General features: G+C 60.4%; 54 protein-coding genes, 1 tRNA gene and 1 riboswitch (1 of these 56 only partly in view). Of the genes, 16 read left to right on the forward strand and 39 right to left on the reverse strand.

What is annotated here, in order from left to right:
* Positions 1–2: 2 nt before the first annotated feature.
* Positions 3–75, reverse strand: a tRNA-Val gene (locus tag AC1RDQ_RS23470).
* A 159-nt stretch (positions 76–234) separates the two neighbouring features.
* On the opposite strand from AC1RDQ_RS23470, the gene rdgC reads away from it, so the two are divergent.
* The 3 genes from rdgC to sugE all read left to right on the forward strand — a co-directional run bounded on the left by rdgC (position 235) and on the right by sugE (position 2,714).
* Positions 235–1,155, forward strand: a complete 921-nt coding sequence (gene rdgC / locus AC1RDQ_RS23475; protein WP_007969735.1) for a recombination-associated protein RdgC — start codon at positions 235–237, stop codon at positions 1,153–1,155.
* A gap of 147 nt (positions 1,156–1,302) precedes the next feature.
* Positions 1,303–2,268 carry a bile acid:sodium symporter family protein gene (locus AC1RDQ_RS23480; protein ID WP_492588277.1) on the forward strand — a complete coding sequence of 322 codons (966 nt, stop codon included), beginning with the start codon at positions 1,303–1,305 and terminating at the stop codon, positions 2,266–2,268.
* A 131-nt stretch (positions 2,269–2,399) separates the two neighbouring features.
* Positions 2,400–2,714, forward strand: coding sequence for a quaternary ammonium compound efflux SMR transporter SugE (gene sugE, locus AC1RDQ_RS23485; protein ID WP_007977599.1), 315 nt, complete (start codon positions 2,400–2,402; stop codon positions 2,712–2,714).
* A 126-nt stretch (positions 2,715–2,840) separates the two neighbouring features.
* On the opposite strand, the gene AC1RDQ_RS23490 is transcribed toward sugE, so the two are convergent.
* From AC1RDQ_RS23490 to AC1RDQ_RS23505, 4 genes are all read right to left on the reverse strand, one after another.
* Complete coding sequence (locus tag AC1RDQ_RS23490; protein WP_492588278.1) at positions 2,841–4,715, reverse strand: MFS transporter; 1,875 nt, start codon at positions 4,713–4,715, stop codon at positions 2,841–2,843.
* 110 nt (positions 4,716–4,825) lie between these two features.
* Positions 4,826–5,977 carry a TDT family transporter gene (locus AC1RDQ_RS23495; protein ID WP_492588280.1) on the reverse strand — a complete coding sequence of 384 codons (1,152 nt, stop codon included), beginning with the start codon at positions 5,975–5,977 and terminating at the stop codon, positions 4,826–4,828.
* Positions 5,978–6,082: 105 nt separating this feature from the next.
* Positions 6,083–6,394 (reverse strand): cupin domain-containing protein, encoded by a 312-nt coding sequence (locus AC1RDQ_RS23500; RefSeq protein WP_492588281.1) that lies wholly within the window; start codon positions 6,392–6,394, stop codon positions 6,083–6,085.
* Positions 6,395–6,442: 48 nt separating this feature from the next.
* Positions 6,443–7,633 carry an MFS transporter gene (locus AC1RDQ_RS23505; protein WP_492588282.1) on the reverse strand — a complete coding sequence of 397 codons (1,191 nt, stop codon included), beginning with the start codon at positions 7,631–7,633 and terminating at the stop codon, positions 6,443–6,445.
* Between the two features lie 148 nt (positions 7,634–7,781).
* Here AC1RDQ_RS23505 and AC1RDQ_RS23510 point away from each other — a divergent pair, with 148 nt between their 5' ends.
* Together AC1RDQ_RS23510 and AC1RDQ_RS23515 are read left to right on the forward strand one after the other, a co-directional pair.
* A complete protein-coding gene (locus tag AC1RDQ_RS23510; RefSeq protein ID WP_057715790.1) occupies positions 7,782–8,318 on the forward strand; it encodes a TetR/AcrR family transcriptional regulator in 537 nt (178 codons plus the stop codon).
* A gap of 215 nt (positions 8,319–8,533) precedes the next feature.
* Positions 8,534–12,004 carry a hybrid sensor histidine kinase/response regulator gene (locus tag AC1RDQ_RS23515; protein WP_057715791.1) on the forward strand — a complete coding sequence of 1,157 codons (3,471 nt, stop codon included), beginning with the start codon at positions 8,534–8,536 and terminating at the stop codon, positions 12,002–12,004.
* Positions 12,005–12,175: 171 nt separating this feature from the next.
* Here the strand turns inward: AC1RDQ_RS23515 and AC1RDQ_RS23520 are convergent, their stop codons facing one another.
* Positions 12,176–13,540, reverse strand: coding sequence for a DNA recombination protein RmuC (locus tag AC1RDQ_RS23520; protein WP_162252406.1), 1,365 nt, complete (start codon positions 13,538–13,540; stop codon positions 12,176–12,178).
* A 175-nt stretch (positions 13,541–13,715) separates the two neighbouring features.
* Positions 13,716–14,039 carry an SEL1-like repeat protein gene (locus tag AC1RDQ_RS23525; RefSeq protein WP_079246787.1) on the reverse strand — a complete coding sequence of 108 codons (324 nt, stop codon included), beginning with the start codon at positions 14,037–14,039 and terminating at the stop codon, positions 13,716–13,718.
* A gap of 1,006 nt (positions 14,040–15,045) precedes the next feature.
* Between AC1RDQ_RS23525 and AC1RDQ_RS23530 the strand changes: the two genes are divergently transcribed.
* From AC1RDQ_RS23530 to AC1RDQ_RS23540, 3 genes are all read left to right on the forward strand, one after another.
* Positions 15,046–15,270, forward strand: coding sequence for a hypothetical protein (locus AC1RDQ_RS23530; protein WP_008051046.1), 225 nt, complete (start codon positions 15,046–15,048; stop codon positions 15,268–15,270).
* Positions 15,271–15,547: 277 nt separating this feature from the next.
* Positions 15,548–16,030: a hypothetical protein gene (locus AC1RDQ_RS23535; protein WP_057715794.1), complete on the forward strand. Its 483-nt coding sequence runs from the start codon at positions 15,548–15,550 to the stop codon at positions 16,028–16,030.
* Between the two features lie 146 nt (positions 16,031–16,176).
* Positions 16,177–17,457 carry an OmpP1/FadL family transporter gene (locus tag AC1RDQ_RS23540; RefSeq protein ID WP_492588283.1) on the forward strand — a complete coding sequence of 427 codons (1,281 nt, stop codon included), beginning with the start codon at positions 16,177–16,179 and terminating at the stop codon, positions 17,455–17,457.
* Positions 17,458–17,637: 180 nt separating this feature from the next.
* On the opposite strand, the gene AC1RDQ_RS23545 is transcribed toward AC1RDQ_RS23540, so the two are convergent.
* From AC1RDQ_RS23545 to cobO, 14 genes are all read right to left on the reverse strand, one after another.
* Entirely contained in the window at positions 17,638–18,204 is a 567-nt protein-coding gene (locus tag AC1RDQ_RS23545; protein WP_492588284.1) for a glutathione peroxidase, read from the reverse strand.
* 55 nt (positions 18,205–18,259) lie between these two features.
* Positions 18,260–18,382: a hypothetical protein gene (locus AC1RDQ_RS23550; protein ID WP_008051054.1), complete on the reverse strand. Its 123-nt coding sequence runs from the start codon at positions 18,380–18,382 to the stop codon at positions 18,260–18,262.
* The gene (locus AC1RDQ_RS23555) at positions 18,379–19,587 is read right to left on the reverse strand and encodes an MFS transporter (RefSeq protein WP_057715797.1); all 1,209 of its coding nucleotides are present in this window, start codon (positions 19,585–19,587) and stop codon (positions 18,379–18,381) included. Before AC1RDQ_RS23555 ends, AC1RDQ_RS23550 begins: the two co-directional genes overlap by 4 nt.
* A gap of 52 nt (positions 19,588–19,639) precedes the next feature.
* Entirely contained in the window at positions 19,640–20,044 is a 405-nt protein-coding gene (locus AC1RDQ_RS23560; RefSeq protein WP_492588355.1) for a MarR family winged helix-turn-helix transcriptional regulator, read from the reverse strand.
* A 173-nt stretch (positions 20,045–20,217) separates the two neighbouring features.
* Entirely contained in the window at positions 20,218–20,949 is a 732-nt protein-coding gene (locus tag AC1RDQ_RS23565; RefSeq protein ID WP_154860729.1) for an adenosylcobinamide-GDP ribazoletransferase, read from the reverse strand.
* Between the two features lie 2 nt (positions 20,950–20,951).
* A complete protein-coding gene (gene cobC, locus AC1RDQ_RS23570; protein ID WP_154860730.1) occupies positions 20,952–21,527 on the reverse strand; it encodes an alpha-ribazole phosphatase family protein in 576 nt (191 codons plus the stop codon).
* Positions 21,524–22,579 (reverse strand): nicotinate-nucleotide--dimethylbenzimidazole phosphoribosyltransferase, encoded by a 1,056-nt coding sequence (gene cobT / locus AC1RDQ_RS23575; RefSeq protein WP_492588285.1) that lies wholly within the window; start codon positions 22,577–22,579, stop codon positions 21,524–21,526. The genes cobC and cobT overlap by 4 nt, the downstream gene beginning before the upstream one ends.
* Positions 22,576–23,097 (reverse strand): bifunctional adenosylcobinamide kinase/adenosylcobinamide-phosphate guanylyltransferase, encoded by a 522-nt coding sequence (cobU, locus tag AC1RDQ_RS23580; protein ID WP_090453922.1) that lies wholly within the window; start codon positions 23,095–23,097, stop codon positions 22,576–22,578. The genes cobT and cobU overlap by 4 nt, the downstream gene beginning before the upstream one ends.
* A gap of 148 nt (positions 23,098–23,245) precedes the next feature.
* Positions 23,246–24,697, reverse strand: coding sequence for a cobyric acid synthase (locus tag AC1RDQ_RS23585; RefSeq protein WP_492588286.1), 1,452 nt, complete (start codon positions 24,695–24,697; stop codon positions 23,246–23,248).
* Positions 24,694–25,686 (reverse strand): threonine-phosphate decarboxylase CobD, encoded by a 993-nt coding sequence (cobD, locus tag AC1RDQ_RS23590; RefSeq protein WP_340315130.1) that lies wholly within the window; start codon positions 25,684–25,686, stop codon positions 24,694–24,696. The genes AC1RDQ_RS23585 and cobD overlap by 4 nt, the downstream gene beginning before the upstream one ends.
* On the reverse strand, positions 25,679–26,587 hold the full coding sequence (gene cbiB / locus AC1RDQ_RS23595) for an adenosylcobinamide-phosphate synthase CbiB (protein ID WP_090453916.1): 909 nt from the start codon (positions 26,585–26,587) through the stop codon (positions 25,679–25,681). Before cbiB ends, cobD begins: the two co-directional genes overlap by 8 nt.
* The gene (gene bluB, locus AC1RDQ_RS23600) at positions 26,584–27,234 is read right to left on the reverse strand and encodes a 5,6-dimethylbenzimidazole synthase (protein ID WP_492588287.1); all 651 of its coding nucleotides are present in this window, start codon (positions 27,232–27,234) and stop codon (positions 26,584–26,586) included. Before bluB ends, cbiB begins: the two co-directional genes overlap by 4 nt.
* Positions 27,231–28,613: a cobyrinic acid a,c-diamide synthase CobB gene (locus AC1RDQ_RS23605; RefSeq protein WP_492588288.1), complete on the reverse strand. Its 1,383-nt coding sequence runs from the start codon at positions 28,611–28,613 to the stop codon at positions 27,231–27,233. The genes bluB and AC1RDQ_RS23605 overlap by 4 nt, the downstream gene beginning before the upstream one ends.
* Positions 28,610–29,221, reverse strand: a complete 612-nt coding sequence (cobO, locus tag AC1RDQ_RS23610; protein ID WP_057715808.1) for a cob(I)yrinic acid a,c-diamide adenosyltransferase — start codon at positions 29,219–29,221, stop codon at positions 28,610–28,612. The genes AC1RDQ_RS23605 and cobO overlap by 4 nt, the downstream gene beginning before the upstream one ends.
* Positions 29,222–29,303: 82 nt before the next feature.
* Positions 29,304–29,537: riboswitch (cobalamin riboswitch) on the reverse strand.
* Between the two features lie 153 nt (positions 29,538–29,690).
* Here cobO and AC1RDQ_RS23615 point away from each other — a divergent pair.
* Together AC1RDQ_RS23615 and AC1RDQ_RS23620 are read left to right on the forward strand one after the other, a co-directional pair.
* Positions 29,691–30,275, forward strand: a complete 585-nt coding sequence (locus AC1RDQ_RS23615; RefSeq protein ID WP_492588289.1) for a hypothetical protein — start codon at positions 29,691–29,693, stop codon at positions 30,273–30,275.
* Between the two features lie 65 nt (positions 30,276–30,340).
* Positions 30,341–31,654 (forward strand): PQQ-dependent sugar dehydrogenase, encoded by a 1,314-nt coding sequence (locus tag AC1RDQ_RS23620; RefSeq protein WP_340315123.1) that lies wholly within the window; start codon positions 30,341–30,343, stop codon positions 31,652–31,654.
* Positions 31,655–31,795: 141 nt separating this feature from the next.
* Here the strand turns inward: AC1RDQ_RS23620 and AC1RDQ_RS23625 are convergent, their stop codons facing one another.
* From AC1RDQ_RS23625 to AC1RDQ_RS23650, 6 genes are all read right to left on the reverse strand, one after another.
* Complete coding sequence (locus AC1RDQ_RS23625) at positions 31,796–32,449, reverse strand: O-methyltransferase (protein WP_492588290.1); 654 nt, start codon at positions 32,447–32,449, stop codon at positions 31,796–31,798.
* A gap of 18 nt (positions 32,450–32,467) precedes the next feature.
* Positions 32,468–33,004: a C40 family peptidase gene (locus tag AC1RDQ_RS23630; protein WP_057715812.1), complete on the reverse strand. Its 537-nt coding sequence runs from the start codon at positions 33,002–33,004 to the stop codon at positions 32,468–32,470.
* Between the two features lie 165 nt (positions 33,005–33,169).
* On the reverse strand, positions 33,170–33,802 hold the full coding sequence (locus AC1RDQ_RS23635) for a C40 family peptidase (RefSeq protein ID WP_008017885.1): 633 nt from the start codon (positions 33,800–33,802) through the stop codon (positions 33,170–33,172).
* Positions 33,803–34,024: 222 nt separating this feature from the next.
* Positions 34,025–34,729, reverse strand: a complete 705-nt coding sequence (hda, locus tag AC1RDQ_RS23640) for a DnaA regulatory inactivator Hda (protein WP_007984552.1) — start codon at positions 34,727–34,729, stop codon at positions 34,025–34,027.
* Between the two features lie 230 nt (positions 34,730–34,959).
* Entirely contained in the window at positions 34,960–36,033 is a 1,074-nt protein-coding gene (locus AC1RDQ_RS23645) for an AI-2E family transporter (RefSeq protein WP_492588291.1), read from the reverse strand.
* A 36-nt stretch (positions 36,034–36,069) separates the two neighbouring features.
* Positions 36,070–37,128 (reverse strand): DUF2066 domain-containing protein, encoded by a 1,059-nt coding sequence (locus tag AC1RDQ_RS23650; protein ID WP_492588292.1) that lies wholly within the window; start codon positions 37,126–37,128, stop codon positions 36,070–36,072.
* Positions 37,129–37,513: 385 nt separating this feature from the next.
* Between AC1RDQ_RS23650 and purM the strand changes: the two genes are divergently transcribed.
* From purM to AC1RDQ_RS23675, 5 genes are all read left to right on the forward strand, one after another.
* Positions 37,514–38,572 carry a phosphoribosylformylglycinamidine cyclo-ligase gene (gene purM, locus AC1RDQ_RS23655; RefSeq protein WP_057716649.1) on the forward strand — a complete coding sequence of 353 codons (1,059 nt, stop codon included), beginning with the start codon at positions 37,514–37,516 and terminating at the stop codon, positions 38,570–38,572.
* Complete coding sequence (gene purN, locus AC1RDQ_RS23660; RefSeq protein ID WP_407515228.1) at positions 38,572–39,222, forward strand: phosphoribosylglycinamide formyltransferase; 651 nt, start codon at positions 38,572–38,574, stop codon at positions 39,220–39,222. The genes purM and purN overlap by 1 nt, the downstream gene beginning before the upstream one ends.
* 8 nt (positions 39,223–39,230) lie before the next feature.
* Positions 39,231–39,944, forward strand: a complete 714-nt coding sequence (locus tag AC1RDQ_RS23665; protein WP_057715817.1) for a DUF3108 domain-containing protein — start codon at positions 39,231–39,233, stop codon at positions 39,942–39,944.
* 202 nt (positions 39,945–40,146) lie between these two features.
* Complete coding sequence (locus tag AC1RDQ_RS23670; RefSeq protein ID WP_057715818.1) at positions 40,147–40,563, forward strand: OsmC family protein; 417 nt, start codon at positions 40,147–40,149, stop codon at positions 40,561–40,563.
* 62 nt (positions 40,564–40,625) lie between these two features.
* Positions 40,626–41,486 carry a pirin family protein gene (locus tag AC1RDQ_RS23675; protein ID WP_057715819.1) on the forward strand — a complete coding sequence of 287 codons (861 nt, stop codon included), beginning with the start codon at positions 40,626–40,628 and terminating at the stop codon, positions 41,484–41,486.
* A gap of 284 nt (positions 41,487–41,770) precedes the next feature.
* Here the strand turns inward: AC1RDQ_RS23675 and AC1RDQ_RS23680 are convergent, their stop codons facing one another.
* From AC1RDQ_RS23680 to AC1RDQ_RS23695, 4 genes are all read right to left on the reverse strand, one after another.
* Positions 41,771–42,499 carry a dienelactone hydrolase family protein gene (locus AC1RDQ_RS23680; RefSeq protein WP_489340034.1) on the reverse strand — a complete coding sequence of 243 codons (729 nt, stop codon included), beginning with the start codon at positions 42,497–42,499 and terminating at the stop codon, positions 41,771–41,773.
* Between the two features lie 67 nt (positions 42,500–42,566).
* Positions 42,567–44,471: a molecular chaperone HtpG gene (gene htpG, locus AC1RDQ_RS23685; RefSeq protein ID WP_492588294.1), complete on the reverse strand. Its 1,905-nt coding sequence runs from the start codon at positions 44,469–44,471 to the stop codon at positions 42,567–42,569.
* 81 nt (positions 44,472–44,552) lie between these two features.
* Complete coding sequence (locus AC1RDQ_RS23690) at positions 44,553–45,005, reverse strand: PaaI family thioesterase (RefSeq protein WP_057715821.1); 453 nt, start codon at positions 45,003–45,005, stop codon at positions 44,553–44,555.
* Complete coding sequence (locus AC1RDQ_RS23695) at positions 45,002–45,478, reverse strand: PaaI family thioesterase (protein ID WP_492588295.1); 477 nt, start codon at positions 45,476–45,478, stop codon at positions 45,002–45,004. Before AC1RDQ_RS23695 ends, AC1RDQ_RS23690 begins: the two co-directional genes overlap by 4 nt.
* A 158-nt stretch (positions 45,479–45,636) precedes the next feature.
* On the opposite strand from AC1RDQ_RS23695, the gene AC1RDQ_RS23700 reads away from it, so the two are divergent.
* On the forward strand, positions 45,637–45,909 hold the full coding sequence (locus AC1RDQ_RS23700; RefSeq protein ID WP_057716651.1) for a hypothetical protein: 273 nt from the start codon (positions 45,637–45,639) through the stop codon (positions 45,907–45,909).
* A gap of 67 nt (positions 45,910–45,976) precedes the next feature.
* On the opposite strand, the gene AC1RDQ_RS23705 is transcribed toward AC1RDQ_RS23700, so the two are convergent.
* The 8 genes from AC1RDQ_RS23705 to AC1RDQ_RS23740 form a co-directional block, all read right to left on the reverse strand.
* Positions 45,977–46,378: an MAPEG family protein gene (locus AC1RDQ_RS23705; RefSeq protein ID WP_057715823.1), complete on the reverse strand. Its 402-nt coding sequence runs from the start codon at positions 46,376–46,378 to the stop codon at positions 45,977–45,979.
* A complete protein-coding gene (locus AC1RDQ_RS23710; RefSeq protein WP_057715824.1) occupies positions 46,378–47,115 on the reverse strand; it encodes a DUF599 domain-containing protein in 738 nt (245 codons plus the stop codon). The genes AC1RDQ_RS23705 and AC1RDQ_RS23710 overlap by 1 nt, the downstream gene beginning before the upstream one ends.
* 272 nt (positions 47,116–47,387) lie before the next feature.
* Positions 47,388–48,701: a branched-chain amino acid transport system II carrier protein gene (gene brnQ / locus AC1RDQ_RS23715; RefSeq protein ID WP_057715825.1), complete on the reverse strand. Its 1,314-nt coding sequence runs from the start codon at positions 48,699–48,701 to the stop codon at positions 47,388–47,390.
* A gap of 402 nt (positions 48,702–49,103) precedes the next feature.
* A complete protein-coding gene (gene sucD / locus AC1RDQ_RS23720) occupies positions 49,104–49,985 on the reverse strand; it encodes a succinate--CoA ligase subunit alpha (RefSeq protein WP_007919877.1) in 882 nt (293 codons plus the stop codon).
* On the reverse strand, positions 49,985–51,151 hold the full coding sequence (gene sucC / locus AC1RDQ_RS23725) for an ADP-forming succinate--CoA ligase subunit beta (RefSeq protein ID WP_007919879.1): 1,167 nt from the start codon (positions 51,149–51,151) through the stop codon (positions 49,985–49,987). Before sucC ends, sucD begins: the two co-directional genes overlap by 1 nt.
* A gap of 196 nt (positions 51,152–51,347) precedes the next feature.
* Positions 51,348–52,784, reverse strand: coding sequence for a dihydrolipoyl dehydrogenase (gene lpdA, locus AC1RDQ_RS23730; RefSeq protein ID WP_007998079.1), 1,437 nt, complete (start codon positions 52,782–52,784; stop codon positions 51,348–51,350).
* 98 nt (positions 52,785–52,882) lie between these two features.
* Positions 52,883–54,115, reverse strand: a complete 1,233-nt coding sequence (gene odhB / locus AC1RDQ_RS23735) for a 2-oxoglutarate dehydrogenase complex dihydrolipoyllysine-residue succinyltransferase (RefSeq protein WP_492588296.1) — start codon at positions 54,113–54,115, stop codon at positions 52,883–52,885.
* Positions 54,116–54,157: 42 nt separating this feature from the next.
* Positions 54,158–56,409, reverse strand: partial view of a 2-oxoglutarate dehydrogenase E1 component gene (locus AC1RDQ_RS23740; RefSeq protein ID WP_090453893.1) — the 3' portion only. It continues 580 nt past the right edge of the window; only the last 2,252 of its 2,832 coding nucleotides appear in the window; its start codon lies off the right edge, out of view; it ends in the stop codon at positions 54,158–54,160.

Consider the following 56,409-nt stretch of genomic DNA (forward strand, 5'->3'; position numbering starts at 1 on the left):
GGTGGGTGATGACGGGATCGAACCGCCGACATTCTGCTTGTAAGGCAGACGCTCTCCCAGCTGAGCTAATCACCCTTCGCTTCGGTGTGGCGCGCATTCTACGGAGCGACCCAACCTCTGGCAAGCACTTTTTAAAATAATTTTCTCAGCCCTTCCAAAGGCTTAGAGAAAGGTTGGCCTATGGCACGGCGAAGACAATAATGCCCCCCTTTGTATAAAGGAGAGACTCACCCCATGTGGTTCAAAAACCTGCTTATCTATCGCCTGACCCAAGATCTGCCTGTTGATGCCGAGGCGTTGGAAACTGCACTGGCCACCAAACTGGCGCGCCCATGTGCAAGCCAGGAGTTGACCACCTACGGTTTCGTCGCGCCATTCGGCAAAGGCGAAGATGCGCCACTGGTACACGTCAGCGGTGACTTCCTGCTGGTGTCCGCGCGCAAGGAAGAACGTATTTTGCCGGGCAGCGTCGTGCGTGACGCCGTCAAGGAAAAGGTCGAAGAGATCGAAGCCGAGCAAATGCGCAAGGTCTATAAGAAGGAGCGCGATCAGATCAAGGATGAAATCATCCAGGCCTTCCTGCCCCGCGCCTTTATCCGCCGCTCGTCGACCTTCGCCGCCATCGCGCCGAAACAGGGCCTGATCCTGGTCAACTCGGCCAGCCCGAAACGCGCAGAAGACTTGCTGTCGACCCTGCGTGAAGTGATCGGCACCCTGCCGGTGCGTCCGCTGACCGTGAAGATGTCCCCGACCGCGACCATGACCGAGTGGGTCACCACCCAGAAAGCCGCGGACGACTTCTTTGTGCTGGACGAGTGCGAACTGCGCGACACCCACGAAGACGGCGGCATCGTGCGTTGCAAGCGCCAGGACCTGACCAGCGAAGAAATCCAGCTGCACCTGAGCACCGGCAAAGTGGTCACTCAACTGTCCCTGGCCTGGCAGGACAAACTGTCCTTTGTCCTCGACGACAAAATGGTGGTCAAGCGCCTGAAGTTCGAAGACCTGCTGCAAGACCAGGCGGAACAGGACGGCGGCGACGAAGCCCTGGGCCAACTGGACGCCAGCTTCACCCTGATGATGCTGACCTTCGGCGATTTCCTGCCGGCGTTGGTTGAAGCGCTGGGTGGCGAAGAGACTCCGCAGGGGATCTAAAAGCTTGTGATCTCAAACTGTGGGAGCGGGCTTGCTCGCGAAAGCGGAGTGTCAGTCAGTATCTATGTCGACTGACACTCCGCTTTCGCGAGCAAGCCCGCTCCCACATTTGGTTTTGTGGTGCTACTTAATAAAAAGGATCAGGCCATGCGCGCACTGGCTGCATTAAGTCGTTTTGTCGGCAACACCTTCGCTTACTGGGTACTGATTTTCGCTGTCGTGGCGTTTCTGCAGCCGGCATGGTTCATCGGCCTCAAAAGCGCCATCGTGCCCTTGCTGGGGCTGGTGATGTTCGGCATGGGCCTGACCCTCAAACTCGAAGACTTCGCCGAAGTCGCTCGCCATCCTTGGCGCGTGGCCCTGGGCGTGGTTGCCCATTTCGTGATCATGCCGGGCGTGGCGTGGTTGCTCTGCCAGGTGTTCCACTTGCCGCCGGAAATCGCCGTCGGCGTGATTCTGGTCGGCTGCTGTCCAAGCGGCACCTCGTCGAACGTGATGACCTGGCTGGCCCGTGGCGACCTGGCGCTGTCGGTGGCCATCGCCGCCGTCACCACCCTCCTCGCCCCGCTGCTGACCCCAGCCCTGATCTGGCTGCTGGCCTCGGCCTGGTTGCCGGTGTCGTTCATGGAGTTGTTCTGGTCGATCCTGCAAGTGGTGCTGTTGCCGATCGTGCTGGGCGTGGTTGCTCAACGGGTGCTCGGCGACAAGGTTCGCCATGCCGTGGACGTGTTGCCGCTGGTGTCGGTGGTCAGCATCGTGATCATCGTCACCGCAGTCGTCGCCGCCAGCCAGGCGAAGATCGCAGAGTCCGGTCTGTTGATCATGGCCGTGGTCATGCTGCACAACAGCTTCGGCTACCTGCTGGGCTATTTCACCGGGCGCCTGTTCAAGCTGCCTCTGGCCCAGCGCAAGTCCCTGGCCCTGGAAGTCGGCATGCAGAACTCCGGATTGGGTGCCGCGTTGGCGAGTGCACACTTCTCGCCACTGGCGGCGGTGCCGAGCGCCTTGTTCAGCGTGTGGCACAACATTTCCGGGGCATTGCTTTCGACGTATTTCCGCCGCATGAGCGAGAAACAGGATCGGGAAATGGCGGCGCAACAGGCCAGTAACTGACTCGCGATCTTGATCTAAAAACTTGATCCCCGGGTTAATGCTGGGCACTATATTGCGCAACGCGAGGACGACCTCGCGGCTCGATCGAGTCATTAATCAGGGGACGACCCCGTCAGACGATGGAGGTCTTCATGTCCTGGATCATTCTGTTTTTCGCCGGCCTGTTCGAAGTGGGCTGGGCCGTCGGCCTCAAATACACCGACGGCTTCACCCGCCCGCTCCCCACTGTGTTGACCGTTGCGGCCATGGCTATCAGCCTTGGTTTGCTCGGCCTTGCGATGAAGGAATTGCCGCTGGGTACGGCCTATGCGATCTGGACCGGTGTCGGCGCCGTAGGCACGGTGATCGCCGGGATCATTCTGTTTGGCGAGTCCATGGCGCTGGTGCGGTTGGCGAGTGTGGCGTTGATCATTTCCGGGCTCGTTGGCCTGAAGGTCAGCGCTTAACTTTCAGACCGCCATCGCGAGCAAGCTCGCTCCCACAGGAATCGAAGGTGTTGCGACAATCTGCGACACACCGTGGATCCCTTGTGGGAGCGAGCCTGCTCGCGAAGCAGCCCGCGCAAACAACCGCTATCTTACGGCCCCACGCAAATCCCCCACCAACGCCTGCAACTTGACCGGCTCTGCCACCTCAACCGCAACCGCCGGCCCTGCCACCAACGTCACCCGAGACCACAACCGGCGAAACAGCCCTTTACCCGGATCGCGGCTGAAGAAACTCCCCCACAACCCCTGCAAAGCCAACGGAATCACCGGCACCGGGGTCTCTTCGAGAATCCGCGTCAAGCCGCCCTTGAACTCGTCGATCTCGCCATCGGCGGTCAATTTACCCTCGGGAAAAATGCACACCAGCTCACCGTCCTTCAGATACCGGGCAATGCGCATGAAGGCTTGTTCATATATCTGGATGTCTTCCTGGCGCCCGGCAATCGGAATCGTCCCCGCGGTACGGAAGATGAAGTTCAGCACCGGCAGGTTGTAGATCTTGTAGTACATGACAAAGCGAATCGGCCGACGTACTGCGCCGCCAATCAGCAAGGCGTCGACGAATGACACGTGATTGCACACCAGCAACGCCGCGCCTTCATCGGGAATCAAATCCAGATTGCGATGTTCGACGCGGTACATGGAATGGCTGAGCAGCCAGATCATGAAACGCATGGTGAACTCGGGGACGATCTTGAAGATGTAGGCGTTGACGCCGATGTTCAGCAACGACACCACCAGGAACAGTTGCGGGATCGACAGTTCGGCCACACTCAGCAAGACGATCGAGACAATCGCCGACACCACCATGAACAACGCGTTGAGGATGTTGTTGGCGGCAATCACCCGCGCCCGTTCGTTCTCCGCGGTACGTGACTGGATCAGCGCGTACAGCGGCACGATGTAGAAACCGCCGAAGACACCCAGGCCGAGGATGTCGAGCAACACCAGCCAGGCGTGACCAAAACCGAGGATCTCGATCCAGCCATGGCCGGCGGCGCTTTCCGGTATTGAGCCCGAATGCCACCACAGCAGCAGGCCGAAAACGGTCAGGCCGAACGATCCGAACGGCACCAGACCAATCTCGACTTTGCGCCCGGAGAGTTTCTCGCACAGCATCGAACCCAATGCGATGCCGACCGAGAACACCGTCAGAATCAGCGTCACAACGGTTTCGTCGCCGTGCATCCATTCCTTGGCATAGGCCGGGATCTGCGTCAGGTAAATCGCCCCGACAAACCAGAACCACGAGTTGCCGACAATCGAGCGTGACACCGCCGGCGTTTGCCCCAAGCCCAGCTTCAACGTGGCCCAGGACTGGCTGAAAATGTTCCAGTTCAGGCGCATTTGCGGCGTGGCCGCTGCCGCCCGGGGAATGCTGCGGCTGGCCAGGTAGCCGAGCACCGCAATGCCGATGATCGCCGCGGACACCACCGGCGCGTAATGCGCCGAAGACATCATCACCCCGGCGCCAATGGTACCGGCCAGGATCGCCAGGAAGGTGCCCATTTCCACCAGGCCGTTGCCGCCTACCAGTTCATCTTCCCGCAGGGCCTGCGGCAGGATCGAGTACTTAACCGGCCCGAACAGCGCCGAATGGGTGCCCATGGCGAACAGCGCCAGCAGCATCAACGACAGATGATCGAACATGAAGCCGACGGCGCCGACCGCCATGATGGCGATTTCCCCAAGCTTGATCAGGCGGATCAACGCGTCCTTGGCGAACTTTTCCCCGAATTGCCCGGCCAGGGCCGAAAACAGGAAAAACGGCAGGATAAACAGCAGCGCACACAGATTGACCCAGACAGAGCGGTCACCTTCGATGGTCAGCTTGTACAGAATGGCCAGGATCAACGACTGCTTGAACACGTTGTCGTTGAACGCCCCGAGGGACTGGGTGATGAAGAACGGCAGGAAGCGCCGGGTGCGCAGCAAGGTGAACTGTGAGGGGTGACTCATCTTCCATGTGTCCCTGGATTGTGGCTGGAGATCGGGTAAAGAATGGCCTGGATACTGTAATTGGAGTATCGAACGTCGCTCCAGGCCACACCTTACCTAATCTTTGCCGGTTATTTCTTCAATCCGGCAATGCACGGCGAGACAAACAGCTCGCCACGCCAGGCGCCCAGCACCGTGCGCTTGCCGACGATCAGCCACATCACCGCCAGCAACGCCACCAGCACGCAGCCAAACACACTGAAGAACATCAAGTTCAAGGTACTGGCCAGTTTCAACGTCGCCAGAGAATAGACGCCCAGCGGGAAAGTGAAGCCCCACCAGCCAAGATTGAAGGGAATGCCGGCACGCAGGTAGCGCACAGTGATCAGCAACGCCATCAGCATCCACCACAGGCCGAAGCCCCACAGGGTGATGCCGGCCACCAGACCCAGTCCAGCGGCAATCTCACCGATTCCCGGCATGCCGTTGGCCGCGAAAATCAGCGGTGCATCGCCGCCCAGTACCAGCATGCCCAGCGCACCGGTGCCGATCGGGCCAAGGGCCAGCCAGCTCGAGGCGGCCATGTTTTCGTGGGGCAGTTTATGCAGGGCCATGCGCAGCAACAAAATGGTCAGGATGCTGAAGGCCACCGGCAGGGAAAACGCCCAGAGCACATAGCTGGTCACCAGCACCACCAGTTGCGAATGAGCGTCTGCCAAATGCGGCGCCAACAGCCCCCCGCTGGCGGCCGCCACTTCTGCCGCGACCACCGGTAACAGCCAGACCGCTGTCATCTGGTCGATGCTGTGCTCCTGACGGGTAAACATCATGTAGGGAATCAGCACGCCACAGGCCAGCGACATCGCCACATCCAGCCACCACAGCACCTCGGCGAGGTGAATCACACCGTCGCCCCAGCGCGGCAGGCCGAACACCAGGAAGCCATTGATGATGGTCGCCAGCCCCATGGGGATGGTGCCGAAAAACATCGAAACCGTGGAATGGCCGAAAATCCGCCGCGCTTCGTCGAAAAACAGCACCCAGCGCGCCGTGTATAGCGCCGTAAACAGCAGAAACAGACCGATATTGAACAGCCAGAGGGCTTCGGCAAAGGCGTGCAAGGCAGGTGTGGCAACCGGCAACTGCGCCAGTGCCAACGCCAGCACACCGGTGCCCATGGTGGCCGCAAACCAGTTGGGGGTGAACTGGCGGATCACCTCGCGGGGATGCTGCAAATGACTGAAAGGTTTGATTCCGGGCTTGATGCTATTGGCGCATGTCATGGCGAACTCCTGTCCTCTCGTGAGGTAGAGCCCATGTTAGATCCGAATAGAATATCTATATAACGGGTAATATCTCTATATCTTATCGATATTACTTATATAGCGTCAGACACTCCCTTCCGATTCGATCACCAATATCCGAGCCGCTCCTACCGGATGCGCCACATGTTCAGTGCCAACCGAAGCATAAAAAATATCACCGACCTCCAGCAAAGCCTCCTGCTCCACCCCCTCTTCGCGATAACGCATCCGGACCTGGCCATCGAGCACCACGAACACTTCCTCGCCATCGTTGACGTGCCACTTGTAGGGTTGATCGGTCCAGTGCAGCCGCGTGGTGATGCCGTTCATGCTGGCGATTTCCAGCGCGGCCCAGGCACGCTCGCCAGTGAACGACTTGCTGCGGATGATATTCATGGTCCGATCCTTCGAGTGAATTGAGTGGGTGCCAAGGCTAACTCAATTCTACCGGTTGGCCTCGCAGACCCTGACCGAACGTGATCGCAGTAGACTCGCCATTGCGCTGAGAGCCAGCACAATCAGCATCGCACCATAACCATCGGTCGTTGCCACCAGACCAAACGTCCGCTCCAGGTTCCCGGCCAGTAGCGCCGGGAGGCAGAACGCCAGATAACTCAGCGCATAATATGCCGACATCAACCCGGCGCGCTCATGGGGCAAGGCCTGCGGCACCAGACTACGCACCGCCCCGAGGAAACCGGCGCCGAAACCGCAACCGGCGACCAGCGTGCCGAGGAAAAACAGCGGCAAACTGGCGCTGTGCACGCCCAGTAGAATCAGGGCGACTCCCGCCGGCAGCGAACAGGCGCCCAGTTGCAGCGCCTTGGTCACAGCCTGATTGCGCAGGGTGTAAATCATCAGGGCGCCAGTCACCGTCAAGGCGGCGACGGTCGCCCCGCCAATCAGATTCGAGGTCGAGCCAGTCGCCGTGCGCACCAACGAAGGTGCCAGCGACGCGTAAAAACCGCCGAGTGCCCAGACCGCCGTGTTGAGCGGCAACACCCGCCACAAAGTGGAACGTGCCTGAGCCGGCACATGCAGGGTCGGTCGCAATGAGGCCCACACACCAGGCTGGCGCGAGACGCTTTCCCGCAATCGCCAGACATACACGGCCTGCATCGCGAACAGGGCCAGCAGCAGCCAAAAGGTCAAATGCAGCGGCGCGGGGGCAAACTCGGCCAACACACCACAACCCAGCGCCCCCAGAGCCATCCCGAGTAAAGGCGCGACGCTGTTGACCAGCGGCCCCTGCTCGCGGTCGGTGTCGAGCAGCGTTGCACTCAGAACCGCGGTTGCCATGCCGGTGGCGAACCCCTGCAGCACCCGGGCACTGATCAGCCAGGCGACGCTTTCGGCATGGATAAACAGCAACATCGCCAGGATGTTCAGCATCACCGCCGTAAAGATCACCGGTTTGCGCCCCAGGTAATCCGACAGCGAGCCGACCGTCAGCAACGCCGCCAACAGGCTGAGGGCGTACACGCCGAAAATCAGGGTCAAGGTCGCTGCCGAAAACTGCATCTGCTCCTGATACAGGTGATACAGCGGGGTCGGCGCAGTGGAGGCCGCCAGGAAACTGAGCAAGGTAACGGCCAAAAACCACAGGCTGGCACGATTTGAATGAGAACCGGGCATCGACACACTCCGCAAAAGCTAATTTTTTGCTTTTGCGGAGTGTGCTACTGGATCCCTCTTAAAGCAAATTCTTTGTGTTAAGGTCCGATGCATGGCTTTCAGGACCGGGTGCCAGCCGCAAGACCCGGTGCAATACAGGAAACACAAGATGACAGTTCCCACATTACGCCCCGGCGGCCGCAGCGCCCGGGTGCAAGAGTCGATTCATTCGGCCGTGCGCCAACTCCTTGAGGAGCAGGACCGCGCCAGCGTGACGGTGCCGCAAATTGCAGCGCGCGCGGGCGTCACGCCGTCCACCATCTATCGACGCTGGGGCGATGTGTCGGCGCTACTGGCAGACGTCGCCCTCGCCCGCATGCAGCCCGACAACGAACCGGCCAATACCGGCAGCCTTCACGGCGACGTGCGGGCCTGGGCGGAGCAGTACCTGGACGAGATGAGCTCCGAGCCCGGCCGCAACATGCTGTGCGACGTGCAGGCGGCGTTGAAGCCGAGTTATTGCGCGACCATCATTGGCGGGCAATTGCAGACGATTCTGGATCGCTATCCGGATGAGCCCAGGCCCAGTGTCGATCGGTTGATCAATCTGATCGCCGCGCCGACGGTGTTTCGCATCCTGTTTGCCGAGGCGCCGCTGAAGGTCGAAGAGTTGCATCGATTGATCGAGATCGCGTTCAGCCAGTGAGGCCCCCATCGCGAGCAAGCTCGCTCCCACAGGGGGGGCGAACACAGGGCAAATGTGGGAGCGAGCTTGCTCGCGAAGGGGCCAGTCCAGACACTGCAAATCCCCCTGCGACACCCCGCCACGCCACGACCTTGGTCGACACTGACTAACGCTGGCGGTCGTGCGAGACTGTCTGTCCGGGCGGGAGGTCCGGATGTCTTTTGTCTGGAGTCCCCATGTCGCTGTCCACCGGGCTGATTGCCGTCGTCGCCCTGGCCTATATGGCCATCCTGTTCGCCATCGCCTTCTATGGCGACCGTCGCAGCGCGCCCTTGCCGCCGCGTGTGCGGGCGTGGGTGTATAGCCTGTCGCTGGCGGTCTACTGCACCAGCTGGACCTTTTTCGGCGCCGTGGGCCAGGCCGCCGAACAGCTCTGGTCGTTCCTGCCGATCTACCTCGGGCCGATCCTGTTGCTGGTCGGCGCGCCGTGGGTCCTGCAAAAAATGGTGATGATCAGCAAACAGGAGAACATCACCTCGATCGCCGACTTCATCGCCGCACGCTATGGCAAATCCCAGTCGCTGGCGGTGGTGGTGGCGCTGATTTGCCTGGTCGGTGTGTTGCCCTACATTGCGCTACAGCTCAAAGGCATCGTGCTCGGCGTGAACCTGCTTATCGGCGCCGGTGCCGACGCCATGGGCACCCGCGCCCAGGACACCGCTCTGATTGTGTCGCTGGTGCTGGCGCTGTTCACCATCGTCTTCGGTACCCGCAACCTCGACGCCACGGAGCACCACCGCGGCATGGTGCTGGCCATCGCCTTCGAATCATTGGTGAAGCTGTTCGCGTTTCTCGCCGTCGGCGCCTTCGTGACCTATGGCCTGTACGACGGTTTCGACGACCTGTTCGACCAGGCCATGCTTGCGCCGCGCCTTGAACAGTACTGGAAGGAAACCATCAACTGGCCGTCGATGGTAGTGCAGACCGGTGTGGCGATGATGGCGATCATTTGCCTGCCACGGCAGTTCCACGTGACCGTTGTCGAGAACATCGATCCCCAGGATCTGCGCCTGGCCAAGTGGGTATTCCCGGCCTACCTCGCCCTCGCCGCCTTGTTTGTCGTGCCGATCGCCCTGGCCGGCCAGATGATGCTGCCCAGCTCGGTGTTGCCGGACTCGTTCGTCATCAGCCTGCCCCTGGCCCAGGCGCATCCGGCGTTGGCCCTGCTGGCGTTTATCGGTGGCGCATCGGCCGCCACCGGCATGGTGATCGTGGCCAGCGTGGCGCTGTCGACCATGGTGTCCAACGACATGCTGCTGCCTTGGCTGCTGCGTCGCAACAACGCCGAGCGCCCGTTCGAAGTGTTCCGCCAGTGGATGCTGTCGGTGCGCCGCGTCAGCATTGTGGTCATTCTGCTGCTTGCCTATGTCAGTTATCGCCTGCTGGGCTCGACCGCCAGCCTGGCGACCATCGGCCAGATCGCCTTCGCTGCCGTGACCCAGCTGGCCCCCGCCATGCTCGGCGCCCTGTACTGGAAACAGGCCAACCGCCGCGGTGTTTTCGCTGGCCTCGCCGCAGGCACCTTCCTGTGGTTCTACACCTTGATCCTGCCGATTGCCGCCCTCAGTCTCGGCCTGTCCTTGAACACGTTCCCGGGGCTGGCCTGGTTGCACAGCAATCCACTGAACCTGCCGATCACCCCGCTGACCCAGGGCGTGGTGCTGTCGCTGGCAGGCAACTTCACATTGTTCGCCTGGGTCTCGGTGCTGTCCCGCACCCGGGTTTCCGAGCACTGGCAGGCAGGTCGCTTCATCGGCCAGGAAATCAGCGCCCGCCCCAGCGCACGCTCGATGCTGGCAGTGCAGATCAATGACCTGCTGCAACTGGCGGCGCGCTTCGTCGGCGAAGAACGCGCCCGTCAAAGCTTCATCCGTTTTGCCTATCGCCAAGGCAAGGGCTTCAACCCGAACCAGAACGCCGACAGTGAATGGATCGCCCACACCGAACGCTTGCTGGCCGGTGTGCTTGGTGCCTCTTCGACCCGCGCGGTGGTAAAAGCCGCCATTGAAGGCCGCGAGATGCAACTGGAGGACGTCGTGCGCATCGCCGACGAAGCCTCGGAGGTGCTGCAATTCAACCGCGCCTTGCTGCAAGGCGCCATCGAGAACATCACCCAGGGCATCAGCGTGGTCGACCAGTCGCTGAAACTGGTGGCCTGGAACCGTCGCTATCTTGAACTGTTCAATTACCCGGACGGCTTGATCAGTATCGGCCGCCCCATTGCCGACATCATTCGCTACAACGCCGAGCGCGGATTGTGCGGCCCCGGCGAAGCCGAAGTGCACGTTGCCCGCCGCCTGCACTGGATGCGTCAGGGCCGCGCGCATACTTCCGAGCGGATGTTCCCCAATGGTCGGGTGATCGAACTGATCGGCAACCCGATGCCCGGCGGCGGCTTTGTCATGAGTTTCACCGACATCACCGCGTTCCGCGAAGCCGAACAGGCGCTGACCGAAGCCAACGAAGGCCTGGAGCAACGGGTCACCGAACGGACCCACGAATTGTCGCAGCTCAACGTTGCCCTGACCGAAGCCAAAGGCACCGCCGAGGCGGCCAACCAGTCCAAGACCCGTTTCCTCGCGGCCGTCAGCCATGACTTGATGCAACCGTTGAATGCGGCGCGGCTGTTCTCCGCCGCCCTCTCCCATCAGGAAGATGGTTTGTCCGGCGAAGCGCAGAAACTGGTCGGACACCTGGACAGTTCGCTGCGCTCGGCCGAGGACTTGATCAGCGACTTGCTGGACATTTCCCGCCTGGAAAACGGCAAGATCAATCCGAATCGCCAGCCATTCGCCCTCAACGAACTGTTCGATACCCTCGGTACAGAGTTCAAGGTGCTGGCGCGAGAGCAAAAACTGGAGTTCCGGGTTCGCACAAGCACGTTACGGGTCGACAGCGACATCAAATTGCTGCGACGGATTTTGCAGAACTTCCTGACCAACGCTTTCCGCTACGGCAAAGGGCCGGTACTACTGGGGGTTCGCCGGCACAAGGAGCAACTGTGCCTGGAAGTCTGGGACCGCGGGCCAGGTATTCCGGAAGATAAATTGCAGGTGATTTTCGAAGAGTTCAAGCGCCTCGACAGCCACCAGACCCGAGCCGAAAAAGGCCTCGGCCTGGGGCTGGCGATTGCCGACGGGCTATGTCGCGTGCTCGGTCATACTTTGCGCGTACGTTCCTGGCCGGGACGCGGTAGCGTGTTCAGCGTCAGTGTGCCGCTGGCCCGGGCGCAAACCGCAGCGCCGGTCAAGGTCGCCGAGTTCAATGGCAAATTGCTCAATGGCGCGCAGGTGCTGTGTATCGACAATGAAGACAGCATCCTGATCGGCATGAACAGCCTGCTCAGCCGCTGGGGTTGCCAGGTCTGGACCGCGCGCAATCGCGAGGAATGCGCCGCGTTGCTTGGCGAAGGCATGCGCCCGCAATTGGCGCTGGTGGACTACCACCTCGATCATGGCGAGACCGGAACCGATTTGATGGCCTGGTTGCGCACGCAAATGGGCGAGCCGGTCCCTGGCGTGGTGATCAGCGCCGATGGCCGGCCGGAGACGGTCGACCTGGTGCATGCCGCGGGGCTTGATTACTTGGCCAAACCGGTGAAACCGGCGGCATTGCGGGCGTTGTTGAGCCGGTACATACCGTTGTAACGAGGTTCAACACAGCCTCCTGTGGCGAGGGGGCTCGCCCCCGTTGGGCTGCGTAGCGGCCCCAAACCATTCAATGAGCCTCTTCAGATAAAACGCGTTGCCGGACTGACGACTGCTGCGCAGCCGAACGGGGGCAAGCCCCCTCGCCACAAGGTCCACGCTCGCCCGGGGCTACTCCGGTAACTCGACCAACCCATCCACATCGGTCATCGCCCGCTCCAGCAAGTCCGCCGGCAGACTCTTGCTTGCCCGCGCGCCCAGCAGCTTGAGTTGTTCACTGCGACTGACCAGGTTGCCGCGCCCCTCTGTCAGCTTGTTGCGTGCCGAACTGTAGGCCTTGTCCAGTTGCTGCAGGCGATTGCCGACCTCGTCCAGATCCTGGATGAACAGCACGAACTTGTCGTACAGCCACCCGGCCCGCTCGGCGATTTCCCGGGCATTCTGGCTCTGGCGCTCCTGTTTCCACAGGCTGTCGATGACCCGCAGGGTCGCCAGCAACGTGGTGGGGCTGACGATCACGATATTGCGGTCGAATGCCTCCTGAAACAGTGTCGGCTCAGCCTGCAACGCGGCAGAAAACGCCGCCTCGATCGGCACGAAGAGCAACACGAAATCCAGGCTGTGCAAGCCATCGAGGCGTTTGTAATCCTTGCCGGCCAGGCCTTTGACGTGATTGCGCAACGACAGGACGTGCTGCTTGATGGCGATCTGGCCGATGGCCTCGTCCTCAGCCGCGACGTATTGCTGATAGGCCGTCAGGCTGACCTTGGAGTCGACCACCACCTGTTTGTCGCCCGGCAGATAAATGATCACGTCCGGCTGGAAGCGCTCGCCGTCCGGCCCCTTGAGATTGACCTGAGTCTGGTACTCGCGGCCCTTCTCCAGCCCCGCATGCTCGAGCACGCGCTCAAGAATCAGCTCGCCCCAATTGCCCTGGGTCTTCTGCCCTTTCAAGGCGCGGGTCAGGTTGGTGGCTTCATCGCTCAAGCGCAAATTCAGCTGTTGCAAGCGCTCCAGCTCCTTGGCCAGGGAGAAACGCTCACGGGCCTCGTTCTGATAGCTTTCCTCGACACGTTTTTCGAAGGACTGGATGCGTTCCTTGAGTGGATCGAGCAACTGCCCCAGGCGCTGCTGGCTGGTTTCGGCAAAACGCTGCTCGCGCTCATCGAAAATTTTCCCCGCCAGCTCGGCAAACTGCGCGCGCAACTCGTCTCGCGAACCTTGCAGGTCGTTGAGGCGTTGCTGATGGCTGTCCTGTTGCTCGCGCAATTCGGCATTGAGCGACGCGGCCTGGGCATCCAGACGGCGCAATTCGGCTTCTTTGCCGGCGCGTTCGATATTCCACGCATGGGCGGCGTCCCGAGCGTCGTCGCGCTCGATCTGCAGCAACTCGACTTCACGACGCAGCGCAGCCAGATCAGCTTGTTTGGCGGCGTTGGCCTGGGTCAGATCAGCCGCTTCATCGCGGCTGGATTCGAGTTGTGCATTCAATCCGTCCTGCGCCAGTTGCGCCATGGCCAGGCGTTCTTGCAGCAGCGCGACATCGGCTTGCGTGGTGCTGGCCCGACGCTGAAGTTGCCAGGCCAATACCAGCAACGGCAACGCAGCCGCTGCCAGCCCCAGCAATACGCTGGTCAAGTCCATTGCCATAGCCACTCCTGCCATTCGGATAAAGCCTGAAGGTTAACCAAGGCGTCCGGTCTTGGACAGCTCAGTCTTCGATCAGCCCCAGTTCCTGTTGAGCGCGGTGATCGCCTGCCCGAGCGGCCTGACGCAGCAGGTCCTGACCGATCCGGCGGTCCCGGGCATTCCCGCATTCGCGGCACATCAACTGGCCAAGGCGACTTTGCGCAGCCACCACGCCTTCACGGGCCGGTTGCTTGAGCAAACGTCCGGCGATGTGTTTGACGTTACGGTTTTCGCCCAGATGCGGACTGTCCAACAGCCACTCCGCCACGCGCATGGAAAAGCGCTTGGTAGGGGCAACAGAGGGCGGTGTGGAGGAAGAGGAAACAGGGGCTGAGCGAAACTTCATAAAGCACTGTGGGGCAGATCAGAAGGCGCGCAACTTTACTCTCTTTTTCTTACAGGTAAAGCTGAAAATATCCCGGCACGCCCGTCCTAGAGCAAGCGCTCGGGACAATCCACAGAAGCTGTGGATAACTCAGTGGACAACCGCCCTTGAACTCGCTCAAAGCCCTGTGGAATGGGGCTCGCAGTCAAACTGACGATTTTTTCACCAGTAAAAAAAAGCGATGTTTTTCATTGACTTAAATTTTGGTTACAGGCAGCCATTACGCTTGAACGTGAGATGACAGGGGGGTGACAGACCACGCAACTAATGTGCACAAGTGCCTTTACGATGGTTATATCCATGCACTTTTTCGGCGCATTTTTTTGTCATGCCTGGGGATAAGCCCTGGCAAACCCGGTGTCCAGACGGCTGCGCTGCTACAAACGTCGATGACCGATGGTCGGATTTTGTCCCGAAACAGGGCGCATGAATCCCAAGTCTTGCAGCTTTATGCGCGCCTCCACAACACAAAACAGCCCCATCAGGCACCGGCCAGGAAACTTTTTCGCTACCACACTTCCATTGGCCAGTTCAATCCGTTAGTATCCGCGGCGTTAGTACCAAGCTGAAAGTCAATTCTGGTCGAACAAATCCCCCCGGTCAGCCTTCCCGACGGAAGCCTCCACCGAACAAGCGGGATCGACCACCTCGATGGTTTCCAGGTAAATCTTGCGCCAACACAACCTTTGAATCGAAAGCAAAGGATGTTGCTCCGCCTGCCAACTCTGCTCGAACCAACCTGCAAATTGATCAGGATCTTCACCCCGGGCCCAGAACCTTTGCCCTCGATGTGTTGCCTGCCCTCCTAAGTACCTACCTGCCAGCCCAAGCGCGCCAACTTATCAGCGCTTCAAACTGGCTGCTTTGTTCCAGTCGGGTTCTTCGTTCGATCAATGGTGATCGACGTTACTGGAACGTTTTAACGTTGCACGGTTCTTATCCGTGTCATTTGTAGGAACACCCAATAATGTCTACTCAAATCCAGACTCAGGATGCCATTCGCACCCTAACCAACGCTTTTGCACCAATGAACTGCCTGATCATGGCCGCTCGCAAAGGCTGCTTCAGCTTCACCCTGGTCAACGAACACGGCATCGCTCGTCACAGCGAACGCCTGTACCCCGATCAATACTCCAGCGCCGAGCCGCTGCAGGCCGTGATCGAGCGTACCCGTCAGGCACTGGTTGCCTGAAACGCCAGAAAGGCTGAAAAACCCAAAAGCCCTGCCCGAAAAGCGGGGCTTTTTATTGCCCGATATTTCCCTTTCCTCGAATCACGACTAAGCACGATCCGATATAACGGTTATAACTGATCGCTGGAAATATTTTAAAAACAGGCCTTTACAGCGCGAATATGACACTACACTTCAACTCAAGCGGCTTGACCCGCTTGCGGCGAGCCTGAGTCGATTCACAGCTGCCAAGCCCCCCCTTCAGGTGTCGCCGTCCATTTCAGGTTTCGAGGGTTTTATGGGTATCGCTGCCAGCGAACTGTGCCGTTATGTGATTCGTCCGACATTGATCTATCTCGGACAACATAGCGCTACGGCCGAATCCCTGCTGCTGGGCATTGCCGCCAGCCAGTCCGCCCTTGGTTCCGCCCTGCATGACCGCCGTGGGCACGGCCTGTACCGCATCGCCGAGCCCCGTCACCAGGCCCTTTGGGACCATTACCTGGCCCTTGATCCGGAGCGTGCGAGCCTGGTCCGCGGCCTGGCCAGCCAGCATGCGTTCCTGAGTGGCCCGCACCTCGAGTTGACCGTCAACCTGCGTTACGCCACAGCCATCGCCTGGCTGCTGGTGGAAGAACAGAACACCCCCCTCCCCGCCCCTGATGATTTGCTGGGTATGGCCAGAATCTGGCGCCAGACATTTCAGCCCCAGGGACGTCTGCGTGATTTCACCTGCGCCTGGCAAACCTGTGTTTCACCCCTGAATCAGGTAGCCTGCTGACACCCTTGGATCCAAAGATCGCGCAACACGCCGCGATTCTGGTCGGATTGTCCTACAAAACCGCTCTAAATCAAGGCATACAGCCTATGGCGCCGGAACGAAAATGTTGGTAATTTTCGCCCCGGTGATCACCAGGAGTTCTAATAATGAAAAAAGTAATGCTCAAAACCACCATTAGTCTCGCCGTTGCCATGGCATCCACCCAGATCTTTGCAAGTGGCTTTGCCCTCAACGAACAAAGCATCAGCGGGATGGGGTCAGGTTTTGCCGGGCGATCTTCCTCTGCCGACGACGCATCCACCATTTTTGGCAACCCTGCCGGCATGTCGCGCATCAAGCGCGAACAAGTTACCGGCGGTGTTGCGATGATCGACGCACACACTGACATCAGCCACGCAAGCTCCTCCCCGAACAACCGTGGCAGCAATGACGGCGACATGGTTCCGTTCATCGCCGTGCCCATGGGTTACTACGTCAAGCCAATCGACGACCATTGGGCCTTCGGTATTGGCATATACGCCCCGTTCGGCCTGGTAACCGACTACGAAAACGGCTTTGAGGGTCGTTACTTCGGCAGCAAGAGCGAAGTCAAGATCGTCACCGTGCAACCGACTGTCAGCTACGCCTTCAACGACAAGGTTTCCATCGGTTTCGGCCCGACCATCAACCGCATCGACGGCACCCTGGAATCGAACATAACGGCCTTGCCGACCTTAACGAACTTGCCCGATGGTCATGTCAAGATCAAGGGTGACGACACCGCCCTGGGCTACAACATCGGCGTGCTGGTCCAAGCCACCGACAGCACCCGTGTCGGCCTGACCTACCACTCGAAAGTGAAGTACAAGCTCGAGGGTGACACCAAGGTCAACTACAACCTGCTGGGCCTGGTCGGCCAGAACCCGAGCCAGAAGTACGACGCTTCGCTGGATGTGACCACGCCTGAATCGGTGGACTTTTCGGTCACTCACCAGCTCGACGACAAGTGGACTCTTTACGCAGGCAGCACCTGGACCCGCTGGAGCCGCCTGAAAGAAATCACCGTTGAAAACACAGGTGTTCCGGCGGTTCTGAACGGCCAGTTCGGCACCATCACCGAAGAACAGAACTGGCACGATACCTGGGCTCACGCCATCGGCGCGTCCTACCAGTTGAACAAGCAATGGGTACTGCGTACCGGCCTGTCCGTTGACCAGGCACCGACCAACAACGTCGACCGTTCCCCACGCATCCCGACTGGCGATCGCACGATTTTCAGCGTGGGCGCCGGCTGGAGTCCGACCGACGACCTGACCATCGACCTGGCGTACTCGTACCTGCGCGAGGAATCGGTGAAGGTCAACGGCGACGACCATGGCCAGACCTACAACGCCAAGTATGACAACTACGCGAACGGCTTCGGTCTCGGTGCGACCTACCGCTTCTGATGATTCCCGGCGAGCCTGAACCGCTCGCCATCGGAATCAAAAAAGCCCCGCTCTCCTCACGGAGGCGGGGCTTTTCATTTGTAGGAGCGAGCCTGCTCGCGATGGACGCGAACGATGACGTGTGTTTACTGGATGAACGAGGCGCCTTGAGATTTTCGCGAGCAAGCTCGCTCCTACAGGTCAGGGGGTCGAAACAAGTGGTGGCGAAGCCAGGGCCTTTTCCACCGCCGCAATGAACTCGGGATCGTCCGGCTTGGTCAGGCTGGAGAAATTGGCGATCACCTTGCCTTGGCGGTCCACCACATACTTGTAGAAATTCCACTTCGGCGCGCTGCTTTGACTGGCGAGGACCTTGAACAAGTGCGTCGCATCGTCGCCGCGAACCCTTTGCGGCTCGGTCATGGTGAAGGTCACACCATAGTTGACGTAGCAGACCTTGGCAGTCTCGGCACCATCCTTTGACTCCTGCTTGAAGTCATTGGACGGAACGCCAATTACCTCCAGCCCTTGATCCTTGAAGCGCTGGTTCAGCGCCTCAAGGCCTTTGAACTGCGGAGCAAAGCCACAGAAGCTTGCGGTATTGACCACCACCAACGGCTTACCGGCGAAGCGCTGGCACAAATCGATGGATTCCTTGGCGCGCAGCTTTTGCAGTGATCCTTGCAACAGCTCCGGGCACTCGGCCGCGTAGGCCAGCCCGGTAAACGCCACCAGCAACGCGGGAACTGCAATCCAGCGCATCAGCATGTCGGTGCACCCTTGATAATTCGTCAAAAGCGACGTTACTCGCCCTCGCCGCTCGCTAGCAAGCACCCATGCCCAACTGCATCAGCGCCAGCCCGCCCTGATGCCAGCCCCACCACGACAACGCCAGCAATAAGGCGCAGACGGCGGCTACAGCGATCCGTGGCCAAAGGTTGTTCATATCGCACTCATTTGTGATTGCAGACGCTCTACCGGCCGCTCACGCACCGGCCAGTTGAGGGCAGCGGCCAACAGGCTCAAGAGAATCGCCACTTGCCAGATCAAGTCATAACTCCCGGTTCGGTCATACACCACGCCACCCAACCAGCCGCCCAGGAACGAACCGAGTTGGTGAAACAGGAAAACAATCCCACCGAGCATGGACAGGTTTCGCACACCAAACAAGGTCGCCACCGTACCGTTGGTCAATGGCACCGTCGACAACCACAGGAAGCCCATGGCCATGCCGAAAAGATAAGCCGTGGTGGTGGTCACCGGTGCCCACAGGAACAACGCAATGACCACCGCCCGCAGCAAGTACAACCCGGTGAGCAAACGCGGCTTGGACATGCGCCCGCCGAGCCATCCCGCGGTATAGGTGCCGAAGATGTTGAACAGGCCGATCAGTGCCAGCACCGTGGTGCCGACCGTCGCCGGAAGGTGTTGATCCACCAGATAGGCCGGCAGGTGCACACCGATGAACACCACCTGGAATCCGCACACGAAAAAGCCGAACGCCAGCAGCCAGAAGCCGGAATGGGAGCAGGCTTCGCGCAGCGCTTCGCCAAGGGTCTGTTCGTGGCCCAGGACGGGCAGCGGCTTGTCCTTGAGCATGCCCACCAGCGGCACGATCAACGCCACCAGCAAGCCCAGCGCCAGCAGCGCCGCGGACCAGCCAAGCCAGCCGATCAAACCGAGCGTGCCGGGCAACATCGCGAACTGGCCGAACGAACCGGCCGCACTGGCGATCCCCATGCCCATGCTGCGTTTTTCCGGTGGCACCGCGCGGCCGACCACCCCCAGGATCACCGAGAACGACGTACCCGACAGTCCGATGCCGATCAGCAGGCCGGCGCTCAGGGACAGGGTCATCGCCGAGTCGGAGAGCCCCATGCAAATCAGCCCGGCCGCGTACAGGACGCCACCGATCAGCACCACTTTCGCTGCGCCGAAGCGGTCGGCCAGGGCACCGGTGAATGGCTGGGCGAGGCCCCAGATCAGGTTTTGCAGGGCGATGGCGAAGGCAAAGACTTCACGGCCCCAACCGAACTCGGCGCTCATCGGCGCCAGAAACAGCCCGAAGCCATGGCGAACACCCAGAGACAACGCAAGGATCAGCGCACTCCCCAACAGAACCCAGCCGCAAGTACGCCACATCGATGTCATTGTTATTCTCCAATAGCGGGTATATACCCGCTTAAGATCGAAAAAACCGGCATCATGCCAGTTCGTCCAGCAGCTTCAATAAGGTTTCGCGCTTCTCGGCACCCAGGCGATCGATCAAACGCTGCTGCGCGGCTTCCCAGGCCGGCAAGGCAGCCTTGAGGCGCTCTGCCCCGGCCTCGGTCAGCAGGACGATGCGGTTGCGCATGTCCTCGCCCTCGACCAGCGTCACCAGGCCATCACCCTCCAGCACCCGCAAATTACGCCCCAGGGTGCTGCGGTCCAGGCCCATGGCCTCGGCCAGGCTCGAGATGCTCGGCTGATCCAGACGCTGCAGATTGCACAGCAAAGAATACTGCGCAACGTTGATCCCGAAGCCGTCGAGAGCGCCGTCGTAGTGCCTGCTGACGCCACGGGCGGCGCGACGCAGGTTGATGCATAAACATTGGGAATCGAGCATGGTGCGTGTATATACCCGCGAGTCGGTTAAATCAAGTGGCATGGGGTTTGTTCAGTGATTGGGCGGTGTCCTGTAGATCGCCATCGCGAGCAAGCTCGCTCCCACAGTTGATCGCATTCCAATGTGGGAGCGGGCTTGCCCGCGAAGAGGCCGGAACATTCAACACAACTCGATCAGGCCAACGCCAAGCCTACCAGCACTGCAACTTCCAGCAACTCCAGCATCGCGCCCGCCGTGTCCCCTGTCGTGCCCCCCAGGCGCCGCAACATCACCTGGCGCAGCCAGACAAACCCCAGCGCCGCCAACACCACCGCCAGCGCTCCACTGACGCCGGCGATCAACACACAAGCCAATGCGCTGACCGCCAACACCTGCTTGCCCGGCGAACGCGGAAGATGATCGGCCAATGCCTGGCCCAGGCCACCGGCACGCACATAGGGCGTAGTCAGGAACAAGCCGAGCAATGCGCTGCGACCGATCAACGGCACGATGATCAAGGCCAGCGAATGCGGCTGCTCGATCAACGCCAGCAGTGCGGTGAATTTAAGCAACAACACCAACACCAGCGTCACCACGGCGATCGGCCCGCTGCGCGGGTCTTTCATGATGGTCAGCGTGCGCTCACGGTCGCCAAAACCACCGAGCCAGGCATCGGCGCTGTCCGCCAGGCCATCGAGATGCAAGCCGCCGCTGAGCAGCACCCAAAGGCTCAGCAACAACGCCGCGTGCAGCAACGTCGGCGTGCCCAGCAGCAGCCAGTTAACCGCCCACAGAATCGCGCCAAAGAGTAATCCCACCAGCGGATAAAACAGCAACGACCGCCCCAGTTCCCGGGGCTCAGGCATTCCGGGCAGGCGAATCGGCAGACTGCTGAGAAATTGCAGGGCGATCCAGAATGGCAGCATGGTCAGAGCACTTCCTTCAACGAGCCCGCAGGCTCCACCGTCAGCGAAAACAGCGCGCCATGCCCGACCTCAACGTTGAGCAGTTGCTCCCGTGGCAGCCCGCGCGCCTGTGCCAGCAACAGACGCATCACACCGCCATGGCTGATCAGCAGAATGCGCTCACCGGCACAGGTCGCGTGCAAACGCTCCAGCGCTGCCAGCACCCGTGCCGAAAAGTCTGCAACCGGCTCACCCTGAGGCGGCGTGAACGAATAGGGATCGGCCCAGAACAAACCCAGGGCCTGCGCGTCGGTTTCCATCAACGCCGCCGCGCTCTGTCCTTCCCAGGCGCCGAAATGCAACTCCTGCAGATCTTTGTCCAGTTGCACCGGAATACCCAGTTGCGCAGCGAGTTCCTCGGCAAACAGCGCACAACGCTGCAACGGCGAACTGACCAGCCGGTCCCACGGACCTTGCCCGACCACGGCGACGCGCATCTGCGCCCAGCCCGTGTCGGTCAACGCATCATCGATGCTGCCGCGCAGGCCGCCGCCGAGTTCGGTTTCACCGTGACGCAACAGATCCACGCGCAAGGTCATGCCGGGCGATCTGCCACGGCGGCTTCGGCAAAGGTCGCCATTTGCCCGTGCAGGTCGCAAGCCAGGCGCAGCAGCGGCACAGCCAACGCCGCACCACTGCCTTCGCCAAGCCGCAGGCCGAGATCGAGCAAGGGTTGCGCATCCAGGGTTTCCAGCACATGACGATGCCCCGGCTCGGCGCCGCGATGACCAAACAACAGCCACTGACGACACTCTGGATTCAAGCGCACCGCTACTAGCCCCGCGACACTGCAAATGAAGCCGTCCACCAGCACCGCGACACCTTCCTGGGCACACGCAAGATAGGCACCGACAAGCGCGGCGATCTCAAAACCGCCGAGGTTGAACAGGGTCTGCAAGGCATCTCCACGCTGCGCGCCATGCAATGCCAGGGCGCGCTCGATGACCTGGGCCTTGTGGCTGACACCTTCGGCATTGAGCCCGGTGCCAGGCCCGGTCAGATGCACCACCGGGCAATCGAGTAGCGCACACGCCAATGCACTGGCAGCGGTGGTGTTACCGATGCCCATTTCGCCACCGATAAACAACTGCGCACCGGTGGCAATTGCCCGCTGCACGCTGTCACGACCGGCCTGCAAGGCGAGTTGCCCCTGGGCCTGGGTCATGGCCGGTCCCTGTACAAAATTCGCGGTGCCCGGGCCGACATTCAGATGGCGCACGCCCGGCAGGTTTAGCGACGGCGTCACCGTGCCAAGATCCACCACCTCAAGGGAAGCGCCCAGTTGCCGCGCCAGCACGCTGATCGCCGCGCCACCGCTGACGAAGTTGAGCAGCATCTGCCCGGTGACTTCCTGGGGAAACGCCGACACGCCCTCGGCGACGACGCCATGGTCGCCGGCAAAAATCGCGATCCACACCTGCTCCAGACTCGGCTTGACCCGCCCCTGCAATCCCGCCAACTGCACCGCCAGCGCTTCCAGCTGGCCGAGGGAGCCGGCCGGCTTGGTCAGTTGCTGTTGCCGCGCCTGGGCCTGTTCGACCACTTGGGTATCGACCGGCTTGCACGGGTTCAACCACCAGGATTGAGTCATAACGCAGTTCCTTTCAGAGTCAGAGGCAGGCCGGCGACGGTCAGGACGACACGCTGACAACGCTCAGCCAGAGCTTGATGCAGCCAACCGGCTTCATCGACATAGCGACGAGTCAATTCACCCAGCGGCACGACACCCATGCCGGTCTCGTTGCTGACAAAAATGATTTCACCCGGCAGCGACGCCAGGCAGTCCAGCAAGGCATCACGCTCGGCGTGCAAGCGCTCGGCATCGTCGAGCATCAGCAGATTGGTCAGCCACAGGGTCAGGCAATCCACCAGCAGGCAACGGTCGACACGGGCGGACTCACGCAGCACCCGGGCCAGTTCCACCGGTTCTTCGATCAAAGCCCATTCGGCAGGACGACGGGCGCGGTGATGGGCCACCCGCTCGCTCATTTCTCCGTCCAGTGGCTGGCTGGTGGCGATGTAGGTCACGGCCAGGGCGCTGTCGATGGCGAGTTTTTCAGCCAGGCGACTCTTGCCGGAACGGGCGCCGCCGAGGATCAGTTGGAGCATTGCTTATTCCTTAAAATCTTCGGGGAGGCGACGGCCCTCATCGCGAGCAAGCTCGCTCCCACAATTGATCCAGGCTGAACATACATTTTGATTACACCTCGTAACCTGTGGGAGCGAGCTTGCTCGCGATGGGGCCGCAACAGCCACCTCAGAACCCACAGAGCTGACGCAGCAGAGAAGTATCCAGATGCTTCTCCACCAGATCCGCCAGCCGCTCGATATCACGCTCGCGCAAGGCGTGGTAATCCACGGCCTGCACATCCTGCAATCCGGCCCAGCGCAGCAGTGCACTGCACGCCGCCGGCGATTCGAACAGCCCGTGCAGGTAGGTGCCGAAAATCTGCCCGTCGGCACTTTGCGCACCATCACAGCGGCCGTCATCCAGATGCACGGCGGCATGTTCCAGGGCCGGTCCGGTGGTCACGCCGGCATGAATTTCATAACCCGCCACCGGCGCATCTTCCAGTGCCAGGCGACCACGCACATTGCGCAACTGCTTCTCTTGTTCGAGCTGGGTCTGGAACGCCAGCAGCCCCAAACCGGCACTGGAACCCGGCGCACCTTCGAGGCCCAGCGGGTCATGCACCTGCTCACCGAGCATCTGCAGGCCGCCACAGATCCCCAGCAGTTTCCCGCCGTAACGCAGATGCCGGGCGATGGCGGTGTCCCAGCCGTTGGCCCGCAGGTACGCGAGGTCGCTGCGCACACTTTTCGAGCCGGGAAGGATGATCAGGTCGGCGGGCGGAATCGCCTGGCCGGGGCCGATGAATTGCAGGTCCACTTGCGGATGCAGGCGCAGCGGATCGAAGTCGGTGTGATTGCTGATGCGCGGCAGCACCGGCACCACCACCTTGAGCACCTGTTCGGCTTTATCGGTCTGGCGTTGATCGATGCCGTCCTCGGCCTCCAGGTGCAGATCCATCACGTACGGCAGCACGCCGATCACTGGTTTGCCGGTGCGCTCTTCAAGCCAGTCCAGACCGGGTTGCAGCAACGCGATATCGCCACGGAAACGATTGATGATGAAGCCTTTGACCCGCGCCTGCTCACTCGGCGACAGCAGTTCGAGGGTGCCTACCAGATGGGCAAAAACCCCGCCGCGATTGATATCGGCGATCAGCACCACCGGGCAATCCACCGCTTCGGCGAAGCCCATGTTGGCGATGTCCCCGGCCCGCAGATTGATTTCCGCCGGCGAGCCCGCACCCTCGACCATCACCAGCGGATACGCCGCGCTCAAGCGCTCGTGGGAGGCCAGCACCGCATGCATGGCGATGGTTTTGTAGTCGTGATAGGCGACCGCATTCATGGTCGTGACAGCGCGGCCATGGATGATCACCTGGGCACCGGTGTCACTGTTGGGCTTGAGCAACACCGGGTTCATGTCGGTGTGCGGTTCGAGGTGCGCGGCCTGGGCCTGTACCGCCTGGGCGCGGCCGATCTCGCCACCGTCGGCGGTCACCGCACTGTTGAGGGCCATGTTCTGTGGCTTGAACGGCACCACCCTGACGCCCTGACGCGTGACCCAGCGGCACAACGCGGTTACCAGCGTGCTTTTACCGGCATCCGATGTGGTGCCCTGCACCATCAGCGTGGTCATTGGTTTTCCTTGGCGAAATCGTCGAACGCCCGCGCCAGTCGTACCCAGGCGATTTCGTCACCGGGCAAGCCGAATCGCAGGCTGCTGTTGTGCGTGAACAACCGCAGGAGAATGCCGCGCCGGGCCATGAATTCATGCAGTTCTTCGGCGCGCTCGGTGATCAGCCACTGGAACAGCGCACAACCGCCCTGGGGCTCGAAGCCGTGCTGTTCCAGCAACGACGCAAGGCGCTCGCTGGCCTCTTCGGTACGCACCCGTTGCCGCGTTTGTCCCTCGGTATCGCGCAGACAGGCCTGGCCCACTACCCGGGTTGCCCCGCTCACGGCCCACGGCCCCACTTGTTCTGCAAGCAACTTGAGCAACTTGCGCTCGGCCAGCACAAACCCCAGGCGCACACCGGCCAGGCCGAAAAACTTGCCGAAGGAACGCAAGACGATCAATCCGACTTGATGGGCAAACGGCGCCAGGCTCAGTTGCGGCGTGTTATCCATGAACGCTTCGTCCACCACCAGCCAGCCGCCGCGCTGCGCCAGTCGCGTGTGCCAGTCGAGCAGCCGACTGGGAGTGAGGCTCAGACCCGTGGGGTTATTCGGATTGACCACCACCAGCACGTCGAAACTGTCGATAAAGAAGTCGACTTCCTGCTCCAGCACTTCACGCACGATGTAGCCGTTGCGACGCCACGCTTCGGCGTGCTCGGCATAACACGGCGACAGTACGCCGACCTTGCCCGCCCGACGCAATCGCGGCAGCAGTTGAATCGCCATTTGCGAGCCGGCCACCGGCAATGCCTGCAAGGTGCCGTAGTAATCACAGGCGGCCTGCTCCAGACCGTCGTCCGTCTCCGGCAAACGGGCCCAGGCCCGCAGCGGAATATCCGGCACCGGAAACGGCCAGGGCGCAAGGCCGGTGGACAGGTCCAGCCAGTCGGCTTCATCTATGCCGTATTCGAGCGCCGCCTTGCGCAGTCGCCCACCGTGCTCAAGCATAAAATTCGGCCCCCAGGCAGAGAATCAGCAGCCATAACCATACCCCGCGCTGGACCAATTGCCAGCCCCGGTCAATCGAGTCGGCATCCGCCGGCACACCTTCGCCCAACTGCGGACGCTGATGCAGTTCGCCGTGATAAATCGCCGCCCCACCCAATTCGACACCAAGGGCACCCGCCCCTGCCGCCATCACCGGGCCGGCGTTCGGGCTATCCCAGGTCGGGGCCTGGGTGCGCCAGCATTTCAATGCCAGCCGGGTTTTGCCCAGCAGCGCGTATGTCAGTGCCACCAGGCGCGCAGGAATGTAATTGAGCACATCATCGACCTTCGCCGCCGCCCAGCCGAACCGTTCGAAACGCTCATTGCGATAACCCCACATCGCATCCAGCGTATTGCTCAGGCGGTAGAGCACCACGCCCGGCGCGCCCGCCACGGCAAACCAGAACAACGCTGCGAACACCGCATCGCTTCCGTTTTCCAGCACCGACTCGGTAGCGGCACGGGCGACTTCGGTTTCATCCAGTTCGCTGGTCTGGCGGCTGACCAGATAGCTCACCCGAGTGCGCGCCGCTTCCAGGTCATTACTGCGCAGGGCCTTGGCCACAGGCGTGACGTGCTCACCGAGGCTGCGCATGCCGAGGGCGCAATAGAGCGCGAGAATCTCGACGATCCAGCCGACATAAGGCGCCCAGGAGAATGCCGTGGCCAGCAGCGTCAGTGGCAACACGGCAATCACCCACGCGGTGACGCCATGGCTGCGCCAGCCGCGACCGCCGCCGTTGAAACGTTGCTCGATGCGCTCGGCAAAACGGCCGAACGCCACCAGCGGATGCCAGCGTTTGGGTTCACCCAGCAGCGCATCCAGCGCAACCGCGGCGACACTCAACAACGCCACACTCATTGACTCACTCCCCAATAATTTTCATACAGCAATTCATGTAGCGGACGCGCCTGCGCCCAGCCTTCGAGCACCAGCATCGGCGCCGGGTAGAACTCCCTCACCGGCCCCAGGCACAGCACGGCCAACGGCTTGGCACCCGGCGGCAACCTCAACAGGTCCGCCAGTGCCTGTGGTTCGAACAGAGACACCCACCCCATGCCCAGCCCTTCGGCACGGGACGCCAGCCACAGGTTCTGGATCGCGCAGGACAACGAAGCCATGTCCATTTCCGGCAGCGTGCGGCGGCCGAAGATATGCTGCTCGCGGTCGTCCATCAGTGCGGCGACCAGCAGCTCGGCGCAATCGTTGATGCCTTCCACCTTGAGCTTCATGAACTCATCGCTGCGCTCGCCAAGGGCTTCGGCGGTGCGGATGCGTTCTTCTTCTACCAGGGCCTGGATTTGCCCGCGCAAGGCGCGATCGCTGATGCGGATGAAGCGCCAGGGCTGCATCAGGCCGACACTGGGGGCCTGATGCGCGGCTTCGAGCAGACGACGGAGCAATTCGGGCTCGACGGTGCCGCCGCTGAAGTGGCGCATGTCGCGGCGTTCGGCGATGGCGCGGTACACCGCCGCGCGCTCGTCTTCGGAGAATGCGTTGTCGCTCATGGCCTCTTCGCGAGCAAGCCCGCTCCCACATTTGAAACGCAATCCCCTGTGGGAGTGGGCTTGCTCGCGAAGGCGGCTTCAAGGTCAGGCGCAAACAGCGCGGCAATCGCCGAGGGGTTCGACGGAAAATAAAAGTGCACGTAAGAGGCAGTCATCCGCCCCTCACGGTAGACCGCCTCCGCTCCACGCCCGCCGTTAGGGCTCAAGCCACGGGCAATCGGCGCCAGTTCAGTGGTGGTCAGCGAATGGTGATAGGTGTGCCCGCGCAGCGAGCCTTCCGGCAGTTCCACCGCTTGCAGAGCCAGCGCTGCCAGGCGCTTTTGCATGACTGCATCACCGGCCAGCAAGCCAACCAGTTCGGCGCGAGTGCCTTCGACATCGGTCAGGGAGTCGAGCAGATACAGCATGCCGCCACACTCGGCGAGCAACGGTTTGCCTGCCTGGTGGTGGGCGCGGATCGCATCGAGCATCGCGGTGTTTTGCGCCAGCGCAACATGATGCAGTTCCGGGTAGCCGCCCGGCAGATACAGGCTGTCCGCCTGCGGCAATGCACGGTCGCGGATCGGCGAGAAGAATGACAACTCGGCGCCCATCGCCCGCAGCAGATCCAGGCTCGCGCCATAGGTGAACGCAAAGGCTTCATCGCGGGCGACGGCAATGCGTACACCGGCCAGCAGCGGTTCGGCCGCGATGACATCAGGGGCGGCGAATTCGACTGCCGGTGGCAGCGCGACCTCGCAACTGCTGGCCAGGGCATCGGCTGCCGCGTCGAGGCGCAGGTCGAGATCGTTCAACTCACTGGCCTGCACCAGCCCCAGGTGCCGGCTCGGCAATTCGATCCCGGTTTCCCGGGACAGCGCGCCGTACCAGCGCAAACCTTCAGTCAAACTGCCTTCGAGCAGTTGCGCATGGCGCTGCGTGCCGACACGATTGGCCAGCACGCCGGCAAACGGCAAGTCCGGCTGATAACGCGCCAGCCCCAGGGCCAATGCGCCAAAGGTCTGGGCCATGGCGGTGCCATCGATCACCCCCAGCACCGGCACACCGAAATGCCGCGCCAGATCGGCGCTCGACGGCGTACCGTCGAACAACCCCATGACGCCTTCGATCAGGATCAGGTCGGCTTCAGCGGCGGCTTCCCACAGCAACCGGCGACTCTCCTGTTCGCCGACCATCCACATGTCCAGCTGATACACCGGCGCACCGCTGGCGCGCTCGAGGATCATCGGATCGAGAAAGTCGGGCCCGCACTTGAACACTCGGACCTTGCGCCCCTGATTGCGATGCAATCGGGCCAGTGCCGCGGTGACGGTGGTCTTGCCCTGGCCAGAGGCCGGCGCGGCAATCAGTACCGCCGGACAGTGCCGAGGCTGACTCACAATTCGACGCCTTTCTGCGCTTTGATCCCGGCTTGAAAGGCGTGCTTGATCACGCCCATTTCGGTGACGGTGTCAGCCATCTCGATCATCTCCGGCTTGGCGGCACGACCGGTGACCACCACGTGTTGCATCGGCGGCCGGGCCTGCAAGTCGCTGAGCACCTGATCGAGATCGAGGTAGCCGTGCTTGAGGGCGATGTTCAGCTCATCGAGCACCACCAGACCGATGGACGGATCGCGCAGCAGTTGCTGCGACACCGCCCAGGCGGCTTCGGCGGCGGCGATGTCGCGCTGCCGGTCCTGGGTTTCCCAGGTAAAGCCTTCGCCCATCACATGAAAACGCACCTGCTCGGGAAAGCGCCGGAAGAACAACTCCTCCCCCGTACTGTTGCGGCCCTTGATGAACTGCACCACGCCGCATTGCATGCCGTGCCCCATGGCGCGGGCAAGCATGCCGAAGGCCGAACTGCTCTTGCCCTTGCCGTTGCCGGTCAGCACCAGCAGCAGGCCACACTCGTTCGGGGAATTGGCGATGCGCTCGTCGATCACGGCTTTTTTGCGCTGCATGCGCGCCAGGTGGCGTTCGTCACGATCGGGGGTATCAGTCATGGGGGAGCTCTCCGTTGAGGCAGGAATAACGGCGGGCAGGCACAAGAATAGAAGGCAACAAGCCTGGCATCGCCCACCGTGATGCCGCTGGATGAATCAGGCCGGTCTCCGGGCTCATGAGTGGCCGCGGGGCCAGACCGTGCGCCTTCCCGCATCAAATCGACACAGTGGCATCACACACAGTTTTCACTCATTTACCGTTGCGGGGGCAGCGCCGGAATTGCGGGCCTTCGACCAACAGAAGGACTCACTCACCGGCTTCCCTGTTTCACTCTGTCGACCCAAGCCACAGAGCACCTGAAACAAGCCGCGAAGGTTAGAGGGTTGGGGGTGGAGCGTCAATTAAAGCCGGGAGGCCATCGACCGAATAACTGCCATCAATCAATAAACTGACGTCAATCTTGTGCCACGCTCCCAGCAGTGATATCAAAGAGCCACAAACTCACAACACAACAACAAGGGTGAGCCCATGCAAGGCATGATCATCAGCAATCCAAAGCTGGAATTCCTGCGCCCGGTGCTCGAACGCTGGTTCGAATGCATCGACCGTTACAACGCCGTCCGCGGTGATGGCGACACACCGTACTGGCACGACGAGAAGGCCAATCTCGGACTACTGTCTGCCGCCGCCTGGATGGCCGAGATGGTCACGCTGCAACAGACGCCCACCCGCAAGCAGACCGAAGAAGGCGAACGCAACAGCCGCGCCGACCTGCTCCTGGCTTCACCCGAAACCCGCGCCTACATCCAGACCAGCCAGCGCTGGCCACGGGTCAACAGCCTCAATCTGACCCAGGCCCTGCTCGATGTTGCCAGCGATGCGAAGCGCGTGAGCCACGCCAGCGACCTGAAACTCGGCTGCCTGTTCGTCGCCCCGCAAAAAGCCCAGCAGGGCGCCACACCGGAAGAGCTCCAGGACATGGTCGACGACCTGCAAAAGGAACACAGCTGCGCTGTCGCCTGGTATTTCCCTTATGCCTACCGCAAGTTGCGCAACGAAGCCGGCAACTATCACCCCGGCATAGCAGTGCTGTTCAAGGAGGCACGTGGCTAAGGGTTGAACCATCGGACGACAACGCGCCTCTATGATTAGAACAAGGCACTCATAGGGAAGACCGTATGCGCACGCCCCCGCTCGTTCTCGTTATCGCGTTCTGCGGAGGGCTCGCCGCTTGTGGCGGGACCGCCCGCCTGCAAGTCTCCGACGGCACCGGTCCTTCGCCTCAACTGCCAGAACCCGACAAAACCCTGATCCCGACCGTGAACATCGCCCCGGCCATCGGCTGGCCGCAGGGTGCGAAGCCCATCGCCGCCAATGGCACCCAAGTGGCCGCTTTTGCCGAAGACCTGGATCACCCGCGCTGGCTTTATGTACTGCCCAATGGCGATGTGCTGGTGGCGGAAACCAATGCCCCCCCAAAACCCGAAGACGGCAAAGGCATTCGCGGCTGGATCATGAAGAAATTCATGGGGCGTGCCGGAGCCAGGGTGCCCAGCGCCAACCGCATCACCTTGCTGCGCGACAAGGACCACGATGGGGTCGCGGAAACCCGCACGGTGTTTCTGCAAAACCTCAACTCGCCCTTCGGCATGACCCTGGTCGGCAATGACCTGTATGTGGCCGACACTGATCGCCTGCTGCGCTTTCACTATGAAAGTGGCGATACGCAGATCAAGTCACCGCCGGCAAAAGTGGTCGACCTGCCGGGCGGCCTGCTGAATCACCACTGGACCAAAAACGTCATCGCCAGCAAGGACGGCAGCAAGCTGTACGTCACCGTGGGTTCCAACAGCAACGTTGCGGAACACGGCATGGACAAGGAAGAAGGTCGCGCGGCGATCTGGGAAGTGGATCGCGCCACTGGCCAGCAGCGGATCTTCGCGTCCGGCCTGCGCAACCCCAACGGCATGGCCTGGGAACCGCACAGTGGCGCGCTGTGGACTGCGGTCAACGAACGGGATGAAATCGGCAGCGACCTGGTACCGGACTACATCACCTCGGTGAAAGACGGCGCATTCTATGGCTGGCCGTACAGTTACTTCGGCCAGCATGTCGATATTCGCGTCGAGCCGCAAAACCCGGACCTGGTGGCCAAGGCTATCGCCCCGGACTACGCCGTCGGCCCGCACACGGCATCACTGGGCCTGACGTTTGCCGAAGGCAACAAGTTACCGTCGCGCTTCAGGGAAGGCGCCTTCATCGGCCAGCACGGCTCCTGGAACCGCAAGCCGCACAGCGGCTACAAAGTGATTTTCGTGCCCTTCCGCGCCGGCAAGCCGGTCGGGAATCCGGTTGATGTGCTCAGCGGGTTTCTCAATGGCAAGGAAGAAGCCATGGGCCGCCCGGTGGGCGTGGTGATAGACCGACAGGGTGACCTGTTGGTGGCCGATGATGTGGGGAACAAGGTGTGGCGGGTGTCCGCTGCCAGATAACACCATCCCGGATGAACTCAGAAACCTGTGGGAGCGAGCTTGCTCGCGATGAGGCCGGCACATTCAACATCGATGCTGACTGACCTACCGCTATCGTCGGAACGCCGCCCGGAGCAAGCTCGCTCCCACAGGATTTCCAGCTCAGCGTTTGCGGCAAAGGGTCAATCCATCACCCAACGGCAACAACGACAGATCCACCCGCGCATCGTCCTTCAACGCCCGGTTGAGCGCCTGGATCGCCCGGGTGTCCGCGCTCTCGGAACTGGTCTCGAGTACGCGCCCGCTCCATAGCGTGTTATCGAACACCGCCAGCCCGCCGACCCGCAGCAATCGCAGGGCGTGCTCCAGATAAGCCGGGTAGTTGGCCTTGTCGGCATCGATGAAAACCAGATCGAACTGGCTTGGCTGGTCCAGCTTGCCGAGGGTTTCCAGCGCAGGTGCCAGACGCAGATCGATGCGTCCGGCCAGCCCGGCTTCCTGCCAGTAACGCAGGGCCGTGGCGTTGTAGTCGCCGGGGATATCACAGCAAATCAGCGAACCCTCAGCGGGCAATGCCGCCGCCATGCACAGTGCGCTGTAACCGGTAAAGGTGCCGACTTCGAGCAAACGCCTGGCCCCCGTCAGTTTCACCAGCAAAGCAAGAAACTGCCCCTGCTCAGGAGCCACCTGCCAGCGTGCCATCGGCAGCGCCTGGGTCTCATCGCGCAAGCGCTTGAGCAGAGGCGTTTCACGCAGGGAAACATCGAGCAGGTATTGGTACAGGGCGTCGTCGAGATTGAGCGTGCGAGCAGTCATGACCACCAGCTCCGGAGGTTATGGATTGCGCGCCAAATGTTCAGGCTGCAGAACACGCTTGGCGCTCAGGTAAGCTTTTTGCCAATACGCCTTGGACAGGCTGTCGAGCTTCACGGTGCCGCCGGTGGCCGGCGCATGGACGAAACGCCCCTCTCCCACATAGATGCCAGCATGACTGACCTGGGAACCGCCATTGGTGGCAAAGAAAAGCAGGTCGCCGGTCTGCAAGCCATCCTTGCCCACATTCGCCGCTTGCATGGAGATCATCTCGCGCGTGGTACGCGGCAAGGCAATACCGGCGACATCGCGGTACACATAAGCGATCAGGCCGCTGCAATCAAATCCGGAATCCGGCGTATTGCCGCCCCAGCGATAAGGCGTGCCCACCAGACCGAGCGCGCGAAACAGCACGTCTTCCGCTTCGGGCGAAAAAGCCTGTGAGGAACCAAATACGATGGGAGCGCGAACCACCGGCGCAGGAGGCGGTGTGCGGCTGGCGCAGGCACTGAGCAGCGCTGCGAAGAACATGATTGCGAGGCGGGCCGACGTCGTCATAAGCAGAACATCCTGATCTGGCTGCGGCTTTTTCTGCGGGGAGCGCAGAAAAGAAAACCGCCTGCGTGGGACGCAGGCGGTTTGCCATCATTTGTAGATCAAGATTCTAGCGGCTACACGACAAACTTCAAGTAAGACTTTAAGTTCGCCTTACAAATTGTCCGCTTATTTGCGTGCAGTGACGATTGGCGACGCGTTAGGTGCCATTGCCAGGGCGCGCTTGGCTTCGATGAAGGTCTTGCTCCAGTAGCTGTCGCCCAGGCTATCGATGCGCACACCGCCGCTGCGGCGGCTGCTGGAGTGGATGAACTGGTTGTCACCCAGGTAGATCCCGGCGTGACTGACGCGACCACGACGACCGTTGGTTGCGAAGAACAGCAGGTCGCCCGGCTCAAGCTTGCTGCGCGAGACCAGCGGAGCGTCCACGTTGATCATTTCGCGGGTGGAGCGTGGCAGGTTCATGCCCGCTTCTTCGCGGAACAGGTAACCGATGAAACCACTGCAATCGAAGCCGGCTTCAGAAGTACCGCCGAAACGGTAGCGGGTACCGATCAGGGACATGCCACGTTCGAGGATGCTGTCGGCCAGTACCGGAAGCTGGTAGGACTTGCCGCCAGCGAAGTCTGCGAGTTCTTTTTCGGTAGCCAGCTCTTCCTGGAAGAGAGCGGAAGACTGGGCGGTAACCGAGTTTTGAACCTGCTGTTGCGGAGCTTGCTGGGCCACTGGAGTGTGGGCAGCGCAACCGAACAACAGGGTAACGAGTGCGAGAGGCACGAGGGGTGCGAAGCGATTTAGCATGGGCACGACCGTGGCTGAAAGTTGTAAAGAAGCCGAGACTATGCCCGCTATCAACCTCATTTGCAAATTCAATCGATCTTTTTGTGACTTATCCGTTTCTCGTTTACATCTAAGCGCTTAAGCCCATTTTAAACACACACGCGGCCTGCAACCTTGCAGGAAAGCGGGATTTCTGGCGCCTGAAATATGCCGAAACGGCTAAACGCCCCGGTTTCAGCGGGCTTACCAGCCGAGGGTTTCTTTCAAAAACGGGATTGTCAGCTTGCGCTGAGCCTGGAGGGAGGCCTGGTCGAGGCGCTCGAGCAACTCGAACAGCGCACTCATGCTGCGGGTACCGCGAGTCAGAATGAAATGCCCGACTTCATCGGTCAGATGCAGACCGCGACGGGATGCGCGCAATTGCAGGGCACGCAGTTTGTCCTCATCGGACAGCGGACGCATCTGGAAGATCAAGGCCAGGGTCAGGCGGGATTTGAGATCCGCCAGCTTCACCGGCAATTCCCGAGGGGATGTCGACGCGGCAATCAGCAAGCGCCGACCGCTGTCGCGCAAGCGATTGAACAGATGAAACAGCGCCTCTTCCCAATCTGCTCGTCCGGCGACCACCTGCAAATCATCCAGGCAGACCAGCTCGTACTGTTCGAGGTTGTCGAGGATTTCAATGCCACGATCGAGCAGCTCGGCCAACGGCAGATACACCGCCGGCTCGCCCAATTGCTCGAAGCGCAGGCAGGCGGCCTGCAACAGGTGCGTACGCCCTACCCCGTCCTTGCCCCAAAGGTAGATCAGGCTTTCGGTCCAGCCGGCGTCGGCTTCGCACAGCCGCTCGACATAGCCGAGTGCAGCGGCATTGGCGCCTGGGTAGTAGTTGATAAAGGTGGCGTCGTCACGCAGACGCACACCTAGGGGCAGCTGAATCGGTTTCATGCTGACTGAACAGTTCCAAAGGAACCGTTAGTGGCCTCTGTGTAAAGTTTGCGAAGTTTATACCCGTGAAGCGGACCGCACAATGCGACAGACCACAAGCAAAATCAAAGGTTTGCGTTAATGCATTGGTTTTGTGACAGATTCTTTGGCGGTGCATGTGACAACCGGGCGACGCCAGCAGGCTGATCCGGTACGAACCCGGGCAGCCCGCCATCGGCTATCGACGGCCCTTACACCTGCGGCTCGTCGGCCCTCCCGTAGATATCAGAATCCTTATACAAATCATGCACATGACGCACCAGCACCATGATCACCGCGGCGACCGGCAATGCCAGCAGCACACCGGTAAAGCCAAACAGCTCACCACCGGCCAGGATCGAGAAAATCACCGCCACCGGGTGCAGACCAATCCGGTCACCGACCAGCAACGGCGTCAGCACCATACCCTCCAGCGCCTGGCCGACCATGAACACCGCGACAATGCCGAGCATTGGATAAAGATCACCACCGAACTGGAACAGCCCCGCAAGCAGCGCCGCGCCAATGCCGATGATAAACCCCATGTACGGCACGATCGCCGCCAGACCGGCAATCACGCCAATCAACAGACCCAGTTCCAACCCGACCAGCATCAGGCCGGCTGCGTAGATCACACCCAAGGCCACCATCACCAGCAACTGTCCGCGCACGAACGCTCCGAGCACTTCATGGCACTCACCCGCCAGCGACACCGCGCGCGCTTCACGATCACGGGGCAGCAGGCTGCGGACCTTGGCCATCATCAGGTCCCAATCCCGCAACAGGTAGAAGCTCACCACCGGAATCAACACCAGGTTCGCCAGCCAACCGATCAACGCCAGCCCCGAGGCCGTGGCATGGCTCAGCACCACGCCGACAACATCAGTGGTCTGACTCATATGCTCGCTGATGGCGGCCTTGAGCTTGTCAAACTTCCAGAAACCATCTGACAGGCCGAACTTCGATTGCGCCCAGGGCAACGCCGTGTGCTGCAGCCAGTCGAGCATTTGCGGGGCCAGCTCATACAAACGAAACAACTGCCTGGCGAGCAAGGGCACCAACACCAACAGCAGCGCGGTGAAGATCAATGTAAACAGGGTAAACACCGCCACGACACCCCAGGTTCTGGACAAGCCTGCCTTCTCCAGCCGATCCACCAGCGGGTCGAACAGATAGGCCAACAGCAGCGCCACCAGGAACGGCGTCAGGATCGGATGCAACAACCAGACAAACACACACAGCAGGACCACCCCACCGAGCCAGAACCAACGCCGCGTATCGGCCATGAACCACTCCATTGCTTCTATATAAAGAAAGAAAAACTACCAGCGAAAACGTAGCTGCGGGATCGGGGCCGGTGCGGCGGCTGGCACCGGGCTGCCGGTGGTTGGCTGAACGGGCGCTACCGGGGCCTGGACCGGGGCCTGCCCCGCCGGCGCCTCCTGCAGCCTGGCCAGCGACAGTTGCGCACGCAACTGATCGACGCTGCCATTGACCCGATAAAGAATCCGGTCACCGTCGACACTGCGCACACGCCCGCCAAACGGTTCCAGCAATCGTCCGAGCGACGCGTAGCGCTCAAGATTCATGCCTTGCACTTCCAGCAATTGCTCGCTCGAAGCACCCGGCCTGGCGACAAACCGCGGCGCCAGGCGCTCGTTGACGGCCAGCATCACCGCATCGGCCACGGCGGCCTGATCGGCGCCCTGCACACTGCCGGCCTCTTTTTTATCCCCCAGCCACAATTGCCACTTGGCTTGCCATTGCCCGCCCTCTTCCCTGGCGTGTACGGCAAGCAGGGCGTCGGCATTGTAGCGTTCCGATGCCGCATGCAAAGGTGCGGGATCTGCGCCCTCCAGGTTCGGCGCGGTTGCGACGATCTGTTCGTTCAGGTCCGCCAATGGCAAGCGCAATGGCAAGCCCCGATGCTGGGCAGCCCGACGCAGCGGCGCCGCGCTGGCCTGGCCGTCGCCCACCAGGCTTGAACCCTCGGTGGAATCATTCAACCACCAGCCGAGGATCGACGGCCGATTGGCCCCCCACATGGCCAGGCCGGCGCGGCGCAAGGCCTGCTCGGTGGTACCCGGATCAAAATCGACCTTCAGGACTTCCGGTGGGCCGGCCTCAAAGCCATATTGGCTGATGATCTGTTGCGGGTCTTTGCGAATCGCTGCCAACCCCGGGCTTTGAGCGGCTTTGGGGTCGCCGGTCAGCCGCAATACCAATGTGTCCAACGCACGCTGAGTCGCCTGGTCGCGCTCCTCGGGCGACTGGCCATTCACCGGCTCGCGCACCAGGTAAAGGCCTTTGACGGTTTCGGCTTGACTGACCAGGCTGACCACTGACAAACAACTCACAAGCAAGATTTTACAAAAACGCATGGAGGATTCCTGACGACAAGAGCGGCTGGAACAGACCGCATGAAGACGATCGAGCAAGACTGTGACCGTTGCCCGACGCAAAACATTCACACGTTCCGGGTAAGTTTTCGCACTGTCATAACGATAGACGGTTAATGCGATACCTTATACAGCCATGCAGGATGCCACCGACACCGCGCATTAACGGTTTTTTTGAACGGATATGGCCCTGCTGTCGGCCTGAGGATGGCCGCTGCGGCTCAAGCCTGATAAAATCGCGCGCCTTCGCAGACCGGCAACAGCCGGGCACCCTGAAATTCGTGCATGGCCCTCGCCTTCGCCTGTTTCGGCGGTCCCGATGGACTCGGTCGTTACCCAGAAATCCCCCCCCCTAAAGGCCTGGATCATGAGCAAGCAACCCTCCCTGAGCTACAAGGACGCCGGTGTAGACATCGACGCCGGTGAAGCATTGGTCGAACGCATCAAGAGCGTCGCCAAGCGCACTGCGCGCCCGGAAGTCATGGGCGGCCTGGGCGGTTTCGGCGCCCTCTGCGAAATCCCGGCCGGCTACAAGCAGCCTGTGCTGGTTTCCGGTACTGACGGCGTCGGCACCAAGCTGCGCCTGGCACTGAATCTGAACAAGCACGACAGCATCGGCATCGACCTGGTTGCCATGTGCGTCAACGACCTGGTGGTGTGCGGCGCCGAGCCGCTGTTCTTCCTGGACTACTACGCTACCGGCAAACTGAACGTCGACACCGCTGCCCAGGTTGTGACCGGCATCGGCGCAGGCTGCGAACTGTCGGGCTGCTCGCTGGTTGGCGGCGAAACCGCTGAAATGCCGGGCATGTACGAAGGTGAAGACTACGACCTGGCCGGTTTCTGCGTCGGCGTCGTGGAAAAATCCGAAATCATCGACGGTTCCAAGGTTGCTGCCGGCGATGCCCTGCTCGCCCTGCCGTCTTCCGGCCCGCACTCCAACGGCTACTCGCTGATCCGCAAGATCATCGAAGTATCCGGCGCCGACATCGAGAACATCCAGCTCGACGGCAAGCCGCTGACCGACCTGCTGATGGCCCCGACCCGTATCTACGTGAAGCCGCTGCTCAAGCTGATCAAGGAAACCGGCGCTGTCAAAGCCATGGCCCACATCACTGGCGGCGGTCTGCTGGACAACATCCCGCGCGTTCTGCCAAAAGGCGCTCAAGCCGTGGTTGACGTGGCAAGCTGGAACCGCCCGGCAGTGTTCGACTGGCTGCAAGAGAAAGGCAACGTTGACGAGAACGAAATGCACCGCGTGCTGAACTGCGGCGTGGGCATGGTCATCTGCGTGGCTCAGGAGCACGTTGAAACCGCCCTGAACGTTCTGCGCGAAGCGGGCGAGCAGCCTTGGGTCATCGGCCAGATCTCCACCGCTGCCGAAGGCGCAGCTCAGGTTGAACTGAAGAACCTCAAGGCTCACTGATGCCTAAGACCTGTGATGTCGTGGTGCTGTTGTCCGGCACCGGCAGTAACTTGCAGGCCCTGATCGACAGCACGCGGACCGGCGACAGCCCGGTCCGCATCGCTGCGGTGATTTCCAACCGCGCCGACGCCTACGGCCTGCAACGCGCCAGGGACGCGGGTATCGACACCCGTGCCCTGGATCACAAGGCTTTCGAAGGTCGCGAGGCCTTCGACGCCGCGCTGATCGAACTGATCGACGCCTTCAATCCCAAACTCGTGGTACTCGCCGGATTCATGCGCATTCTCAGCGCTGGTTTCGTACGCCACTATCAGGGTCGCCTGCTCAATATCCATCCTTCGCTGCTACCCAAACACAAAGGGTTACACACCCATGAGCGCGCGCTGGAGGCTGGCGACACCGAGCACGGCTGCTCCGTGCACTTCGTCACCGAGGAACTCGATGGCGGACCACTGGTCGTACAAGCTGTAATACCGGTAGAGTTACAGGATTCGCCGCAGAGTCTGGCGCAGCGGGTCCATGTTCAGGAACACCTGATCTACCCGATGGCCGTACGCTGGTTTGCCGAAGGTCGTCTAGCCCTCGGCGAGCAAGGTGCTTTACTGGATGGACAGTTACTCGCGGCCAGCGGCCACTTGATTCGAAACTAGGAGATTTTATGCGTCGCGCCCTGCTCTTCGCTTGCGCTCTGCTCGCCTTGCCCTTCGCCCAGGCGGCAGACCTTCAACCTTTCTCCGCCAGCTACACCGCCGACTGGAAACAGCTGCCCATGAGTGGCACTGCCGAGCGCAGCCTGACCAAGGAAGCCAACGGCGTCTGGAAGCTCAGCTTCAAGGCTTCGATGATGATCGCCAGCCTGTCCGAAGAAAGCACCCTGACCGTGGATAAGGACACCTTGCTGCCCCAGTCCTACCACTTCGAGCGTGGCGGCCTGGGCAAAGCCAAGAAAGCCGACCTGGATTTCGACTGGGCCGCGAAAAAGGTCACCGGCACCGATCGTGGTGACGCGGTCGATATTCCGCTGAACCGCGGCATGGTCGACAAATCCACCTATCAACTGGCGCTGCAACATGACGTGGCTGCCGGCAAAAAGAGCATGAGCTATCAGGTTGTCGATGATGGCGAAGTCGATACCTATGACTTCCGTGTGCTGGGCTCGGAAAAAGTCGACACCAAGGCTGGCCAGATCGATGCGATCAAGGTCGAGCGCGTACGCGATCCGACGCAAAGCAAGCGCATCACCGTGCTGTGGTTCGCCAAGGATTGGGACTACCTGCTGGTCCGCCTGCAACAGGTCGAAACCGACGGCAAGGAATACAACATCATGCTCCTGGACGGCACGGTCAACGGCAAGCCAGTCAAAGGCAGCTGATCCGGATCGAGACCAGTAGGAGCGAGCTTGCTCGCGATGGACTTTAACGATGACTCGCCCTGGCGGATACACGCAGTGCCAGTGAGATCATCGCAAGCAAGCTCGCTCCTACAGATTGGAACACCCGACAAACGCGATGGCTCTATACCCTCAAGGTCATTTTTTGATCGAATGAGTTTTCCTGTCGCCTGCGAGGTTTGCCATGACTGTTACCGTCAACACCGTTTCTGCCGAAGGTTTGCGCCACAGCGTCCAGATCGATGACCACGAACTCTTCGCCGACGCGCCCGCCACGGCTGGCGGAGAGGGTTCGGCGCCGGAGCCACACGATTATTTCGATGCCGCGCTGGGTGCCTGCAAAGCCCTGACCCTGAAGCTGTATGCCAGGAAGAAAGACATCCCGCTGACCGGTGTCGGCGTCGAGGTCAAGCGCGACAACAGCCTGGAACAGAAAGGCCAGTACGCGCTGCACGTCAAACTGACCCTCAAGGGCGTACTCACCGACGCCCAGCGCGATGAACTGCACCGTGTGGCCGATCGCTGCCCGATCCACAAGCTGATGACCACGTCTGAAGTCAGCATCGAAACGCATTTGTCCGAAGGCGCGTTCAGCCAATAGCGGCAAGGGCTGCCCAAGCGGGTTATGCTCGAACGCATTACCCGCTCAGCCTGGAACGCACCATGAACACTCCGCTCGTGATCCGCCCCCGCACCGAAGATGTCGAGGGCCAGCCGATTCTCCGCCCGCTGCCTTCGGCCAAGTGCCGCAGCGTCGGGCCATTCGTGTTTTTCGACCACATGCTGGAAACCCGTTATCCACCGGGCAAAGGCATGAACATTCGCCAGCATCCACACATTGGCCTGTCCACCCTCACCTACTTGTTCCAGGGGCAGATCCAGCACAAGGACAGTCTCGGTTCCGATCAAGTGGTCGGGACTGGCGACGTCAGCTGGATGACGGCCGGCAGCGCCATTGCCCACGTCGAACGCACGCCCGAGGCCCTGAAGGAAAGCGGCTTCACGATGCACGGCCTGCAGATCTGGCTGGCTTCACCCAAGGATAAAGAACAAGGTCCGGGGCATTACAGCCACCATCCTGCGTCCACATTGCCGGTCAGCGAAAACCTGGGAGTGAAGATTCGCATGATTGCCGGGTCAGGCTTTTGCCTGGAATCGCCAGTGCCAGTGCTTTCTCCTACGCTGTACGCGGAACTGCACCTGCAAACGGCGACGACATTGCTGATTCCCACCGAGCATGAAGAACGTGCGCTGTATGTGTTGAGCGGCGAAGTGCAACTCGATGGCGAGCCAATAGAGCCGTACTCGCTGGTGGTACTGCCTGCGGGGGAAGAGATGACACTGTTTGCCGAAAGCGACAGTCACGCCGTGTTGTTCGGCGGTGCTCCGCTGGACGGGCCGCGGCGGATCAACTGGAATTTTGTCGCGAGCGATCCGGCGGCGATTGATGAAGCACGCCGGCGTTGGGCAGCCGGGGATTGGCCGACGGTGCCCGGGGAAGTTGAGCGAATCGAACTGCCCTGAAACTTTCAGCACCCGTTATGCCGCCATCGCGAGCAAGCTCGCTCCCACAGTTGACCGTGCCGGCCGCAAGAATTGTGTACGACACATTTCCCCTGTGGGAGTGAGAGGTTCGAATTGCCCTGAAAACTTCAGCGCCAGTTATGCCGCCATCGCGAGCAAGCTCGCTCCCACAGTTGACCGTGTCGGCCGCAAGAATTGTGTACGACACCATTCCCCTGTGGGAGCGAGCTTGCTCGCGATGGGGCCGGCGAAGACACCGGCCCCATCCAGGCTGAAAACAGCTATCAGCCCTTGAACACTTCATCCAGCAAGTTATGCATCGACGTGAACGCCCGGGCAGCCACCTTGGCGTCATACATCATCATGCCCGGCACATTGGCGTGCGGGTCGGTGAACGAGTGGAACGCACCGCCATAGCTCAGCAACTGCCAGTCCACACCCGCCGCGTTCATTTCGTCTTCGAACGCCGGCAACTGCTCCTTCGGCACCAATGGATCGGATGCGCCATGCAGCACCAGGACCTTACCCTTGATGTTTTTCGCATCAGCCGGATTCGGTGTGTCCAGCGTGCCGTGGAACGACACCGCGGCCTTCACCGGCGCGCCGGTACGGGCAAACTCCAGGGCACAGCAACCGCCGAAGCAGAAACCGAAAGTGGCCAGTTTCGAAGTATCGACAGCCACTTCACCCTGGCTTTGTAGCTGCTCGAACGCCACCTGCATGCGCTTGCGCAGCAATGGGCGGTCATTCTTCAACGGCATCATGGCCGCGCCGGCCTCGTCATTGTTCGTCGGTCGAACCGATTGACCGTAAAGGTCTGCGATCAGTACCACATAACCCTTGGATGCCACCGACTTGGCGATCTCCTCGGCACCGGCGCTGACGCCCATCCAGTTCGGCGCCATCAACAAGCCCGGGCGCGGGCCTTTATGGTCGGCATCGAAGGCCAGACGGCTTTCGTAAGCCTGGCCGTCAATCTGATAGGCAACGGAACGTACAGTGATTTGGCTCATTTCTGACTCCTGATGTTTTAGCACCGAAATGAAAAAACCCGCCGAAGCGGGTTTTTCTACAACACCGTCAGGCCGATAGCTCGACCAACAGCTTGTTCAGACGGCGCACATAGGCCGCCGGGTCTTTCAAGCTGTCGCCGGCCGCCAGGGCCGCCTGATCGAAGAGGATGTGCGACAGGTCGCCGAAGCGCTCGTCGCTCTGCTCGTTGTCGAGCTTCTCGATCAGCGGGTGAGCCGGGTTGAATTCGAAGATCGGCTTCGAATCCGGAACCTTCTGACCGCTGGCTTCCAGGATCTGGCGCATCTGCAAGCCCAGGTCCTGCTCACCGATGGCCAGGATTGCCGGGGAGTCGGTCAGGCGATGGGAAACCCGCACTTCAGCAACGGACTCGCCCAATGCGGTTTTCAGACGCTCGACCAGACCTTCTTTGGCCTTGGCGACTTCTTCCGCTGCCTTCTTGTCCTCTTCCGAGTCCAGGTTGCCCAGGTCCAGGTCACCGCGCGCTACGTCGACAAAGCTCTTGCCGTCGAAGTCGCTGAGGTAGCTCATCAGCCACTCGTCGATACGGTCGGTCAGCAGCAGCACTTCGATGCCTTTCTTGCGGAAGACTTCCAGGTGCGGGCTGTTCTTGACCTGGGCGTAGGTTTCGCCGGTCAGGTAGTAGATCTTGTCCTGACCTTCCTTGGCGCGCGCCAGGTACTCGGCCAGGCCGACAACCTGCTCGCCATCATCGCCGTGGGTCGATGCGAAACGCAGCAGACCGGCGATTTTTTCCTTGTTAGCGAAATCTTCTGCCGGGCCTTCTTTCATGACCTGACCGAAGTTTTTCCAGAAGCCCTTGTATTGCTCAGGCTCGTTCTTCGCCAGTTTTTCCAGCATGTCCAGGACGCGCTTGGTCAGCGCCGACTTCATCGAGTCGATGATCGGGTCTTTCTGCAGGATTTCCCGCGACACGTTCAGCGACAGGTCGTTGGAGTCGACCACGCCCTTGATGAAGCGCAGGTACAGCGGCAGGAAGGACTCGGCCTGATCCATGACGAACACGCGCTGCACGTACAGCTTCAGGCCTTTCGGCGCCTCACGCTGGTACAGGTCGAACGGCGCACGGGTCGGCACGTACAGCAATGAGCTGTATTCGAGCTTGCCTTCGACCTTGTTGTGGCTCCAGCTCAGCGGATTTTCGAAATCGTGAGCGATGTGCTTGTAGAACTCCTGGTATTCCTCGTCCTTGATATCGGTACGCGGACGGGTCCACAGGGCGCTGGCGCGGTTGACGGTTTCCCACTCAACGGCCGGCTGTTCTTCACCTTCGGCAGCGGCCACTTCTTTCGGCAGCTCGATCGGCAAGGCGATGTGATCGGAGTACTTCTTGATGATGTTGCGCAGACGCCAGCCATCGGCGAACTCGTCTTCACCGGACTTCAGGTGCAGGACGATGCGAGTGCCGCGCTCAGCCTTGTCGACGGTTGCGACTTCGAAATCGCCTTCGCCTTTGGACGACCAATGCACGCCTTCGCTGGCCGAGCTGCCGGCGCGACGGCTGAACACATCGACTTTGTCGGCGACGATGAAGGCGGAGTAGAAACCAACGCCAAACTGGCCGATCAGGTGCGAGTCTTTCTTCTGGTCGCCGGTCAGGTGCTTCATGAAATCGGCAGTGCCGGACTTGGCGATGGTACCCAGGTGGGTGATCGCGTCTTCGCGGCTCATGCCAATACCGTTGTCTTCGAGGGTGACGGTTTTAGCGTCCTTGTCGAAGCTCACGCGGATTTTCAGTTCGGCGCCACCTTCCAGCAGCTCTGGCTTGGCCAGGGCTTCGAAACGTAACTTGTCGACAGCGTCAGAGGCGTTCGAGATCAATTCGCGAAGGAAAATTTCCTTGTTGGAATACAGCGAATGGATCATGAGATGCAGCAGCTGCTTCACCTCGGTCTGGAAGCCCAGGGTTTCCTTTTGAGTTTCCACACTCATGGTCATCAAACTCCAATCAGATGGCATAAGCCGCGACCTTGAGGATCGACGGCGGGTTGTCCTCAGAGTTTGGGGCTGAGTTCAGGATTTCAAGGGCTCTTCGAGTTTGAAATGTGCACGGGCCGTGGCAATGGGCTCGGCTTCGGTGCTTTGCCAGGCGGTAATCGCCACATTGGCGACCCGGCGACCCTGGCGCCAAACCTGGCATCGGGCCCAGGTATCGCGAAACTGCCCGGCCCGCAGGTAATCCAGGGAGAAGTCGATGATCTTCGGCACCCCGGGCGTTCCGGTAAACACCAACAGGTGCAGCGCCGCGGCCAATTCCATGAAACCGGCGATCACACCGCCATGAATCGCCGGCAACAAGGGGTTACCGATGTTGTCCTGGTTCGCTGGCAGCTTGAACAACAACTCATCTCCCACCCGGGAACATTCGACGCCGATCAGCCGGGCATAGGGAATCAAATCCAGCAACGAGGCGTAATCGCCCTGTTCATGGGCCTTTTGCAACTGATCTTTCAGCGACTCGCTCATTGCGCACCTCCGGTAACCGCGCCACCAAAGCCCTTGGTGCCTTTGATGTTCTTTCCCATGCGCATGAAAGTGCCCATCACATGGGCAATGGGTTGCCCGGGGTCATCCTGATAGGCGAAGCCACGGGCAAAAATCACGTCGGTGGTGACCCGATAGCACTGGGCAAAGCCGTAGACATCCTTATGTGGTTCGGCGGCGTGCATGTAGTCGATGCGCAGGTCCAGAGTCGGGCAGACTTCGAATTCCGGGAGCACGCAGAGGGTCGCCATGCCACAGGCGGTGTCCATCAGCGAAGTCAGCGCTCCGCCATGAATCACGCCGGTTTCGGGATTGCCGACGATCTGCGGGCTGTACGGCAGCACAATCGTCAGCCCTTCGTTGCTGGCGCTGTGAACGCTTAGTCCAAGTACCTGGCAATGTCGCAGCGCCGACAGAAAGCGCTTTGCACGCTCAAAAACGGGGTTTTCAGTCATTTGATAAAAACTCTTGTTTATGTCTGTACAGTGCGGTGGCGGTCCGGGTAAAAGTTCCACACTAGAACAAACTTATATATCTGAAAAAATTAAGGAACTTAACCCTGATGCGTGGGCTCTTAATGCCAGTAGATGCTTTTCATCAGGAGAAACACCCCATGCGTAAGACTTTAGCTATTGCCTTGATGTTGACCGCTTCCCTCGGTCTCGCTGCCTGCGATAAAAAATCCGAGGACAAAGCTCAAGATGCGACCAAACATGCCGAGCAAGCTCAGCAGGACATGAACAAAGCTCAGGATAAAGTGAACGACGCTGCGAAAGAAAACGCCGAAGCTGCCAAAGCTCAGGCCGAATCGAACGCAGAAGCGGCAAAAGAGGCCGCTCCAGCCGCTCCGGCCGCTCCGGCCGCTCCAGAAGCACCTAAGAACTAATACGGTTTTTAGAGTGGCAAAAGAAAACCCGCCAAGTGCGGGTTTTCTTTTGCCTTAAAAAAAATGGTTAGAGCAAAATCGTTCGAAAAGTCGGACTAATCATCAACAACAGCGAACAGATCAATCCCACCAGCCAAACCAAACTGCGCTGCCAGGCCAGATCCTTCCAGTAACACACCAGGTAAATAACCCGCGTGATCACGAATATGATCGCCAGGCAGTCGATCAGCCAGCCCGCCGTCTGCGTGGTATGCGCCATCAACACACCCACCGCGAACAATATGAACGCTTCGAAACTGTTCTGATGCGCCGCCACCGCCCGAGCTCCCAGACCTGTGAGTTGCATCTGCTGTTGGCGCGGCAGGTGGTTATCGTAACCACCCTGCTCTTTCATGGCCCTGGTCACGGGCATTCGCGCCAGATAAATCAACACCGCACTGATAAACACGCACCAGAATGGAATACTCATCAAGCTGCCTCTTTAATTGCCTCCGGCAACGGCGCCTCTGTAGGGGTATAGACCATCACATCAAGAACGTCGGAATGAAACTCGCGGTGGTACAAAACAAACACGACGCCGGCACTCATCAACATGAACAGCCACGGGCTGACAAACCAGGCCAGCATGGTCATGCCGAAGTAGTAGGAACGCAGCCCGAAGTTGAACTGGTTGGCAGCCATGGAGATGACGCGAGCGGCGCGTGACGCGAATGCTTTGCGCTCTTGCTCCGATACATGGCGCTCACCGACCATCGGCGCCGAACCCACCAGTACCGCCGCAAAGTTGTACTGGCGCATGCACCAGCTGAACGTGAAGAACGCATAGACAAACACCAGCGCCAGGCACAGCAACTTGATTTCCGACATGCCCTGGGACGCCTGTTGCACCATCGGGATATCCGCCAACAACGATACCGCCCGTTCCGAAGCCCCCAATACCGTGAGAATACCGGCCAGGATAATCAATGTACTGGAGGCGAAGAACGACGCATTGCGCTCCAGATTGCCGATCACGCTGGCATCGGCGATGCGGTTGTCGCGCAGCAGCATGCGGCGCATCCAGTCTTCACGATACAGGTGCAGCACACTGGCCAGGCACGCGGTGTCACGGCCTTTCCATGTGGCATAGCGGGTGTACCCGCCCCAGCAGATAACAAACCAGACGGCGGCAAGAATGTGGATCAGGTTGGCTTGGATGAACGACATGCAGATCCTTGTGATGTGTTTGCGGTGTACATAAACCCTGTAGGAGCGAGCTTGCTCGCGAAGACCCTGAGAGCAACGCGTTTATCCAGAAATCACGCGCTATAGTTCACGACCTTCGCGAGCAAGCTCGCTCCTACAAGGGCCATGGCAGTATTTCGACGTTAGCGCAGAAGAAAAGACACCGCATCACCCCATAAAAAAATGCCCCGTATCGATTGATACGGGGCATTTCTGTTTTGTTCACAGGCCCGTTTGTGACGGGCCGGTAAAGCTTAAGCCAGCGCTTCTTCGCGCTTGCCCAACATACGGTCGCAGACCACGGCGACCACCAGCGTCATCACCGACGGCACCAACCACGCCAGGCCCTGCTCGCTAAGCGGCAGGTGGGCCATTTGTGTCGGCATCCAGTCCGCCAGGCCGGCCCCCTTAAGGGCATCGATCAGGCCGAAGATGAACGACACCAGCATCACCGGGCCGAGGATACGACCCTGCTCATGCCAGAAGTCCTTGCAGAAGCTCAACGCCACCAGAACGATGCACGGCGGGTAGATCGCGGTCAGTACCGGGATCGAGAACGCGATCAGCTTGGTCAGGCCCAGGTTGGACACCAGCAGCGAGAACGCCGCCAGGATGATCACCAGTGTCTTGTAAGACAACGGCACCACACGGCTGAAGTACTCGGCGCAGGCACAGGTCAGGCCGACCGCGGTCACCAGGCACGCCAGGGAGATCAGCACGGCAAGGAAACCACTGCCCAGCGAACCGAAGGTGTGCTGCACGTAAGCGTGCAATACCGCCGCGCCATTGGTAGCGCCAGCGGCCACTTCATGGCTGCCCGAACCTAGACGGAAAAGGCTGACATACACCAGCGCCAGACCCACGCCGGCGATGAGCCCGGCGATGATCGCATAACGGGTGATCAGTGCTGGCGACTCGACGCCGCGGGAACGGATGGCGTTGACGATGACGATGCCGAACACCAGGGCGCCCAGGGTATCCATGGTCAGGTAACCATTGATGAAGCCTTGGGAAAACGGTGCTGCAACGTATTCAGGGGTTGCATGGCCAATGTCACCGGCCGGCAAGGCGAATGCTGCAATGCCCAGCACGGCCAGGGCGATGATCTTCAGCGGCGCGAGGAAGCGCCCTACGGTATCCAGCAAACGGCCCGGATACAGCGAGATGAAGAACACCAGCAGGAAGTAAACCGAGCTGTAGAGGAACAGCGCCAGCGGGCTCTCGCCGGTCAGGGGCGCCAGGCCCACCTCGAAGGATACCGTCGCGGTACGTGGCGTCGCGAACAGCGGGCCAACAGCGAGGTAGCAAGCCGCTGCCAGCAGGCCACCGGCCACTTTACCGATCGGGCTGCTCAAGGCATCCATTGCTCCGCCGACCTTGGCCAGCGCCACAACAGTGATCACCGGCAGACCAACTGCGGTGACCAGGAAACCCAGCGCCGCCATCCAGACATTGGGCCCGGACTGTAAACCGACGATAGGTGGGAAGATGATGTTGCCAGCCCCGACGAACAGGGCAAACGTCATAAAACCAAGTGCCAGGATGTCCTGGCCTTTCAACACTTTCATTAAGGAAATACCACACTACTGAATCGGAATTTAGAGAGGGATTTCCCTATGGGTGAGGGAAATGCTGTCAGTCCGTATAAGACCGACCCTTTTAGCGCGTTGCGCGCCTTGTGGGCCGCAGACGCAAAAATGGCGCATAGACTAACGAATTTGACCGATAAACGCACTGTTAGAGGGCGAACTATCCGATATACGACATCTTTGTGTCGCGTTTCTGCATGTTGATAGATGTCGCCTGTCAGTCCGCCATCGCGAGCAAGCTCGCTCCCACAGTTGACCGCGTTCCAATGTGGGAGCGAGCTTGCTCGCGATGGCGTCCGCACTGTCAACGCAAACCCCGGAAACGACAAAGGCCACCCGAAGGTGGCCTTTGTTTGGTGAAGCGTCAGCTAAGCGCGAGGCTTACTTGACAGCCCAACCAGTCAGCTCGGCCAGGGCCTTGCCGATGTCTGCCAGCGAACGCACGGTTTTAACGCCTGCGTCTTGCAGAGCAGCGAATTTCTCGTCTGCAGTGCCTTTGCCGCCAGAGATGATTGCGCCAGCATGGCCCATGCGCTTGCCCGGAGGAGCAGTCACACCAGCGATGTAGGATACAACCGGCTTGGTCACGTGTGCCTTGATGTAGGCAGCCGCTTCTTCTTCAGCCGAACCGCCGATCTCACCGATCATCACGATCGCTTCGGTCTTCGGGTCTTCCTGGAACAGCTTCAGGATGTCGATGAAGTTCGAACCCGGGATCGGGTCACCACCGATGCCGACGCAAGTCGACTGACCGAAACCGGCGTCAGTAGTCTGCTTCACAGCTTCGTAGGTCAGGGTGCCGGAACGGGAAACGATACCGACCTTGCCTGGCAAGTGAATGTGACCTGGCATGATGCCGATCTTGCATTCGCCTGGGGTGATCACGCCTGGGCAGTTAGGGCCGATCAGGACTACGCCCAGCTCGTCGCACTTAACTTTAGCGTCCAGCATGTCCAGGGTAGGAATGCCTTCGGTGATGCACACGATCAGCTTGATGCCGCCGAAAGCAGCTTCCAGGATCGAATCTTTGCAGAAAGGAGCCGGAACGTAGATCACGCTTGCGGTGGCGCCAGTGGCAGCTACGGCGTCTTTAACGGTGTTGAACACTGGCAGGCCCAGGTGCTCGGTGCCGCCTTTGCCTGGAGTTACACCACCAACCATCTTGGTGCCGTACTCGATGGCTTGCTGGGTGTGGAAACTACCTTGCGAACCGGTAATACCCTGGCAGATAACTTTGGTGTCTTTATTGATCAGGACGCTCATTATTTGCCCTCCGCAGCTTTGACAACTTGTTGAGCAGCGTCGGTCAGGCTGGTAGCAGCGATGATGTTCAAACCGCTTTCTGCCAGTACTTTAGCGCCCAGCTCAGCGTTGTTGCCTTCAAGGCGAACAACAACCGGGATTTTCACGCCGACTTCTTTCACTGCACCGATGATGCCTTCGGCAATCATGTCGCAGCGAACGATGCCGCCGAAGATGTTGACCAGTACTGCAGCGACGTTGGTGTCGGACAGAATGATCTTGAACGCTTCGGTAACGCGTTCCTTGGTAGCACCACCGCCCACGTCGAGGAAGTTGGCTGGTTTGCCGCCATGCAGGTTGACGATGTCCATGGTACCCATGGCCAGGCCAGCACCGTTGACCATGCAACCGATGTTGCCTTCCAGCGCTACGTAGTTCAGTTCGAACTTGGCAGCGTGCGCTTCGCGCGGATCGTCTTGCGACGGATCGTGGAAAGTCTTCAGCTTAGGCTGACGGTACATGGCGTTGGCGTCGATGTTGATCTTGGCGTCCAGGCAGTGCAGATCGCCGTCAGCCTTGATCACCAGCGGGTTCACTTCCAGCAGGGCCAGGTCGTGATCCTTGAACAGTTTGGCCAGACCTACGAAGATCTTGGCGAACTGGGCAACTTGCTTGCCTTCCAGACCCAACTGGAATGCCAGCTCGCGACCCTGGAATGGCTGAGCGCCAACCAGTGGATCGATAGTGGCTTTCAGAATTTTTTCTGGAGTGTCGTGAGCGATTTTCTCGATGTCCACGCCACCTTCGGTGGAAGCCATGAACACGATACGACGGCTCGAACGGTCAACGACAGCGCCCAGGTACAGCTCTTTAGCGATATCAGTGCACGATTCAACCAGGATCTTGGTGACTGGCTGACCATTGGCGTCAGTCTGGTAAGTCACCAGACGCTTGCCCAGCCACTGCTGTGCGAAGGCTTTGGCGTCTTCTTTGCTGCGAACCAGCTTTACGCCGCCCGCTTTACCGCGACCACCGGCGTGGACCTGGGCTTTGACAACCCACTCGCTGCCGCCGATTTTGTCGCAAGCTTCTGCTGCTGCTTCCGGGGTGTCTACCGCGTAACCGGTGGAAACTGGCAGGCCGTACTCAGCGAACAGCTGCTTACCCTGATACTCGTGAAGATTCATGCTTATTACCGTCTTCGTTAGGTACTGCGCATTCGGTGCTGCACTCATTCAAGTGCCGCACCACCTGTGACTGCTGCTTGCATAGCCTTTCCGGATACCCGGTGCAGCTATGCAAGACTGCGTCCAGCGGATATTCCGCGGTGAGTCTTGCATGCAAGGCTCACGACGGGCCATTCCGCCGTGGTTTCTTATTGTCTTAACGCTTCTTGCGGTTGGCGATGTGGATGGCGCCGCCATTCACAGCCAAAGCAGCTTCGTGCAAGGCTTCAGACAGGGTCGGATGGGAGAAAACCATCATGCCCAGGTCTTCAGCGCTGGTGCCGAATTCCATACCGATCGCGCCCTGCTGAACCAGTTCCGCAGCGCTCGGGCCAATCACGTGGACGCCCAATACGCGGTCTGTCTTGGCATCTGCGATGACCTTGACGAAACCACCGGTGTCGTTGGCAGCCATGGCACGGCCAGAGGCTGCGAACGGGAAGGTGCCGACGTTAACTTCAACGCCTTCAGCTTTCAAGGCCTGCTCGGTTTTACCGACCCACGCGATTTCCGGGTGAGTATAAATAACCGAAGGGATCAGATCATAGTTCATCTGGGCCTTGTGGCCCTTGATGCGCTCGACAACCATGATGCCCTCTTCCGAGGCCTTGTGTGCCAGCATCATGCCGCGAACCACGTCGCCGATGGCGTAAACGCCCGGTACGGTGGTGGCGCAGTGATCGTCAACGTGCACGAAACCGCGCTCGTCCAGGGTCACGCCGCAGTCGGCAGCCAACAGATCAGTGGTCACCGGACGGCGACCAACGGCTACGATCAGCTTGTCGAAAGTGATGTTCTGTTCGCCCTTGGCATCGGTGTAGTTCACCACGACTTCGTCGCCGTTCACTTTGGAACCGGTGACGCGAGCGCCCAGCTTGATGTCCAGACCCTGTTTGGTCAGGGTTTTCAGCGCTTCCTTGGAAACAGCGGTGTCCGCTGCCATCAGGAAGGTGTCCAGGGCTTCCAGGACAGTCACTTCTGCACCCAGACGCGACCAGACCGAACCCAGTTCCAGACCGATCACGCCAGCGCCGATCACGCCCAGACGCTTGGGTACGGATTGGAATTCCAGGGCACCAGTCGAATCGACGATCACATTCTGGTCAACCGGAGCTGGCGGAATGTCGATCGGACGCGAACCTGGAGCCAGGATGACGTTTTCGGCTTCGATGATTTCTACCGAGCCATCAGGCTTGGTGACTTCAACTTTCTTGCCGGCCAGCAGCTTGCCGTGACCCTGGATCGAGGTCACACCGTTGGCTTTGAACAGGGTCGCAACGCCGGAGGTCAGGCCTTTGACGATGTTGGCTTTACGGCCGACCATCGCCGGCACGTCCATGGTCACGCCAGCGTGATTGATACCGTGGATCGCGAAACCGTCCTGGGCTTCGTGGAATTTCCACGAACTGTCCAGCAGGGCCTTGGATGGAATGCAGCCGACGTTCAGGCAGGTACCGCCCAGAGCCAGTTTGCCTTCCTTGTCGGTGTACTTCTCGATGCAGGCCGTCGAAAGACCAAGCTGAGCGGCCTTGATGGCAGCCACATAGCCGCCAGGGCCAGCGCCGATCACTACTACGTCAAATTTCTGCGACATTCAAAAAATCCTCTTTAGCGAAAAGCTTCAAGCCGCGAGCGGCAAGCCAGGCTGCGGGTTTTCCGACAGCCCGGGCTTGCAGCTCATGGCTGCTTCTATCAGATATCCAGCAACAGACGAGCCGGATCTTCCAGCAGGTTCTTGATGGTCACCAGGAAGGTCACAGCTTCTTTGCCATCGATCAGACGGTGATCGTAGGACAGTGCCAGATACATCATCGGACGGATAACGACCTGGCCGTTGATGGCCATCGGACGCTGGATGATGTTGTGCATGCCCAGGATGGCTGCTTGTGGCGGGTTGACGATCGGGGTCGACATCATCGAACCGAAAGTACCACCGTTGGTGATGGTAAAAGTACCACCGGTCATTTCGTCCATCGACAGTTTGCCGTCGCGGGCTTTCTTGCCGAAGGTGGCGATGCCGCCTTCGATTTCAGCCAGGCTCATCAGTTCGGCGTTACGCAGAACCGGTACAACCAGGCCGCGATCGCTGGAAACTGCAACGCCGACGTCAGCGTAGCCGTGGTAAACGATGTCGCCGCCATCGATCGACGCGTTGACAGCCGGGAAGCGTTTCAACGCTTCGGTGGCTGCTTTCACGAAGAACGACATGAAGCCCAGGCGCACGCCGTTGTGGGACTTCTCGAACAGGTCCTTGTACTTCGAACGCAGCGCCATGACTTCGGTCATGTCGACTTCGTTGAAGGTGGTCAGCATCGCCATGTTCGATTGAGCTTCAACCAGACGCTTGGCCACGGTGGCACGTACGCGGGTCATCGGTACGCGCTTCTCGATGCGATCGCCTGCAGCGAATACCGGAGCGGCGGCGGCAGGTGCAGCAGCCTTGGCAGGCGCGGCAGCCGGAGCGGCTTTCTTGGCTTCGACAGCGGCAACCACGTCTTCCTTGGTTACACGACCATCTTTGCCGGTGCCTTTGACGGAAGCCAGGTTGATGCCGTTTTCTTCGGCCAGCTTGCGAGCAGCTGGAGCCGCGATAGCGTCTTCGTCAACGCCGGCAGCTGGAGCAGCGGCAGCAGCGGCCGGAGCAGCAGCGGCAGCCGGAGCGGCAGCCGGAGCGGCAGCAGCAGCGCCGCCTTCAACGATGGAGCCCAGAACTTCGTCGGACAGAACGGTTTCGCCTTCGTTCTTGACGATAGCGCCCAGCACGCCGTCAGCGGTAGCCAGCACTTCCAGCACGACTTTGTCGGTTTCGATGTCGACGATCAGTTCGTCGCGCTTGACCGCGTCGCCCGGTTGTTTGTGCCAGGTGGCAACGGTGCCATCGGCAACCGATTCCGGGAAAGTGGGGGCTTTGATCTCGATAGCCATTGTCTGTGGTTCCTTAAATTCGGTTTCAGGTGCGCGAAGGCGTTAAACAGTAAAGGCGTCTTGCAGCAGTTGTTCCTGCTGTTCGGCGTGCATCGATGCGTAACCGCATGCAGGTGCAGCAGAAGCCTCACGGCCCGCGTACTCGAGTACGAGAGACTTGTTGAGGTTGCTGATGCTGCGACGCATGTGGTGTTGGCTGCAGTACCACGCACCCTGGTTCATCGGCTCTTCCTGACACCAGACGGCATGCTTGACGTTGGTATAAGGAGCCAGGACTTCTTTCAAGTCGTCCTCAGGGAATGGGTACAGCTGCTCGATACGCACGACAGCGATGTCGTCACGACCTTCGGCACGGCGTTTTTCCAGCAGGTCGTAGTAGACCTTGCCGCTACACAGAACAACGCGCTCGACCTTTTTCGGGTCTTGGGCATCGATTTCCGGGATAACGGTCTGGAACGAACCTTCGGCCAGATCTTCCAGCGTCGAGATGGCCAGCTTGTGGCGCAACAGCGACTTCGGAGTCAGGACTACCAGTGGCTTGCGCAGCGGGCGGATCACCTGACGGCGCAGCAAGTGGTAGATCTGAGCCGGCGTCGTCGGCATGCACACCTGAATGTTGTGCTCGGCGCACAACTGCAGGTAACGCTCCAGACGAGCCGAGGAGTGCTCCGGACCCTGACCTTCATAACCGTGCGGCAGCAGCATGGTCAGACCGCACAGGCGGCCCCACTTGTGCTCGCCACTGGTGATGAACTGGTCGATAACTACCTGGGCGCCGTTGGCGAAGTCGCCGAACTGGGCTTCCCAGATAACCAGGGCATTCGGCGTGGTGGTCGAGTAACCGTACTCGAACGCCAATACCGCTTCTTCGGACAGGAACGAGTCGTACAGGTCGAAGCGTGGCTGACCGTCGTACAGGTTCTGCAGCGGGATGTAGGTGCCCGCGTCCTTCTGGTTGTGCAGGACAGCATGGCGGTGCGAGAACGTGCCGCGGCCGATGTCCTGGCCAGTCATGCGAATCGGGTGACCTTCGAACGCCAGGGTCGCGTACGCCATGGTTTCGGCGTAACCCCAGTTGATCGGCAGGCCGCCGGCTTGCATCTTCTGGCGGTCTTCGTAGATCTTGGCAACCTGGCGCTGAACCACGAAGCCTTCCGGGATTTCCAGCAGCTTGGCGGACAGTTCCTGCAAGGTCTTGAGGTCGAAGCGAGTGTCGTGACGCGCGGTCCAGGCGTGGCCCAGATACGGACGCCAGTCCACGAACAACTCTTTGTTCGGCTCTTTGACCAGGCTTTTCACTACGTGCAGGCCGTTGTCCAGCGCGTTGCGGTACTCGTCGACTTTCGCCTTGACACGCTCAGCATCCAGCACACCGGCCTGAGTCAGACGATCGGCATACAGCTCACGGGTGGTGCGCTGCTTGGTGATCTGCTGATACATCAGAGGCTGGGTGCCGCTTGGCTCGTCGGCCTCGTTGTGGCCGCGACGACGGTAGCAGACCAGGTCGATCACCACGTCACGCTTGAACTGCATGCGGTAGTCGATGGCCAGCTGGGTCACGAACAATACGGCTTCCGGATCATCACCATTCACATGGAGGATCGGCGCCTGGATCATTTTCGCAACGTCGGTCGCGTACTCGGTGGAACGCGAGTCCAGCGGGTTGCTGATGGTGAAACCGACCTGGTTGTTGATCACGATGTGCACGGTACCGCCGGTCTTGAAACCGCGGGTCTGCGACATCTGGAAGGTTTCCATGACCACGCCTTGACCTGCGAATGCAGCGTCACCGTGGATGGAGATCGGCAGAACCTTCTCACCGGTCGGGTCGTTGCGACGATCCTGACGGGCGCGAACCGAACCCTCGACCACCGGGGAAACGATTTCCAGGTGGGACGGGTTGAACGCCATGGCCAGGTGAACTTCACCGCCGGTGGTCATCACGTTGGACGAGAAGCCCTGGTGGTATTTCACGTCACCGGAACCCAGCTCGACCTTCTTCTTGCCTTCGAACTCGTCGAACAGCTCGCGCGGGTTCTTGCCGAAGGTGTTGACCAGCACGTTCAGACGGCCACGGTGGGCCATGCCAATGACGATTTCCTTGGTGCCGTAGGAACCGGAACGCTGGATCAGCTCGTCGAGCATCGGAATCAGGCTTTCGCCGCCTTCCAGACCGAAACGCTTGGTACCCGGGTATTTGGTGCCCAGGTATTTTTCCAGGCCTTCGCCGGCGGTCACGCGCTCGAGCAGGTGGCTCTTGATGTCGGCGGAGTACGTCGGACGACCGCGCACGC

This window comes from Pseudomonas sp. GW823-FHT02E01, from assembly GCF_058797535.1.

Excerpts from the sequence above, each read along its gene's own strand:
- rdgC (WP_007969735.1), top strand. The coding sequence starts at position 235 with ATGTGGTTCAAAAACCTGCTTATCTATCGCCTGACCCAAGATCTGCCT.
- AC1RDQ_RS23480 (WP_492588277.1), top strand. The coding sequence starts at position 1,303 with ATGCGCGCACTGGCTGCATTAAGTCGTTTTGTCGGCAACACCTTCGCT.
- sugE (WP_007977599.1), top strand. The coding sequence starts at position 2,400 with ATGTCCTGGATCATTCTGTTTTTCGCCGGCCTGTTCGAAGTGGGCTGG.
- AC1RDQ_RS23490 (WP_492588278.1), bottom strand. The coding sequence starts at position 4,715 with ATGAGTCACCCCTCACAGTTCACCTTGCTGCGCACCCGGCGCTTCCTG.
- AC1RDQ_RS23495 (WP_492588280.1), bottom strand. The coding sequence starts at position 5,977 with ATGACATGCGCCAATAGCATCAAGCCCGGAATCAAACCTTTCAGTCAT.
- AC1RDQ_RS23500 (WP_492588281.1), bottom strand. The coding sequence starts at position 6,394 with ATGAATATCATCCGCAGCAAGTCGTTCACTGGCGAGCGTGCCTGGGCC.
- AC1RDQ_RS23505 (WP_492588282.1), bottom strand. The coding sequence starts at position 7,633 with ATGCCCGGTTCTCATTCAAATCGTGCCAGCCTGTGGTTTTTGGCCGTT.
- AC1RDQ_RS23510 (WP_057715790.1), top strand. The coding sequence starts at position 7,782 with ATGACAGTTCCCACATTACGCCCCGGCGGCCGCAGCGCCCGGGTGCAA.
- AC1RDQ_RS23515 (WP_057715791.1), top strand. The coding sequence starts at position 8,534 with ATGTCGCTGTCCACCGGGCTGATTGCCGTCGTCGCCCTGGCCTATATG.
- AC1RDQ_RS23525 (WP_079246787.1), bottom strand. The coding sequence starts at position 14,039 with ATGAAGTTTCGCTCAGCCCCTGTTTCCTCTTCCTCCACACCGCCCTCT.
- AC1RDQ_RS23530 (WP_008051046.1), top strand. The coding sequence starts at position 15,046 with ATGTCTACTCAAATCCAGACTCAGGATGCCATTCGCACCCTAACCAAC.
- AC1RDQ_RS23535 (WP_057715794.1), top strand. The coding sequence starts at position 15,548 with ATGGGTATCGCTGCCAGCGAACTGTGCCGTTATGTGATTCGTCCGACA.
- AC1RDQ_RS23540 (WP_492588283.1), top strand. The coding sequence starts at position 16,177 with ATGAAAAAAGTAATGCTCAAAACCACCATTAGTCTCGCCGTTGCCATG.
- AC1RDQ_RS23545 (WP_492588284.1), bottom strand. The coding sequence starts at position 18,204 with ATGCTGATGCGCTGGATTGCAGTTCCCGCGTTGCTGGTGGCGTTTACC.
- AC1RDQ_RS23550 (WP_008051054.1), bottom strand. The coding sequence starts at position 18,382 with ATGAACAACCTTTGGCCACGGATCGCTGTAGCCGCCGTCTGCGCCTTA.
- AC1RDQ_RS23555 (WP_057715797.1), bottom strand. The coding sequence starts at position 19,587 with ATGACATCGATGTGGCGTACTTGCGGCTGGGTTCTGTTGGGGAGTGCG.
- AC1RDQ_RS23560 (WP_492588355.1), bottom strand. The coding sequence starts at position 20,044 with ATGCTCGATTCCCAATGTTTATGCATCAACCTGCGTCGCGCCGCCCGT.
- AC1RDQ_RS23565 (WP_154860729.1), bottom strand. The coding sequence starts at position 20,949 with ATGCTGCCATTCTGGATCGCCCTGCAATTTCTCAGCAGTCTGCCGATT.
- cobC (WP_154860730.1), bottom strand. The coding sequence starts at position 21,527 with ATGACCTTGCGCGTGGATCTGTTGCGTCACGGTGAAACCGAACTCGGC.
- cobT (WP_492588285.1), bottom strand. The coding sequence starts at position 22,579 with ATGACTCAATCCTGGTGGTTGAACCCGTGCAAGCCGGTCGATACCCAA.
- cobU (WP_090453922.1), bottom strand. The coding sequence starts at position 23,097 with ATGCTCCAACTGATCCTCGGCGGCGCCCGTTCCGGCAAGAGTCGCCTG.
- AC1RDQ_RS23585 (WP_492588286.1), bottom strand. The coding sequence starts at position 24,697 with ATGACCACGCTGATGGTGCAGGGCACCACATCGGATGCCGGTAAAAGC.
- cobD (WP_340315130.1), bottom strand. The coding sequence starts at position 25,686 with ATGCTTGAGCACGGTGGGCGACTGCGCAAGGCGGCGCTCGAATACGGC.
- cbiB (WP_090453916.1), bottom strand. The coding sequence starts at position 26,587 with ATGAGTGTGGCGTTGTTGAGTGTCGCCGCGGTTGCGCTGGATGCGCTG.
- bluB (WP_492588287.1), bottom strand. The coding sequence starts at position 27,234 with ATGAGCGACAACGCATTCTCCGAAGACGAGCGCGCGGCGGTGTACCGC.
- cobO (WP_057715808.1), bottom strand. The coding sequence starts at position 29,221 with ATGACTGATACCCCCGATCGTGACGAACGCCACCTGGCGCGCATGCAG.
- AC1RDQ_RS23615 (WP_492588289.1), top strand. The coding sequence starts at position 29,691 with ATGCAAGGCATGATCATCAGCAATCCAAAGCTGGAATTCCTGCGCCCG.
- AC1RDQ_RS23620 (WP_340315123.1), top strand. The coding sequence starts at position 30,341 with ATGCGCACGCCCCCGCTCGTTCTCGTTATCGCGTTCTGCGGAGGGCTC.
- AC1RDQ_RS23625 (WP_492588290.1), bottom strand. The coding sequence starts at position 32,449 with ATGACTGCTCGCACGCTCAATCTCGACGACGCCCTGTACCAATACCTG.
- AC1RDQ_RS23630 (WP_057715812.1), bottom strand. The coding sequence starts at position 33,004 with ATGACGACGTCGGCCCGCCTCGCAATCATGTTCTTCGCAGCGCTGCTC.
- AC1RDQ_RS23635 (WP_008017885.1), bottom strand. The coding sequence starts at position 33,802 with ATGCTAAATCGCTTCGCACCCCTCGTGCCTCTCGCACTCGTTACCCTG.
- hda (WP_007984552.1), bottom strand. The coding sequence starts at position 34,729 with ATGAAACCGATTCAGCTGCCCCTAGGTGTGCGTCTGCGTGACGACGCC.
- AC1RDQ_RS23645 (WP_492588291.1), bottom strand. The coding sequence starts at position 36,033 with ATGGCCGATACGCGGCGTTGGTTCTGGCTCGGTGGGGTGGTCCTGCTG.
- AC1RDQ_RS23650 (WP_492588292.1), bottom strand. The coding sequence starts at position 37,128 with ATGCGTTTTTGTAAAATCTTGCTTGTGAGTTGTTTGTCAGTGGTCAGC.
- purM (WP_057716649.1), top strand. The coding sequence starts at position 37,514 with ATGAGCAAGCAACCCTCCCTGAGCTACAAGGACGCCGGTGTAGACATC.
- purN (WP_407515228.1), top strand. The coding sequence starts at position 38,572 with ATGCCTAAGACCTGTGATGTCGTGGTGCTGTTGTCCGGCACCGGCAGT.
- AC1RDQ_RS23665 (WP_057715817.1), top strand. The coding sequence starts at position 39,231 with ATGCGTCGCGCCCTGCTCTTCGCTTGCGCTCTGCTCGCCTTGCCCTTC.
- AC1RDQ_RS23670 (WP_057715818.1), top strand. The coding sequence starts at position 40,147 with ATGACTGTTACCGTCAACACCGTTTCTGCCGAAGGTTTGCGCCACAGC.
- AC1RDQ_RS23675 (WP_057715819.1), top strand. The coding sequence starts at position 40,626 with ATGAACACTCCGCTCGTGATCCGCCCCCGCACCGAAGATGTCGAGGGC.
- AC1RDQ_RS23680 (WP_489340034.1), bottom strand. The coding sequence starts at position 42,499 with ATGAGCCAAATCACTGTACGTTCCGTTGCCTATCAGATTGACGGCCAG.
- htpG (WP_492588294.1), bottom strand. The coding sequence starts at position 44,471 with ATGAGTGTGGAAACTCAAAAGGAAACCCTGGGCTTCCAGACCGAGGTG.
- AC1RDQ_RS23690 (WP_057715821.1), bottom strand. The coding sequence starts at position 45,005 with ATGAGCGAGTCGCTGAAAGATCAGTTGCAAAAGGCCCATGAACAGGGC.
- AC1RDQ_RS23695 (WP_492588295.1), bottom strand. The coding sequence starts at position 45,478 with ATGACTGAAAACCCCGTTTTTGAGCGTGCAAAGCGCTTTCTGTCGGCG.
- AC1RDQ_RS23700 (WP_057716651.1), top strand. The coding sequence starts at position 45,637 with ATGCGTAAGACTTTAGCTATTGCCTTGATGTTGACCGCTTCCCTCGGT.
- AC1RDQ_RS23705 (WP_057715823.1), bottom strand. The coding sequence starts at position 46,378 with ATGAGTATTCCATTCTGGTGCGTGTTTATCAGTGCGGTGTTGATTTAT.
- AC1RDQ_RS23710 (WP_057715824.1), bottom strand. The coding sequence starts at position 47,115 with ATGTCGTTCATCCAAGCCAACCTGATCCACATTCTTGCCGCCGTCTGG.
- brnQ (WP_057715825.1), bottom strand. The coding sequence starts at position 48,701 with ATGAAAGTGTTGAAAGGCCAGGACATCCTGGCACTTGGTTTTATGACG.
- sucD (WP_007919877.1), bottom strand. The coding sequence starts at position 49,985 with ATGAGCGTCCTGATCAATAAAGACACCAAAGTTATCTGCCAGGGTATT.
- sucC (WP_007919879.1), bottom strand. The coding sequence starts at position 51,151 with ATGAATCTTCACGAGTATCAGGGTAAGCAGCTGTTCGCTGAGTACGGC.
- lpdA (WP_007998079.1), bottom strand. The coding sequence starts at position 52,784 with ATGTCGCAGAAATTTGACGTAGTAGTGATCGGCGCTGGCCCTGGCGGC.
- odhB (WP_492588296.1), bottom strand. The coding sequence starts at position 54,115 with ATGGCTATCGAGATCAAAGCCCCCACTTTCCCGGAATCGGTTGCCGAT.